This is a genomic window from Micromonospora sp. S-DT3-3-22 (assembly GCF_015354745.1).
GTDB classification, from domain to species: Bacteria; Actinomycetota; Actinomycetes; order Mycobacteriales; family Micromonosporaceae; genus Micromonospora; species Micromonospora wenchangensis.
This window is the reverse complement of record NZ_JACGMO010000009.1, coordinates 1-57,671: the sequence shown is the minus strand read 5'-3', so window position 1 is coordinate 57,671 and position 57,671 is coordinate 1. Positions and strand designations below refer to the sequence as shown.

The window sequence follows — 57,671 nt, the reverse complement described above, 5'->3', positions numbered from 1 at the left end:
CCGACACCGGCGGGTGGCCGCCGGTGTCACAGCTGGGGCATCACCTCGGCGGCGACGAGTTCCAGGTGGTCCAGGTCGGCCAGGTCGAGCACCTGGAGGTAGGTCCGCTCGCTGCCGGCCTCGGCGTAGCGGCCGAGCTTGTCGACCACCTCGGCGGGGGTGCCGGCGAGGCCGTTCTCCCGCAGCTCGGCCGGTTCCCGACCGATGACGGCGGCCCGGCGGGCGACCTCGGCGTCGTCCCGGCCGCAGCAGAGCACCAACGCGTTGGACCAGCGCAGGGTGCCCGGGTCGCGGCCCATCTCGGCGCAGGCCGCGCGGACCCGGCCGAACTGGGCGACCGTCTCGTCGATCGAGACGAAGGGCAGGTTGAACTCGTCGGCGTAGCGGGCGGCCAGGCGCGGGGTGCGCTTGGGGCCCTTGCCGCCGAGCAGGATCGGCGGGCGGGGCTGCTGCACCGGCTTGGGCAGTGCCGGGGAGTTGTCGACCGGGTAGTGCTTCCCGGCGAAGTCGAACCGTTCGCCGGCCGGGGTCTCCCACAGTCCGGTGATGACGGCGAGTTGCTCCTCCAGCCGGTCGAAGCGCTCCCCCACCGACGGGAACGGGATGCCGTAGGCGGTGTGTTCGTCGGCGAACCAGCCGGCGCCGATGCCCAGCTCGACCCGGCCGCCGCTCATCTGGTCGACCTGGGCGACGGTGATCGCCAGCGGGCCGGGCAGCCGGAAGGTGGCCGCCGTGACCAGCGTGCCGAGGCGGATCCGGGAGGTGTCCCGGGCCAGTCCGGCCAGGGTGGTCCAGGCGTCGGTGGGGCCGGGTTCGCCGGTGGACGACCCCATCGCCAGGTAGTGGTCGGAGCGGAAGAACGCGCCGTAGCCGGCGTCCTCGGCGGCGCGGGCCACCGTGAGCAGTTTGTCGTAGGTGGCGCCCTGCTGGGGCTCGGTGAAGATCCGCAGTTCCATGCCCCGAGCATAGGGAGCCGGGCGGGCACCCGCGCGGGCCCCGCCGACCGGGCATATGCCTTGACAGGAATATGCCGGTAGGGGCATATTACCTGCGTGTCCGTTGACGCCTTCGCCGTCCTCGCCGAGCCGAGCCGCCGCCGCATCCTCGACACGCTCCGCCGGGCCGAGTGCAGCGTCGGCGAGCTGGTCGACACGCTGGAGCTGAGCCAGCCGGCCGTCTCCAAGCACCTGCGGGTGCTCCGCGAGGCCGGCTTCGTCTCCTGCCGGACGGTCGCCCAGCACCGCATCTACCGCCTCGACCTGCGCCGGCTACGGGCGGTGGACGACTGGCTGGCCCCGTACCGGCGGATGTGGGAGACCCACCTCGACACCCTGGAGCGTCACCTCGACAAGGAGTGAGCACGGCCCCGCCGGCCGGCGGTCAGCCGAACGGCCTGGTCGCGTACGCGGCGCGCAGGGCGGCCAGGCCCGCCTGCTTCGGCGTCAGGGTGCCCCAGCCGGAGTTGAAGTAGTTCGCCCGCACGATCCGGGGCCCCCGCTCCGCGTTGAGCCGGGCCAGGGCCGGTGGCACGGTGGCGATCCAGGCCGCCTGGTCGGGGAAGGCGGACACCTGCACCCCCCACTCGGCGATGATCACCGGTCGGGAGAGCGCCACCGGCCCGAGGTCGGCCACCGCCCAGTCCCTCGTCCGGCGGAACCGGCCCAGCGCGGTGTGGGCCGGGTCGGTCGCGTAGACGTTCCACTGGAGGAAATCCACCCGGGACATCAACGCCTCCGGATGGGTACGCCGGAAGGCGGCCCGGTCGAAGCCGCCCGCGCCGACCGAGAAGGTGGTGCCGGCGGGCAGGCCCCGGGCCCGCAACCAGTTCACCACGTAGGTCAGCGCCTGCACCGCGCGGGCGTCCGACTCGGCCCAGGTGAACGACACCCCCGACTCGGTGGTGCCGAACTCGTGGTCGGTGTCCAACTCCGAGGCGAGTTGCAGGTTCACCGGGAACCCCAACGTCCGGTACTGCGACAGGGCGCGGGCGAGCAGCCCGTCGCACTGACCGGCGAGCACCTGCCCGTACCCGTACGCCCGGGGCCAGGTGGTGCCCGGACGCTGCTGGATGGTCATCGCCGGCGCGGGCACGGTCCAGGTCACCCCGTCGACGGTGAACGTCTGCGCGCCGGGGCTGCCGGCGCCGTAGTGCTTCAGCTCCAGCACCATGTTCGGCGCGACCCCGGCCCGCCCCAGATCGCGCAGCCAGGACATGCCGTAGCCGGGGAAGACGTACCCGTCGGCGAGGCTGCGGTACTGGGTCAGCGAACGGAAGTTCCCGCCCACCAGGTCCGCCGTCGGGTCGGCGTTGCCGGCCAGGTAGTAGCCACCCCACACCGGGGGCGCCAGGGCGTAGTCGGCCGCCGCGCTGGCGGTGCGTCCACCCTGGTCACGAACGGTCACGGTGACCCGGGGCATCAGGCCACCGCCCGGTACACGGCGGTCGTCCCGGTGTCCGAGACCACCGTCCAGGCCCGGCCGGAGTCGTCGGCGACCTCGACGCTGAGCGGGTCGATGACCGCGGTGACCCGCACCGGGGCGCTGCTGTTGCCGTCCGGGTCGGTCAGCACGATGGTGACGGTCACCGGGCGGGTGTCCGGGTCGGCGTAGCCGACGGTGAGCGTCATCGGCTCACCCGGGGAGTAGGTCGAGGCGTCGAGGCTGGCGGTCACGGTGGGAGCGGCCATCCCGGCCCCTCCTTCCTTGCTGTCCCGGTCGACGGGCACGACGCCCGCCGGCCGGAGATGGTGACGTCGTTGTCCGGACCGGGCGGTGGCGACCGGGCCCGGTCACCGCCGGCCGGCCGGGCGGGTGCGCCGCGCCTCCCCGGCCACACCCCCATCCACCTGCGTCAACAGTGCCCCCTACCGACCCCGGGCGTCCTGTCGGCAATCCGCCAGCCGGGGCCGGCGGTGCGGTCACCGGGTGCGGCGTCGGCGGAGCAGGTGGGTGCCGAGGCTGACCAGGGTGCTGCCGAGGCCGGTGCCGAGGAACACCAGCACCGCCCCCACCACCCACAGCCCGGAGTCGTCGGTCGCCGCCGCGTGCCCCGACCAGGCGGCCGTGAACGCCACCGTCATCACCGGCGCCACCAGCACCGGGCTCAGCAGCCAGCCGGCGACGGCGGCGACCACGACCAGGGTGAGCACCGCGCCGGCCACCTGCCACACCGCGTACGGGCCGGTGGTCGCGCCGGTGCGGGGGTCCGTCGACCAGCCGCTCTCCCACCCCAGCCAGGCCGCCCAGGTGCCGATCGTCGCGGCGGCGAGGAACACACCGCCGAGGAGGGTACGGGTACGCGTCATCTGCACGCCCCGATCATCGTCGGCGGGGACGGCCACCGGATGAGCACCCGTACTCACGATCACCGTCACACCACCCTTCGCAGCCGTAACCGCCCTGGTCGGGGGCCGTGTGGCGCGGGTTGACCCGATCAGCGAGACTCGGTCGGACCACCCCCGGGGGCCGTCCCCCGGACCCCGGACCCCGGCGAACGGTTGGAGCCCATGGCAGACCCCTCCCTGTTCTGGCTGGCCGGCGCGGTGCTGCTGGTGGCCGCGGGCGTGGCGACCACCCTGCTGCCCCAGCGACGGGCCCGCGCGGAACAGCGGCGGACCGCGTGGTCGGCCGCGCGGGCGGCGATCGACAGCGCGGCCGTCAGCCGGGACGCGGCCCCGGCCCGGGTGCCCGAGGCGGAACGGTTGCTGACCCGCGCCGAGTCGCTCGCGGGCCGGCGCGGTGGGGCCGACGCGGCGCGGGCGGCGGCCGAGCACGCCCGGCAGGCCGACCGGCTGTGGCGGGAGCAGCGGTGAACGCCGACAGGTACCGACGGCTGGCCGAGCCGTTGCGCTGGACGCTGCTCGGGATCGCCGTGCTCGTCCTGGTGGTCTTCCTGCTCGCCCAGCGGCAGCAGGGCATCGACGTCAGCTACGGCCGGTCGCCGACGTCGACGGCCGGGGTCGACACGGACAGCGCCGGCACCTCCGACCGGGCCACCGTGCCGTCGGTGGACGAGATGACCGCGCTGGTGGCCGCCGCGCCGGTGGTCCGCCTGCCGGGCTCGGTGGCGTACTGGAACGAGCAGCGGGTCCGGGAGGTGGCCGGCGACACCCGGATCCTGGTCGCCCCGCCCGGCCTGGACTCCGACGAGCGGGAGCGGGTCCGGGACGTGGAGAACGCCACGATCCGGGTGATCGGCACCGAGGTCAGCGGCGGTTTCTACCAGGCCAGCTCCGACCGGCTGCCCGCCTGGCGGGCGCAGTTCGCCACCGGGGACGTGACCGACCTGCTGATCGCCCTGATCACCGCGCTCCGCAAGGAGTCCACCCCGGCCGACCGGGACGAGTTGCGCTGGCGCGAGCCGAGCGGGCCGGAGCTGGGCACCGTCCTGACCGACCTGCGGGCGACCGGGCGGCACATCGCGCCCGGCGCGACCCTCACCGACGTGCCCGAGACCGCCGCCCGCAACGCCTTCCCCGACGGCGCGTGGTACGTCGCGCTGCCCGTGCAGCGCTACGGCGAACCCCTGCCCCGGTACGGCCCCGCCCTGAGCGCCCAGTTCCCCGACCAGCCGATCGTGGTGATGTACGGGCTCTGGATCGAATACCACGGACCCGGCGCGGCGGACTTCGCGGAGTTGGCCGGGGCCAGCTTCTACGGCCAGTTCGCCAACCTGCTCAGCCGCACCGACTACCCGCAGCGCAACGTGCTGGGCGTCTACCTCAACCGGGTCACCGACATCCGCTACGCGGGCCTGTTCGAGCGGCCCCTGCCGTACCGGCCGGCCGATCCGCTGCGGGTGGCGCTGCCGGCGCTGCCGTGGCTCTTCGCGGGCTGCGTGGCGGCGTTCATGGTGCTGTCGGCCCGGTCGCTGCGCCGGCCCGACCGCCGACCGGGCAGCCGGCGGGACACCGCGCCGACCCGGCTGGCCGGGTTGACCGCGCTGGCCGTCGAGGTGTCCCTGCTGACCGACGCCCGCAGCAACCCGGCACTGACCCGGGGCATCGTCAAACTCCAGGCCGCCCGGTCGGCGTGGGAGGAGAAGTTGCCCGCCCGGCACGTCCGCACGCTGCTCGACGAGGCGGCGGCCGAGCTGGACGACACCGCGCGCCAGGTCGGCATCGCCAGTTACCGCCCGGACAACTACCTGCGGGGCAGGCTGTCATGACACGTTCCGTATCCCCGCAGACCGGTGCCGGCCGCCCCTGGCAGCGACGCGTCGCCGGACTGCTCGGCACCCCGTTCGGCCTGGCCGTGCTGGCCTGCCTGGTGCTGGCCGGCTGGGCGGTGTGGAGCGGCGGGGCGCTGGACGGCCCGATCGCCCGGCACGTCCGCACCACGTCGTTCTACGCCGACCCGGGGCTCGACGTGGACCGGGCCGAGGCGGAACGGATCATCGGCAACCGCCGGCTCGTGGTGATCCTGCGCTCCCCCGGGGCCGACCTGCGGGACACCTGCAAACGGGTGCACCGGGCCGCCGACGGGACCGTCGTGCTGGTACTCAGCCGCGACGACGACGACTACGACACCTACGGCTGCGCCCTGGTGCCCGGGTACGAGAAGAAGAACCTCGGCAAGGCCGCCGCCGCAGAAATGATCATCGGGCGGGGCATCGACACGTTCGTCGACCGCCCGCTGGAGGCCGTGAAGGTCATCGCCGTCAACTACGACCGGCTGGTCAAGGCCGGCACCGTACCCGACGGCGCGCGGACGATCAGCCCGTCGCTGCCCCGGTTCCTGCTCGCCGCCGCGGCGGTGACCGGGGTCGTCGCCGGAGCGTCGGTGCTCTACCTCGGCGGCCGGCGGGCCGGGCGGCTGGCGGCGGCCCGGCGGGTCCGCCGCGACGAACGCACCGACAGCCGCAGCGCGCTCAGCGCCGCCACCGCCGGCCTGGCCCAACAGATCATCGACCTCGACCCGAAGTACGCCCTGCTGAGCAGCCGCCCCGACGGCGACGACAGCAGCTTCGTCCGACGCTACCGGCAGTTGACCTCCGACCACGCCGCCCTGCTCGACCGGCTGTCGACCCTGGACGACGCCGACGAGGCGGCGGTACGGGAGCTGACCGCCCGCGTCGAGTCGCTGAGCCGCCGGGCGCAGTCCCTCGCCGACGGGAAACCCGCCAGGTCCCGGTAGCCCGCCGCACCGGCCCGGCCGGCCACCGTGCGCTCAGCTGTCCGAAGCACGACTGACCGGGGACGGCTCTGGCGCTTCCGGCGAACCGCTTCGTAGTGTGTTCGGGTTCGTCCGATAGCCGCACGGGAGGATGAAGACCGCTGAGTTCCGCCCGATCCGACCTCCCCCGGGAAGCGGCGGTCGCGGTCCACGCCGGTGACCCGCCATGAGTCTCGTCCAGCAGCTCGCCGGGTTGCCGGTGGATCGCGTCGTGCAGCTCGGCGGCGTACCCATCGACACGGTCGCGGCGACCACCACCGGGGAGACGGCCGGCCCGGTCGCCGTCGTGCTACGGCCCGGCCCGACCCGTACCCCCGGCGCCTTCGTCCGTGCCGTCCTGGACGACCTCGAACGGGTGGCGGTGGCGCTGCTGCCCGGCTGGCTCACCGAGGCCGCGGACGTCCCCCGCGCCGACCCGTTCGGCCTGGCCGCCGTCCGGGCCGCCGCCGTCCGGCGGGCGCGGGGCTCCGCGCACTTCGCACCGTTCCTGGCGTACCTCGCCGGCGTGGCGCTGTCCGGGCGGCGTCCACCGACCGACCCGTTCCCTTCGGAGATCCGCTGTCCGGGGTTGACCCGGGTGGTGGCGGACGGCTTCGGCCGACCCCGGGTGAGCCTGTTGGTCGAGGTTCCCGCCGGTCTCGACCCGGCCGGGGAACGGGCCGTCGTGGCGGGCGCGGAGTGGTTGTGCCACCACGGCCGGGTCGCCGTGTGGCTGGCCGGGACGCCGTTGCGGCACGAAGACCGGGTGGTCAGCGTCGCGCTCACCCCGGCGGCGGTCGCACCGCCCCCGCCGGCCCCGGCGACGTCACCGACGGTGCTGGGGCGTCCCCATCCCGGCAGCAGCACCGAGGCGGCTCTGGAGGCCGCCCTGGCCGCCGAGAGTTGGGCGGCGGGCCGGGTCTGGAACCACTACCACCAGTCGCATCCCCTCACGCCCCCGGTCTGCCTCGACCTGCTCTGGCCCACGGAACGGTGTGTCGTCGAGGTCGACGGCCCGGAGCACTGCCGGCCGGACCGGTTCGAGGCGGACCGGCAGCGCGACGTGCGGTTGCAAATGGACGGTTACGCCGTCCTCCGCTTCACCAATGCCCGAATCAACCACGACGTCGGCGCGGTGGTGCACCAGATCGGCACCGTCATCCGGGCCCGGCGACGCGACATGGCGGAAGGAACGTTCCATGCCCGGCGATGACCTCACCCCCTCCGAGAGCGCGATCCTGGTCGTGTTGATGGCCGAGGCCCGGGAGGTGCCCAACACCGAGTTGCGTAAGCGCTACGGCGTCGACATCCGCAAGTCGTACCGGGACAAGCTCAACCGGCTCGGCTACCTGGACAGCCGCCGTGAGGGCAACACCTTCCTGCACCAGCTCGCCGACAAGGGCTGGGTACGGGTGCAGGAGGACCTGCCCTTCCAGTCCCCGGTCGGCCGGATCCTCGGTGGGGCGCTGACGGCGTTGCAGGTGAACCTGCGGGACCGGGTCATGGCGCGCAGCGACTACCGCACGTTCGGTGAGATGTTCGCACTCACCGACGTGCGGGGCGGTGAGCCCCGGCCGGACCTGCGGCGCACCCTCGGTCTGCGCGTCCGGCACGCGTACGGGGCGTTGGCCGCCGAGCCGGGGGCCTGGGTCAGCCTGGCCCGGTTGCGGCCGTTCTTCGGCGACGTCGACCCCGCCGACCTCGACGAGGCGCTGCGGGATCTGGAGCGCGAGCCGGACGTGGACATCGTCCCGGAATCCAACCAGAAGGCGCTCACCACGGCCGACGTGGCGGCGGCCCTGCGGCTGGGCGGCCAGGACAAGCACCTGCTGGCGATCGGGGTGGGATGACCGGGGCGGAGCACGCCGCCCTGGCGGCACTCAGGTTCGACTGGGCGCCGGTGCCCGACGACGTCTGGCGGCCCTCGCCGTTCCACGTGGAGGGCCTGCACAGCGCCGTGGTCCGCGACATCCTCGACGGGGTGGCCGACGCCCGCCACAGCGCCGACAGCAGCCCGATCGGGCTGGTGCTCCAGGGGCAGCGCGGCTCGGGCAAGACCCACCTGCTGGGCTGGATCCGGCAGCAGGTGCAGCAGCAGGACGGCTACTTCTTCCTGGTCGGGCTGCTCGACGCGCACGGCTTCTGGGACAGCGTGCTCGCCGCCGTGCTCGACGGACTGTCCCGGCCGGTGCCCGGCGGCGAGAGCCAGCTCCGGCTGCTGCTGCGCCGGCTCTCCTCGCTGGTCGGGGCACCCCGGTCGGCCCGCCGCGCGGTGATGGGGGAAACCGAACTGACCCGGCCGGCCCTGGACGCGTTCGTCGAAGGGCTCGTCGGGTACGCGCCGCACGTGGCCCGCGTCTGCGGGGAGACGGCGCGGGCGCTCGCGCTGAGCGCCTCGGAGGACGTCGCCCACCGGGACGTCGCGGAGAACTACTTCACCTCCGGCGAGGAGGGGGAGCCGGGTGAGCGCAGCGCCTGGGGCATGCGGCGGACGCCGCGCGGCCCACAACGGATCGTCCAGGAGATCTCCTGGCTGCTGGCCCTCACCGGCCCGTCCGTGATCGCCGTCGACCAGATCGACACGCTCATCGCGCAGTCCGTGGCCGCCGGTGACGTCCTGCACGCCCGACCCGGCGCGCAGGACGACCCGGAGCAGGCTGCGGTGCACGCCCGGATCGCCGACGGCCTGATGTCGTTGCGCCAGCTCACCCGCCGCACGCTCACCTTGGTGGCCTGCCTGCCGACGTCGTGGACGATCATCAGGAGTCGGACGGTGGACACGGTGAGCGACCGGTTCCGGGTGCCACCCCGGCTCACCACCATCCATGATCCCGCGCTGGCCCGGAGGATCATCGAACGACGGCTCGCCGTCCGGTTCGCCGAGGTCGGCTTCGTACCCCCGTATCCCTCGTGGCCGGTGCGGCCCGACGCCTTCGCACACGCCGAGGGGATGACCCCTCGGGAACTGCTGATCGACATCGACCGGCACATCCGGGACTGCCTCGCGGCCGGCGAGGTGCGGGAGCTGACCCGGCTCGGTGATCCGACGCAGCCGCAGCCCCACAGCCCGCGCGGCGTTCCCGCCGCCGACCTGGAGCCGTTCGACAAGAGGTTCGCCCAGCTCAAGAACGAGGCCGACGTTTCCGGTCCGCTGACCCGCGACGGCGAGGACGGAACGGTTCCCGCCCTGCTCGCGGCCGGCCTCACCGCCTGGGTGGTGGAACGCGGCGAGGGCGGCGGATCGTTCAGCGTGGACCCGCCCCCGAGCGCCCAACCGCCGCTGCACGCCCGGCTCCGGCTCACCCTCGACGAGGCCACCGAGGACCAGGTCCACTGGTGTTTCCGGGCGATCAGCGAGGAACACCACGCCATCGCCGCGCTGGCCCGGCTCCGCAAGGCGTGCACGGTGGCGGGGCTCGACGCCCGGGTGGCCCGGCGCAGACTGTTCCTGCTCCGCAACGGCGCCTGGTCCGGCGGCGCCAAGACCCGGCAGGCGGTCACGGCCTTCACCCGGGCCGGCGGGACGATCCTGCCGCTGGACCACGGGGATCTCCGCATCCTCGGGGCGCTGCGGGTCATGCTCGCCGAGTCACCGGTCGACATCCGGGGTTGGCTGACCGCCCGTCAACCGACCCGGGACCTCACCGTGTTGCGACAGGCCCTCGCCTCCGTCGCCGACTGGCTCCCCGCCGCTCCCGGTGACGACACGGCGGGACGCGTGGCACCGTCCGGACCGGGCGGGGCCGGGCGGACCGACGCCGGGTGTGGGCGACCCGGTCCGGGGCAGGTCGATCCGCTGCCGGCCGGGGCTGCGGAGTCCGGTCCGCGTCTCACCGTGGGATACGACCACCGCACCGACGAACCCGTGTCGCTCCCGCTCGAAGCCCTCCGCAAGCACACCACCATCTTCGCCGGCTCCGGGTCCGGCAAGACCGTGCTGATCCGCCGCGTCCTGGAGGAGTGTGCCCTCGCCGGGGTCTCCGCCATCGTCCTCGACCCCAACAACGACCTGGCCCGGCTCGGCGACGGGTGGCCGGAACCGCCGCCGCAGTGGCGCGCCGGGGACGCCGGGAAGGCCCGCGACTACCTCGCCGGGACCGACGTGCTGGTGTGGACGCCACGCCGGTCGTCGGGCCGCCCGCTGAGCTTCCAGCCGCTGCCGGACTTCCGCAGCGTGCGCGACGACCCCGACGAGTTCCACGAGGCCGTGGAGGCGGCTGTCGCGTCGCTCGCGCCCCGCGCCCAGCTGACCGGTCGCACCAACAAGGTCCACCTGGGGCTCGCCGTGCTGCGTAAGGCCGTGGAGCACTACGGCCGGCGGGGTGGCAGCCGGGTACAGGGCTTGATCGACACCCTGGCCGACCTGCCGGACGGGCTGCTGGACATCGACGGGGCGGACAAGATCGGCGTGGGGATCGCGCAGTCGCTGGCCGCGGCGATGGTCAACGATCCGCTCTTCGGCGGCGAGGGCAGCCCGATGGACCCGGGGCTGCTGCTCACCCCCGCCCCCGGCGCGCGGGCCCGGATCTCCGTCGTCAGCCTCGTCGGGCTGCAGTCCGACGAGACCCGGCAGGGCTTCGTCAACCAGTTGCAGATGGCGCTGTTCGCCTGGATCAGGAAACACCCGGCGAACGACCGGCCGCTGCTCGGGCTGCTCGTGATGGACGAGGCACAGACGTTCGCCCCGTCCGGCGCGATGACGCCGTGCACCCAGAGCACGCTGGCCCTGGCGGCGCAGGCCCGCAAGTACGGCCTGGGGCTGGTCTTCGCCACCCAGGCGCCCAAGGGGTTGCACAACCGGATTCCGGGCAACGCGGCGACCCAGCTCTACGGCCGGCTGAACAGCCCGATCCAGATCGAGGCCGCCCGGGAGATGGCCAAGGCGAAGGGTGGCGACATCGCCGACGTCGCCCGGCTCGGCACCGGCGAGTTCTATCTCGCCGCCGAGGGTGCCGCACCGGTGAAGATCCGGACCCCGCTGTCGCTCAGCCATCATCCGCGTAGCCCGCTGACCGCCGAGGAGGTGCTGGAACGGGCCCGCCGCAGGTGAGCTCGACGACCCCGCCGGCCTGCGGATCTTGTCACCGGGATCTAGCGTGGAAGGAGCCTGTTCACCGGCAGTAAGGATCATCGATGTTGCGCAAGCATCTGGTCGGGTTGATCGTCGGCGTCGTCCTCATCGCGGTGCTGGGGGCCGCCGCCGTGGTCTGGCTCACGCTCAACGGGCCGCAGAAGACCGGACCGGGTCCGGACGCGGCGGCACCGGCCGGGGCAACCGCCTCCGGGGCCACGCAGCCGCCGTCCGGCAGTCCCGCCCCGTCGACCGCCGCGCCCGGCACGGCCGCTTCGGCCTCGCCGGAGGCCGGCCCACGGCGAATGAGTCGCCTCCTCTACGACGACGGGCAGAACACGGCGACCGTCACGGGTCTGGAGGTGACGACGTCGGGACAGCTGCGGGTGCAGTTGCGCTACGAGACCCGGTCGCCCGGCGGGTGGGTGCTGAGCTGCCCGGAGCGGGCGGTGGATCTCCAGTCGTCGCACCTCACGCTGGCCGACGGGCGGCGGGTCAACCCGGTCGACACGTACTGCGCGGCGGAGCGTTCCGGTGAGGATTTCACCCTGCGGCCCGGTGCGGTCCTGGAGAGCTGGGGCGTGTTCCCGGTCGTCCCGTCCGGCGGTTCCTTCTCGCTCACCTGGTACGACCTGGGCACCGTCGACGGGTTGAAGCTCTGAACCGACCTGACTGACGGGTCAGTGCGCGGGGGACGGCTCCGCCAGGCCGGGCGGGGCGGGGTGCCGGGTTTCGGTGGCGCACACGCCGGCCAGGAGGTCGGCGGTGGTGTGCGCCCGCACGTCGGCCTCCGTACCGTCGGCGAACCGCGCGACGACGGCCCGGACGTGCCGCTCGGCGGTGTCGGCGAGCCCGTCGTAGACGGCGGCGAAGGTCTCCCGGGCGGGGCCGCGCAGCCAGCCGGCGGGCAGCAGCCGCAGCGGTAGCTGCGGGTCGAGGGTGGGGAACCGCCGGAAGGTGTCCATCACCTCGGTCCGGGCCCGGACCGCCTCGGCGCCGTCGACCCGGCCGGCGGCGATGCGCGGCAGGATCGGCTGCCAGCGCCGCAGGAAGCTCTCGTACTGTTCGGCGACCGCCGCGACGTCCCAGGCGTCGAGCGGGTCGCGGCCGGCGACCGCGTCGAGGTCGACCCGCCGGCCACGGAACACCGTGACCGCGCCGAGGTGGAGCTGGGCGAGGTGGGCCCGTGCCTTCGGGGTCAGCTCGTGCGGTGAGATCCACAGTCCGTCGTACAGCGGCGCGTAGCCCAGCCACCGGAGTTGGCCGCGCAGGGCGCGTCGTTGCGCGCTGCGCTCCTGGGGCAGGGAGAACGCGACGAGGGTCCAGCACTCGTCCCACGGTTGGGTGGTGGTGGTCGCGGCCATCACCCAACTGCCGCCGACGGAGAGGCTGACGGCGGCGGACCGGCTGAGCCGGTACGAGCTGCGTCGGCCCTGCCGGCTCCCTTCGAGGACCCCCCGGCGGGCCAGCCGGCTGATCACGGTCCGCGCGCCGGCGAGGCTGACGTCGGACTCGGCGAGCAGCGCGACGATGGCGGCGGACGGCAGCCATGCCCGGGTACGCAGCGTGTAGTCGGCCAGCAGGGTCACCGCGACGCCCTGGGGCGAGTTGCCGGCCTGCCGGCGGGGCAGCCGCACCGGGTGGTCCCCGTCGTCGGGGAAGATCTCCTCGATGTCGAACGGGTGTGGCACTGGGGACGCTCCGGGCTCGGCTGGGCGACGGTGGCACCGACTGTAGACGGCGCACCGGTGCCCGCCTACCGAACGCGGTCCGGGGTGGACCCGGGCGCGGAACCGGTGACCGCCCAGTGTATCGAGGCCATTCGATTGACACTTGTCGGACCTAGGAGAACACTAAGTGCCATGCAATGCCCTAGGGCCGGGGCAGGGCATGCCGGACGTAGTGGGCCAGCGCGGACGACACGGGCATCCGGGCGTACCCGTGTCGCACGGTCGCGCGGCCGATCTCAACCTGTGAGGGAGTCACGCCCATGAGAATCAGACGGAAACTGCTGCTCGCCCTGGCGGCGCCGCTGGTCGCCACCGTGGCGGCAGCCGCCCTGGTGGTACCGACGCTCCAGCCGGCGTACGCCGCGTCGCTGGTCGAGGTGACCAACTTCGGCGACAACCCCGGTCGGATGCGGATGCACATCTACGTGCCGAACACCCGCCCGACCAACCCGGCGATCGTGGTGGCCATGCACGGCTGCGGCGGCACCGGCCCCGGCTTCTACTCCAGCAGCGAATTCGCCTCGCTGGCCGACCGGTACGGCTACATCGTGATCTACCCGTCGGCGACCCAGCAGGCCGGCTTCGGCAACTGCTTCGACACCTGGTCGGACGCCGCGAAGCGCCGGGGCGGCGGCAGCGACCCCGTGTCGATCGTCTCGATGATCAACTACACCGAGCGGCAGTACGGCGGCGACCCCCGCCGGGTGTTCGCCACCGGCAGCTCGTCCGGCGGCATGATGACCAACCACATGCTGGCGGTCTACCCGGACGTGTTCGCCGCCGGCGCCGCCTTCATGGGGGTGCCCTACAACTGCTTCGCCAACGCGGCCGACTACCCGCCCGGCGCCAGCCAGTGCACCGGCGGGAACATGAACCGCACCCCGCAGCAGTGGGGCGACGCGGTCCGCCAGCAGGCGTACCCCGGGTACACCGGCCCCCGGCCGAAGGTGCAGCTGTGGCACGGCACCGCCGACACCCTGGTGCCGTACTCGCTGCTCCAGGAGACCATCGAGCAGTGGACGAACGTGTTCGGGCTCAGCCAGACGCCCACCTCCACCGACACCCCGCAGTCCGGCTGGAACCGCCGCCGCTACGCCGACAGCAGCGGCAACGTCCTGGTCGAGGCGTACAGCATCCAGGGGGCGGGGCACAGCCTGCCCTCCGGCGGGATGGCCGCCGTCGCCCTCCAGTTCTTCGGCCTGACCAACCCCACCCCGACCACGCCGCCGCCCACCACCCCGCCGCCGACCACCCCGCCGCCCACCACCCCGCCGCCCACCACGCCCCCGCCGACCACCCCGCCGCCGACCACCACCCCGCCGCCCAGCTCCGGGGCCTGCCGGGTCACCGCCAGCGTCAACGCGTGGAACAGCGGCCTGACCGAGAACCTGACCATCACCAACACCGGTTCCAGCGCCGTGAACGGCTGGTCCCTGGTGTTCACGCTGCCCGGCGGGCAGAGCATCACCTCCGGCTGGAACGCCACCTACTCCCCCTCGTCGGGGCAGGTGACGGCGCGTAACGCCAGCTACAACGGCACCATCCCGGCCGGCGGCTCGGTCGACATCGGCTTCCAGGCCAACCACACCGGCAACACCGCCAAGCCCTCCTCGTTCACCCTCAACGGCGCGGCCTGCACGGTCGCCTGACCGTCCCGGTCCGCCTCCGGGTGTGACCCGTCATCCGGTACGGGCCGCGTGGCCCGTACCGGATGATCCGCTCCCCCGCCCGGTGACGGGCGGGGGAGCTTTCCGCGCCCGACTCCCTCGCCGACGGCGGCGCAACGCTTGACATTAGGCAGGCAGATGACTGCATAATGCTGGTCATGGCCGGTGACATGGACAAGGTGTTCAAGGCGCTCGCCGACCCGACCCGTCGCCGGTTGCTCGACAGCCTCCGCCGGGAGGACGGTCAGACCCTGGGCCAACTCTGTGCCCAACTGGCCATCACCCGGCAGTCGGTGACGCAACACCTCGGCGTGTTGCAGGAGGCCAATCTGGTCAACGCCGTCCGACGCGGCCGGGAGAGGTGGCACTACCTCAACCCGGTCCCCATCCACGAGTTGCCGCAGCGTTGGATCGCCGCGTTCGAGGAACCCCGGCTACGGGTGCTCGACGCGATCCGCCGACAGGCAGAGGAGCCGCAGATGACCGTCACCAAACCCACCTTCGTGTACGTGACCTACCTCCACGCCACCCCGGAACGGGTCTGGGAGGCGTTGACCGACGCCGACCTGACCGGCACCTACTGGGGTCACCACAACGTCTCCGACTGGCGACCCGGCTCCCGGTGGGAACACCGGCGCACCGACGGCTCGGGCATCGCCGACGGCGGCGGCACGGTCCTCGAAGCGACCCCGCCGACCCGGCTGGTCATGACCTTCGGCGACGTCGACGCCGAGGCCGGGCCGGACGCCTCCACGGTCACCTTCCTCATCGAACCGCACCGGGACATCGTCCGGCTGACCGTCACGCACGTGAACCTGCCGTCCGACGAGGACTTCGACGCGGTCTCCGCCGGCTGGCCCGCGGTCATGGCCAACCTGAAGTCACTGCTCGAAACCGGCCGCGCGCTGCCCCAGGCGCCCTGGGAGATGCACGCCGCGCTACGGGCCGCCCAGCAGAGCGGCGGCGACGGCACGACCCGGCCCGACGCACCCTGACGCCGGCCCTACCGGCTGAACCCGGACAGTTCCTGGGCCGCGGTGGCGACGCCGAACCACCGGGACAGCCGGTCGCGCAGTTCCCGCTGGTCGGCACCGACCCACGCCACGTGCCCGTCGGGTCGCAGCAGCAGCGCGGGCACCGCCAACTCCTCTCCGACGTCGACGACGCGATCGACCCGGTCCGCCCAGCCCGCCACCGAGAGTTCCCCGGTCTGGTCCAGCAGCAGCCCCCGCCCCCGGTGCATCAGCCCGTAGAGGCGTCCCCGCTTCAGCTCCACGTCCCGCAACCGCCGACCGAGCAGGTCGTGGCCGGCACCGAGGTCGTACCGGACCGAGATCGCGGTGATCTTCTCGATCAGGTACCGGTTCACCTCCTCGAAGTCCATCAGCTCGGTCAGCAGCCGACGGACCGCCTGCGGGCCCGCCTCAAGGGACATCAGCTCCGTCTGCGCGCGGGTGTTGTCCAGCACGTCCGCCGCCACCGGCCGGCGCTCCGCCTGGTAGGTGTCCAGCAGGTCCGCCGGCGCCCACCCGGCGACCTGCGCGGCCAGCTTCCAGCCCAGGTTGAACGCGTCCTGGAGACCGAGGTTGAGCCCCTGCCCACCCAGCGGCGGGTGCACGTGCGCCGCGTCGCCGGCCAGCAGCACCCGGCCGACCCGGTACCGCTCGGCCAGCCGGGTGGCGTCGCCGAAGCGGGACAGCCAGCGGGGCGAGTGCACCCCGAAGTCCGTGCCGGCGGTCGCCCGCAACTGCTGCCGGAAGTCCTCGATGGTCGGTGCGACCGCCCGGTCCTCACTCACCCCGGCGGCCGGTACGACGACGCGGTACAGCCCCTCGCCGTCCCCGACCGGGCCGACCCCGAACCGGAGCTGCGTCCGACGTACCCGGGTCATCACCGCGACGACCTCGTCCTGCGGCGCGGTCAGCTCCATCACGCCCAGCAGCGTCTCGTTCCTGGTGGGCTCACCGGGGAAGCCGACACCCAGCAGCTTGCGCACCGTGCTGCGGCCACCGTCGCAGCCGACGAGATAGCGGGTACGCAGGCGGGTGCCGTCGGCCAGCTCGGCGGTCACCGCGTCCCCGTCCTGGCTGAGTCCGACCAGTTCACTGCCCCGCCGGATCTCGACGCCGACGGCGGTGGCGTGCTCGGCCAGCAGCCGCTCGGTGACCGGCTGCGGGATGCCGAGGACGTAGCCGTGCGCGGTGTCCATCCCCGACGGCCACTCCTTGGCGATGCCGGCGAAGTAGCCGCCGATCTGGAACTGTTTTCCGTGCGCGAGGAACCGCTCCAGCAGGCCCCGCTGGTCCAGCAGTTCGATGCTGCGCACGTGCATGCCGAGCGAGCGCACCACGCTGGTCGGCTCGGCGTCGCGCTCCAGCACCGCCACCCGTACGTCGTGCAGCCGCAGCTCGGAGGCCAGCATCAGGCCGGTCGGCCCGCCGCCCACGATGGTCACGTCGATCATGGATTCCCCGTTCGACCGCTCGCGTTGCCCGATGCGTCGATACCGACGCATGCTTCGCGAATCTCGGATTTCGCCAGGTTCTGGCGTCGAGTGGAGATTCTGCACCAGCACCCGGGTCTTGCCACAAGACCCGGGGTGCGATATACGTTAGAAGTGGCAGGGAGGCTCCGATCCCCTGCCTTTGCTGTTTCCCCCGCAGAGCCCCCGTCCTCGACGCCGCACACCCCGACGAGGGGGGCGGCTACCCGCCCAGCCGCTCGGCGTGCTCGTGACAGCTCTGCGTGGCGTGCGTGATGAATTCGAGGATGTGCGCCAGCGTCTCGTCGTCGTACCGCCGCAGGAACGCCTGTCCGTCGGTCACGATCGGCCCGTAGATCGCGCCGATCTTCCGGTTGGCCGCCTCGGTGGGGCGGACGGTCACCCGGCGACGGTCGGCGGTGTCGCGTTCCCGGGTCGCGTAGCCGGCGCGTTCCAGCCGGTCGATCGCGGTGGTGACACCCCCGGTCGTCATCCCGGCCGCGACGGCCAGTTCGCCGGGGCTCGGCGGCTCCGGCGCGAACAGCAGTTCGAGGCAGCGCATGTCCGTGCGGTTCAGGCCGAGCAGGTCGGCGGCGCGCTGGTCGAGCACGTCGACCGCGCGCTGGTACGCCTGCATCGCCTCGCCGAGCTGCTCCGCCAGACCCATGGTGGGAAATTCTAGCCAACCGCCGTACGGTATCTAGATAATCTAGTAATCAGATTCTCTAGAGGAGCGGGGACATGGACGTACTCGTGATCGGCGCCGGAACCGGCGGGATGTGCCTGGCACACGGCCTACGCCGGGCCGGCATCAACGTCGCCGTCTACGAGCGGGACCGCACCCGCAGCGACGGCCTGCACGGCTACCGGGTCGGCATCGACCCGCACGGCAGCCGGGCGCTCAAGGCGTGCCTGCCCGACCAGCTCTACCGCACGTTCGTGGCGACCTGCGCCCGCGCGCCGGAACAATTCGTGTTCTTCGACGAGCAGCTCCGGCCGACGCTCGCGCTGCCCCTGCGCCCGGCCACCGACGACGTCGACAGCGAGAGGTCGGTGAGCCGGATGACCCTGCGCCAGGTGCTCTTCACCGGCATGCAGGACGTCATCCACTTCGACAAGACCTTCGTCCGCTACCGGCACCAGGCCGACGGTCGCGTCACCGCCCACTTCGCCGACGGGACCACCGCCACCGGCGACCTGCTGGTGGCGGCGGACGGCGTCAACTCGGCGGTACGCCGGCAGTACCTCCCCCACGCCCGCACCGAGGACACCGGCATCATCGCGATCGCCGCGAAGGTGCCGATGACACCCCGGACCACGGCGCTGCTACCGACGCGGTTCTTCCCCGGCATCGGCATGGTCCTGGCACCCGGCGGCAAGTCCTGCATCCTGCACTGGATGGAGTTCCCCTGGGACCAGCAGGGCCGGCCGAGGAACGACGACGAACTGCTGGCGCGCTGGCCCGGCCTGCTGTTCGACAACACCCGCGACTACCTCAACTGGGGCATCGCGGCGGCGGCCGACAAGCTCCCGGCCGACATCATGACGTACGGCGGCGACGACCTCATCCGCCTCGTCCTGCGGATGACCCCGACGTGGAGCCCCCGGCTGCGCCAGCTGTTCACCCTCGGCGACCCGAGCACCGCGTTCGCCATCACCATCCGCACCTCGGTGCCGATCCCGGCCTGGCCCAGCACGAACGTCACCCTGCTCGGCGACGCCATCCACACCATGACGCCGGGCCGGGGCGTCGGCGCCAACACCGCGCTGCGGGACGCGCAGCGCCTGACCGACGAGCTGACGCTCGTCCGCGACGGGCGCAAAGGGCTGGTCGAGGCCGTCCACGACTACGAAACCCGGATGATCGAGTACGGCTTCCAGGCCGTCCGGGACTCCCGGGAGCAGATGACCGCCGACGCCCTGGTCCACAAGCCAGTGCTGGGTCGCGTCGCGCTGGCCGGCATGCGCGGCTACCTGCGCCTGGTCGACCGGGTCCCGGCGCTCAAACGCAGGATGATCGACGGCCTGTACGAGTACCGCGGCGGCCAGGACTGACCAGCGCCCGTGCGGGTGCGCCGCCCTGGCCTGCGCTTCGGCGGCCGTGCGCCCCGCTCGGACATCCGTTTCGGGTGGGGCGGACGGGACTCGAACCCGTGGCCGATGGATTATGAGTCCACTGCTCTAACCTGCTGAGCTACCGCCCCCGATACCGCGCCGGATCGTAACCCGCCCGGCTGGCCACCGGCCACCACCGAACCGGCCCGCCCACCGACACCGATCGGCACGATGGGCTACGCGAGAATAACAGTCAGCAGTCGATCCGGATGCACCCGAACCGGCGTTGCGCGAGCACCGGAATCAGCCCGCCGCGCGCAGTTCCGCGAGCACCGATCCGGCCGTACGCCAGCCGCTGGCCAGCGCCCCCTGGATGGACGGACTGTCCCGGTGGTCGCCGGCCACGAAGATCCCTCCGCCGAGCGCCACCGGCTTGCGGAGCCGCCCCTGCGGGGGTGGCGCGGCGGGCAGCGCCTCGGGGACCGACACCGTGGTCAGGTGTTCCCAGTCCGCTGTGGAGCGTCCGTAGAGCCGGTCCAGTTCGGCGCGGATCGTCGGTTCGGGCGGGGCGGTGGGGCCGACCACGGAGGTCGCCACGAGGTGCCGGCCGGGCGGGGCGTACGACGGCGCGGCCCGGCTGACCACCACCGTGTTGGCGACGAGTTCCCGCCGGTCGCCGTCGACGAGCAGGACCGGTTCGTCGAGCGGCGGCTGGGGGGCGCTGTGGTAGTAGGTGGTGTAGCTGTGGGTGCGTACCCGGGGCAGGGTGGGCAGCAGCGTGGTCGCCGCCGTCGGGTCGGCGGCGACCACGACGGCGCGGCAGGTGATCTCACCAGCCGGGGTGCGGACCCGGCCGGGGGCGACCGAGGTGACCGGGGTGTCGCAGGTGATCAGGTCGGCGGGCAGCGGGGCGGCGATGGCCTGCGGCAGCGCGGCCATCCCCCGGGCGGGCAGGCCGATCCGGCCCCGGACGAAGGACCGCAGGATCATCGCCAGCACGTGGCTGGAGGTCTCCAGTTCCCGGTCGATGAGCACGCCGGACAGGAACGGCCGGATCAGCTCCTCGATGATGGTGTCGGACAGCCCGGCCCGGCGCAGGGCGGTCTCGCTGCTGGTCTCCGGCGCGGTCAGCAACCGGTGCGCCGGCAGGGTCGCGCAGCCGGTGGCGAGGGCGGCGAAGCGGAGCCGGTCGGGCAGCGAGCCGACGCCGGCGAGCACGGTGGCGGGTGTGCCGCCGGGTTCGCGTAGCGGGTGTACCAGCCGGTCGAGCCGGTCGCCGCGGCGGACCAGCACCCCGGAGGTGAACCAGCCCAGGTCGAGGGTGCCTAGGTCGAGCAGGGTGCCGAGCCTCGGGTAGGCGGTGTTGAGCACCTGGAAGCCCCGGTCGAGCAGGTAGCCGTCGACGGTGTCGGTGGCGACCCGGCCGCCGATCCGGTCGCCGGCCTCCAGCAGCCGCCAGGGCACCCCGGCCCGGTGCAGCCGGCGGGCGACCGCCAGCCCGGCGAGACCACCGCCGACGATCACCACGTCCGTCTCAGCGACCATGTGCCACCTCCGCGTCGTCGCGCGCCGACCGGGACAGTCGGCTCGGCCACCACACCGTGGGCCCGATGTCGTACGACAGGGCGGGCACCAGCAGCGAGCGGACCACGATGGTGTCCAGCAGTACCCCGACGGCGACCGCCACACCCAACTCGACAAGCACCACCAACGGCAGTACGGCCAGCGCCGAGAAGGTGGCGGCGAGCACGATACCGGCCGAGGTGATCACCCCGCCGGTGACGGTGAGCCCGGCCAGCACCCCGGCCCGGGTGCCCCGGCGGGCGGACTCCTCGCGGACCCGGCTCATCAGGAAGATGTTGTAGTCGATGCCGAGGGCGACCAGGAACACGAAGGCGAACAGCGGGAACGACGCGTCCACGCCGGGGAAGTCCAGCAGGTAGGTGAAGACCAGCGCGCAGAGCCCGAGGGTGGCCAGGAAGGACAGCACCACCGTCGCGATCAGCAGCACCGGCGCGACCAGCGCCCGCAGCAGCAGCGCCAGGATCACCGTGATCACCACGAGGACGACGGGGATGATGACGTTGCGGTCCCGGGTGGACGCGTCGGAGGTGTCCACGTCGATGGCGGTGAACCCGCCGACCACGGCGTCGGCGGCGGGCACCCGGTGCACCGCCTCGCGCAGGTTGCGGATGGTCCGGGCGGCGGCGTCGCTGTCCGGCGGGTCGGTCAGGGTCGCCTCCAGCTGCACGCGTCCGTCGACCACCAGGGGTGGGGCGTTCGGGTCGGGCGGGCCGGTCTGGTCCCGCCCGGTCACCGGGCGCACGGCGGCCACCCCGGGCACGCCCTGCGCGACCTGGGCGACCTGCCCGGCGGTCTGCTGCCGGGTGAAGATGGTCGCCGGGCTGCCGGTGCCGCCCGGGTAGTGCCGGGCGATCACCTCCTGCCCGGCGACCGATTCGGTGCGGTTGGCGAACAGTTCGGACTGACCGAGGGTGGTGGCCCCGAGCTGGGTGAGGCCGAGGGTGAGCAGGGCCAGCACCACGGCGGTGGTCAGCCACACCACCCGGGCCCGGCGGGCGACGAAGCGGGCGATGCGGGCCCACACCCCGTGTTCGGCCTGCGGGTCCGCCCGGTCCACCCCGGGGGTACGCGGCCAGAACGCCCACCGGCCGCCGAGCACCAGCAGCGCGGGCAGGAAGGTCAGCATCACCAGCAGGGTGGCGGCGATGCCGATGGCGGCCACCGGGCCGAGCGCCCGGTTGGAGTTGAGGCTGGACAGCAGCAGGCAGAGCAGGCTCACGATGACGGTGGCCCCGGAGGCGGCGATGGCCGGGGCGGCACCCCGCCAGGCGGTACGCATCGCGTCCCAGGGGCGCTCGTGCCGGTGCAGTTCCTCCCGGTAGCGGGCGATCAGCAGCAGCGCGTAGTCGGTGCCGGCGCCGAAGACGAGCACGGTGAGGATGCCCTGGGCCTGCCCGTTCAGCTTGATCACGTCGTGCTTCGCGAGCTGGTAGACGAAGACCGACGCCAGCGCGTACGACATCCCCGCCGCCAGCAGCGGGAAGATCCACAGCACCGGGCTGCGGTAGACGACCAGCAGGATGATCAGCACCACGACCAGGGTGACCAGCAGCAGGGGCCCGTCGATGGCGGAGAAGACCTTGATCAGGTCGGCGAGCAGGCCGGCCGGGCCGGCGACGTCCACGGTGAGCCCGTCGCGGTCGCCCCCGGCGATGCTCCGTAACTCGTCGACCACCTGGCCGATCTGTTCGCCCTCGGCGTCGTCGATCGGCACCACCACCTGCAGGGCCTGGCCGTCCTGGCTGGCGATCGGTGGGGGCAGCGGCCCGACCACCCCTTTGACCTGGGCGAACCGGGTGCTGTCGGCGACCGCCCGTTCCTTGTCGGCACCGGTGATGCCGGTGCTGCGCGCGTACACCACCAGGGCGGGGGTGGTCGGTCGGGCGACGAAGCCGGCGGCCAGGTCCTGGGCGCGGGTCGCCTCGGCGTCGGCGGGCAGGAAGGCGGCGTTGTCGTTGGTGGCGACGTCGCCCAGCTTGCCGGCGTACGGTCCGGCGATGCCGCCGACGACCAGCCAGGCCAGGACGACCGCCACGGCGATCAGCGTGGCCGTGCCCCGGCCCCGTCCACCGGCCATCCCGGTCCACCCCTCAGTCGACGCACCGGTCGACGCGGCGGGAGTCCAGGTCGACATCCGTCATCCTGCCGCCCGGGTACGCCCTCGGGGGCCGAAACCGCCCATCCGGTCCTCTTCGCGGCGGCGCGGGGCATCGGCAGCGGGGCCGGGATACGGAAAAACCCGTCGGCGGGGCCGACGGGCGGGAGTGGAAGACTGGGCTCCCCCGTTTGGACTCGAACCAAAAACCTGCCGGTTAACAGCCGGCTGCTCTGCCAATTGAGCTACGGGGGACTGCTTCGCCGCGTCGTACCGGATCTCTCCGGCGCTCGGCGACGGCACAAGAGTACAGGACTTCGGGGGGGTTCGGTCCAGGGGGTTACCGCATTCGACCGCCGCGCCACCGCCCGAACGATCGACGCTCACAATGCGGACAATTCGTCATCCCGGCACAACCAGGTATGAGCGCGGAGCAGGATGGGTAGTTAGCTGTCGACCGAGAAAACTGTGGGGCGCGACGATGGTCGGTCCCGACCGGGCACCACCGGCGGGAGCGACGGGAGCGTCAGGTACGGAAGGAGCCGCCATGCGCGGAAAGATCATGTTTCTTGGCGGGCTGGCTGCGGGCTTCGTCCTGGGCGCCCGTGCCGGCCGGGAGAAGTACGAGGAGCTGGTCGTGCGGGGCCGCAAGGTGCTCGACCACCCGACCGTCCAGGAGGCGGCCGGGGTCGCACAGGCCCAGGCCACCCGCCTGTACAGCGAGGGCAAGGACAAGCTCGGCCAGTCCAGGCTCGGCGAGAAGCTGCACACCGGCAACGGCGGCAAGCCCGAGCTGACCCCGGCCGACGACGCCTTCGCCGGCACGCCGGCCACCGTCGGCGCCAAGTCGGGCGTCAGCCCGACCAGCTCGACCACCACCACCCCTAAGCCCAAGGCGCCGGGCACCGGCGCCAACGGCAGCACCCTCTGATCGTCCGTACGTCGTCGGGCCGGTCGCCACGTGGCGACCGGCCCGACGGGTGTCTCAGTCCTTGCCGCTGCTGAACGCCGCGTCGAACGCCGCCGTCGGGGCGTCGAACGCCAGCCGGCGGACGAACTCCAGCGCCTCCGGCGCACCGACGAGCCGGTCCATCCCGGCGTCCTCCCACTCCACCGAGATCGGCCCGGTGTACCCGATGGCGTTCAACGCCCGGAAGCAGTCCTCCCAGGGCACGTCACCGTGGCCGGTGGAGACGAAGTCCCAGCCGCGCCGCAGGTCGGCCCAGGGCAGGTGGGAGGCGAGCCGGCCGCGCCGACCGTCCCCGGTGCGCACCTTCGCGTCCTTGCAGTCGACGTGGTAGATCCGGTCGGCGAAGTCGAAGATGAAGTTCACCGGGTCCAGCTCCTGCCACACGAAGTGCGACGGGTCCCAGTTGAGCCCGAACGCGGGCCGGTGGTCGATCGCCTCCAGCGTCCGCTTGGTGGTGTAGTAGTCGTAGGCGATCTCGCTGGGGTGCACCTCGTGGGCGAACCGCACCCCCACCTCGTCGAAGACGTCGAGGATCGGGTTCCACCGGTCGGCGAAGTCCTGGTAGCCGCGCTCGATCATCGCCGGCGGGACCGGCGGGAACATCGCCAGCGTGTGCCAGATCGACGACCCGGTGAAGCCGACCACCGTGTCCACGCCGAGCTTCGCCGCCGCACGGGCGGTGTCCTTGATCTCCTCGGCGGCCCGCTGGCGTACCCCCTCGGGTTCGCCGTCGCCCCAGATCCGGGCGGGCAGGATGTCCTGGTGCCGCTCGTCGATCGGATGGTCGCAGACGGCCTGACCCACCAGGTGGTTGGAGATCGTGAAGACCTTCAGGTTGTGCTTGGCCAGCGTCTCCCGCTTGCGCTCGACGTACGAGTCGTCGGCGAGCGCCTTGTCGACCTCGAAGTGGTCGCCCCAGCAGGCGATCTCCAGCCCGTCGTAGCCCCATTCGGAGGCGAGTCGACAGACCTCGTCGAACGGCAGGTCGGCCCACTGGCCGGTGAAGAGCGTGATCGGTCGCGCCATCGTCTGTCTCCCCTGTTGTGGTGGGGATTCCTGAGCTGACCGGGGCGAGGGTGACCGGGCCGGGCCGGTACGTCGACGGCCGTGCCGGGTCACCGGTGGGTGCACACGCACCTGGGCCCAACGGGTTGCGCCTCCCGTCGGGTCACCGGCCACCCACGGGTCGCCGCCCACCACTCTAAGCCCACCCCACCCCCCACGAAACCCCTCTCCCCCACCCACCCGTGCGTCCCCGCCTCCTCCCGCCCGCCCACTCGCTCGCTCGCTCGCTCGCCCACGACGATCAAGAGGTTTGCGTCACGCGGGTGGCCCCGTCGTGACGCAAACCTCTTGATCACCGATGCTCAGCCCGGCCCACGGCCGGCGGGTGGCGGGCGGGGTGGGGTGGGGTGGGGTTACTGGGGGAGGGTCCACTTCTGGTTGGGGGCGGAGGAGCTGCACGTCCAGAGGAGGACCACGGTGTTGTCGGCCGAGTTGTTGCCGGAGACGTCCAGGCACTTGCCGGAGGCGGGGTTGCGCAGGGTGCCGTCGGACTGGGACGACCAGACCTGCGGGCTGCCACCGGTGCAGCTCCACAGCTGGATCTTCGTACCGTTGGCGGTGCCGCCACCGGAGACGTCCAGGCACTTGCCCAGCGCCTTGATCGGGCCGTTCGGGGTGACCGTCCAGGTCTGCCGGGCGCTGCCGTTGCAGGTGAAGATCTGGATCTGGGTGCCGTCGGCGGTGGCGCCGTTGCGCACGTCCAGGCACTTGCCGGCCAGACCCTTGATCGGGCCGGTGCCGTTGGTCGGCGTGGTGCCGCCCAGCTCCTTGATCCGGATGTTGCGGAACGAGGCGTCGTCACCGGTGCCGTGGTTCTGGATGCCGATGTGGCCGGCGAGCGAGCGGACCGGGTTGGTGTTGGTGAAGTCGTTGATCTTCGCCCCGTTGAGGAAGACCTGGAGCCGTTCCCCCTCGACCAGCAGCTCGTAGGTGTTCCACTCCCCCGGCGGGTTCAGCGCCGCGTCCCGGGCGGCCTGGTCGGCGGCCTGGAACGAGTAGATCGAGCCGGTGGTCCGGTCGGCGGTGTCGGTGGCGTCGATCTGCACCTCGTAGCCGTTGTCCATCGCCGAGTTCGGGTCGCTCGACGGCGGGAACCCGATCAGGACACCGGAGTTGTCGTCCCCGTCGACCTTCCAGTCCAGCTTGAGCGAGTAGTTGGTGAACTGCTTCGCGCTGTACCAGAGCATGCCCAGCCCGCCGACCGAGCTGAGGGTGGCGTTGGAGTTGGTGAAGCTGCCCGGCCCGGCCTGCGACCAGCCGTTGGTGGACCCGTTGTAGAGCGCGGTGTAGCCGGTCTCGGGCCGGCAGTCGGCCTTCGTCCGACCGGCCGCGTACCGGATGCCGCCGAGCAGGTGGGAGCGGAAGGCCGGCTCGGAGTACGCCGACTGGTTGTGGCCGCCGCCGGTGTAGAACGACCGGCCGCCGTTGTACGTCTTGCACCAGACGTGCGGGTGGTCGGCCCCCATCCCACCCCCCGAGTACGACGACTCGTCGAGGTTGGCCAGCACGTGCGCGGTGGAGCGGGCATTGGTGCGGTAGTTGTACCACTCGTCGGTGCGCTGCCAGGTCGGGCCGAGGTGGGCGGTGGCCGCGTGCGCGCGGTCCTCCACCCGTACGGTGGCCTGCTGGATGGCCGGGTGGGAGGCGAACCACGCCCCGACCAGGTTGCCGTAGAACGGCCAGTCGTACTCGGTGTCGGCGGCGGAGTGCACGCCGACGTACCCGCCGCCGGCGGCGATGTACGACTCGAAGGCGCTCTGCTGGCTGGCGTTGAGCACGTCACCTGTGGTGTTGAGGAAGATCACCGCCTCGAACCGGGCGAGGTTGGCGGTGGTGAACTGGCCGCCGTCCTCGGTGGCGGTGACGGTGAAGTTGTTCGCCGCCCCCAGGTCGCGGATGGCCTGGGTGCCGACCGCGATGGAGTCGTGCCGGAATCCGGCGGTCTTGGAGAAGACCAGCACGTCGTAGGCGGCGTCGGCGGCGGTCGCCGAGGTGGCCGGGGCGGTGCAGGCGAGGACGGCGAGGACGGCGGTGGCCGCGCCGAGGATCGGTCGGAGGAGTCTCATGTCGTGCTCCAGTACGCCGGGGGGCGCGGGACCGGACACCGCCGGTCCCGCGCCCGTCAGGTCAGGGCAGGGTCCACTTCTGGTTGGCGGCGCCGCTACAGGTCCACAGCAGGACCACGGTGCTGTCGGCCGAGCTGTTCCCGGAGACGTCCAGGCACTTGCCCGAGGCGGGGTTGCGCAGCGTCCCGTCGGTCTGCGCCGACCAGACCTGCGGGCTGCCGCCGGTGCAGCTCCACAGCTGGATCTTGGTGCCGTTGGCGGTGCCGCCGCCGTTGACGTCCAGGCACTTGCCCAGCGCCTTGATCGGGCCGTTCGGGGTGACCGTCCAGGTCTGCCCGGCCCCACCGTTGCAGGTGAGGATCTGCACCTGGGTGCCGTCGGCGGTGGCCGCGTTGCGCACGTCCAGGCACTTGCCGGCCAGGCCCTTGATCGGCCCGGTGCCGTTGGTCGGCGGTGGGGTGGTGCCGGTGTTCAGGGTGAACGCGTCCAGGTCGTAGAGCAGTCCGCTGCCACCGGCGAAGGTCAGGTAGAGCGTGGTGGTGCCGGTGGGCGCGCCGGACACCGTGCCGGTGACCGTGGTGAAGACGTCCCAGCCGCCGGTGACCGGCACGGTGGCCTGTCCGAGCACGGTGCCGGTGGGCGAGCCGGCGCGGATCTGGACGGTGCCGCCGGCACCGGCCGAGGAGACCCGGGCGGTGAACGAGGTGACGTTGCCGAGCTGGTACGGGGAGAACCCGATCCAGTCCCCGTTCTCGATGTTGCCGACGGTCTTGCCGCCCTCGGCGGGGGTCTTGTCGAAGGTGGCGATGCCGGACGAGGTCTTGAAGTGCTCGGCCTGCCGCCGCCGGGGCTGGAGGGTGTGCTGGGTGTGCGTGGTGAGCCCACCGGCGTCGGTGTACTCGGCGTCGAAGATGGCGAAGATGTTCGCCGCCTCGTCGTGCTCACCGTCGACCGGGATGGTGATCGTGCCGGAGCAGCCGTTGGCCGAGGTGATCTGGTGGCCGTGCTGGTCGTGGCCGAGCACGTAGGTCATCTTGACCTTGGTGCAGTCGATCGTGCCGTCCTCGGGGTCGGTGACGGTGATGCTGAACGGCACGGTGTCCCCGAAGGAGAACAGCGAGCCGTCGCCGGGGCTGTTGATGGTGACCGTCGGGACGGTGTTGCCGACGCTGACGGTCACGCTGCTGGTGCCGGTCGCCCCCTGCGGGTCCCGCACGGTGAGCGTCGCGGTGTACGCGCCGTTCGCGGTGTACGTCTTGCTGGGGTTGGCCGCGGTGGAGGTGGTGCCGTCGCCGAACGCCCACGAGTAGGTCAGCGTCCCGCCCTCGGGGTCGGTGGACCCGGCCGAGGAGAAGTTCACGGTCAACGGCGCGGGGCCTGAGGTGCGGTCGGCCGTCGCGCGGGCGATCGGCGCCCGGTTGCCGCCACCGACGTAGTCGAAGCGGTACAGGGCGGAGTTGGCGTCGCCGTTGTAGTAGCCGGTGCCGTAGTCGAGCAGGTAGTACGCCCCGTCGGGGCCGAACGCGGAGTCCATCACCTGCTTGCCCGTCCAGGGGAAGCTGTCGATGGTGCCGGGCGACCCGTCGCTGTTGAGGTGGATCGGCTTGACCCAGCCCCGGCCGAACTCGGTGGCGAAGAACTGCCCGTCGAAGGTCTGCGGGAACTTCGTCACCGAGGGGTTGTTCGGGTCGTACCGGTAGACCGGGCCGGCGGCCGGGGACTCGGAGCCGCCGCCGAACGCGGCGGGGCTGCCGGCGTCCCCGCCGTACCTGATCCAGGCGGGCTTGGCCGGCGGGAGGGTGCCCAGGCCGGTGTTGCGGAACGAGTTGTTGGTCGGCCCGCCGGTGCAGTTGAACTTGGGGCCGGTGGAGTTGCTGGCGAAGTTCCACTCGTTGTACGTCTCGGACGTGGTGTTGGTGCCGGTGCAGTACGGCCAGCCGTAGTTGCCGGGGCCGGTGACCCGGTTGAACTCGACCTGGCCGGAGGGGCCCCGGTTGGCGTTGGTGCTGCCGGCGTCCGGGCCGTAGTCGCCGACGTAGACGACGCCGGTGGCCTTGTCGACGCTGATCCGGAACGGGTTGCGGAAGCCCATCGCGTAGATCTCGGGGCGGGTCTTCGCGGTGCCCGGGGGGAACAGGTTCCCGCTCGGGATCGAGTACGTCCCGTCGGGGTTCATCTTGATCCGCAGGAGCTTGCCGCGCAGGTCGTTGGTGTTGCCGGCGCTGCGCTGGGCGTCGTAGGCGGGGTTGCGGTTGGTGCGCTCGTCCAGCGGCGAGTAGCCGGCGGAGTCGAACGGGTTGGAGTCGTCGCCGGTGGACAGGTAGAGGTTCCCGGCGGCGTCGAAGTCGATGTCGCTGCCGACGTGGCAGCAGATGCCCCGGTCGGTCCCGACGTCGAGCACGTCGACCTTGCTGGCCTGGTTGAGGGTGAAGTCGCTGTTCAGGGTGAACCGGGACAACCGGTTGACGCCCTGCCAGGCCGACCAGTTGCTGCCGGTGGCGGGCGCGTCGCCGCCGGGGGTGGACAGCGGCGGCGCGTAGTAGAGGTAGATGAACCGGTTGCTGGCGAAGTCCGGGTCGACCCCGAGGCTCTGCAACCCCTCCTCGTCGTGGGTGTAGACGGGGATCGTGCCGACCACCCGGGTCACGCCGGCGGAGTCGGTGCGCCGCACCGTGCCGTTGCGGGCGGTGTGCAGCACGGACCGGTCCGGCAGCACGGCGAGCGACATGGGCTCGCCCATCTCGTTGACGCCACGGGCCAGCTCGACCTGCTGGAAGTCGCTGGCGTTGATGGTGTGCGCGGCGGCCGGCGCGGTCGGGCCGGTGGTGGCGGCGACCGTGCCGGCGGTGACGGCCAGCAGCATTGCGGTCGCGGAGGGTAGCCACCGTCGGGAACGGTGACCGGTGGGGTCCTTTGTGGACATTGGAGGGCTGTCCCTTCCTGACGGATCACGGCCAGGGCGGGACGCGTGCCGCCGCGCCGGATGCCGGGTGGTGGGGTGGAGTGGTGGGGTGTGGCAGGGCAGGCCGGGCGGCCGGGGGTGCCCCGGTCGGCCGGTCCGAACCCTCGGCCGGGGCGCGAACCGCCCAGCGGAAGGTCGCTCGCCGAGGGGTTACCGCGCCGCCGGTTCACCTTGACGAAACATGCCCGTGATGCCACAAACATTAATGGTGACCTATATCAATGTCCATACCCTCTGCCCACCGTTGTGGGTTTTCATCAGATGAAGCCCGCGCCCCGGCCGCCCTCCCCGGCACCGCGCCCGACGACAGCGGGCCGGTCGGCCCGGGTGACGACCTGCGGGTCACCGGACAGTGACAAGAAGTGCCACCCCCCGGGTGGCCACCACCTGCCCCGGCCCGGTGTCGCCGGCTGGCGACACCGGGCCGACCCACCCGCACGGGAATCCACATTCATCTGATGAAAGACCGGCCGCCGCGCCGGACTCCTGCCGGTCCCACCGCGCCGGGGTGCACCCTCCGGACCACCGCAGGGGCCGGGGCGGGACGGCTCAGTGCTGCCGGTGCACGGCCTGATCGGCCAGGGCGGCCAGCGCGGCACGGGCCGGCTCCGCCAACGGCACCTGGGCGAGCGCGACCCGGGCGGCGTCGGCCCGGACCCGGATCAACCGCTCGATCTTCTCCCGCGCCCCGGTCGCCTCGATGATCGTCCGCAGTTCGGCGGCGCCCGCCGCGTCCAGCTCGGGATTGCCGAACAGGTCCCGCAGCCGGGCGGCCTGGGCCCGGTCGGCGGCGTCGCGGGCCATCGCCATCATCACCGTCGGCTTGCCCTCCCGCAGGTCGTCCAGGATCGACTTGCCGGTCACCGCCGGATCACCGAAGACACCCAGCACGTCGTCGCGGAGCTGGAACGCGTCACCCAACGGATCGCCGAAGTCGACAAGCGCGGCGATCAGCTCCGCCGGGCCCCCGGCCAGCGCCGCGCCGATCTGCAACGGCCGGGTCACCGTGTACCGGGCCGCCTTCATCCGGATCACGGTGAGCGCGCTGGCCACCGAGCCGTCCCCGACCCCGGAGACCAGGTCCAGGTACTCCCCCGCGATCACCTCGGTGCGCATCCGGGCGAAGACCCGGTACCCCTGCCAGATCTGCGCGGAGGTCATCCCGCACTCGTGGAACATCTGGTCCGACCAGGCCGCGCAGAGATCCCCGCAGAGCAGCGCGGTGTTGCGGCCGTACGTCTCCGGGTCGCCGCGCCACGCCGAGCGGGTGTGCAGCTCGGCGAAGACCCGGTGCACCGACGGCGCGCCCCGGCGGTGGTCGCTGCCGTCCAGGATGTCGTCGTGGATCAGCGCGAACGCGTGGAACAGCTCCAACGCCGCCGCAGCCACCACGATCGGGCGGTCGTCCACGCCCCCGGCCCCACGCCAACCCCAGTAGCAGAACAGCGGACGCAACCGCTTCCCGCCGGCCAGCACGAACCGGTGCAGGGCGGAGAAGATGCCGCGCGGGGCACCGTCCGGCCAGTCCGGGCCCTGCCGGTCGAGGAACGCCACCAGCTCGGCGTCGAAGCGGGTGCGCAGCTCACTGGCGTCGGTCGGGGCGGCGGTGAGCGTCACCGCCGCTCCCCCGCGCCCGGCGGGCCGGTCGGGGCCGTGGACGCCCCGTCGGCACCCGCCCCCAGCCCGGCCAGGTCCAGCAGCAACGCCTTGACCTCGGTCGCGGCGAAGGTGTCCCGGGCGAGCGACGGGTCGGAGCAGAGCAGCACCGGGCCGTCCGCCGGATCGGCCGGCAACCGGCCGTGCGAACCGCGCACCGCCCGCGCCCCCGCGTCCAGACCCACCACGCTCATCAGGTAGCGCATGCCGAGCTTCTTGCGGGCCAGCGCCACCCCCGCCCGCCGCCTCGCCGCACCCGGCGCGGCCGGGTCGAAGAACAGCTCCGCCGGGTCGTACCCGGGCTTGCGGTGGATCTCCACGTTCCGGGCGAAGTCCGGGGCGCGGTCGTCGTCGAGCCAGTAGTAGTAGGTGAACCAGGAGTCCGGCTCGGCCACCAGCACCAGTTCACCGGCCCGCTCGTGGTCCAGCCCCGCCGCCGCCTTGCCCTCGGCGTCCAGCACCTCGGCCACCCCGGGCAGCCCGGCGCAGAGCTTCGCCACCGCGGCCACGTCCGCCGGGTCCTTCACGTAGACGTGGGCGACCTGGTGGTCGGCCACGGCGAACGCCCGCGACGTCCACGGGTCCAGGTACTCCATGCCGTCCTGGGTGTAGACCCGCAACAGCCCCTCGGCACGCAGCAGCCGGTTGACGTCCACCGGGCGGGAGACGTCGGTGATGCCGTACTCGGAGAGCGCCACCACCGTCGCGTCGGCGGCCCGCGCGGCGTCCAGCAGCGGGGCGAGCACCGCGTCCAGCTCCGCCGCCGCGGCGGCGGCCCGGGGCGAGGACGGGCCGAAGCGTTGCAGGTCGTAGTCCAGGTGCGGGACGTAGACCAGGGTCAGGTCGGGGGCGTGGTCGGCGAGGATGCGCTCGGCCGCCCGGCAGATCCACCGGGACGACGGCAGCCCCGCGCCCGGCCCCCAGTAGGTGAACAGCGGGAAGGTGCCCAGCGCGTCGGTGAGCGTGTCGCGCAGCTCCGGCGGGTCGGTCCAGCAGTCCGGTTCCTTGCGCCCGTCGGCGTAGTAGATCGGGCGGGGCGTGACCGTCCAGTCGACGTCCGCGCCCATCGCGTACCACCAGCAGACGTTGGCCACCGTGTAGCCGGGCTCGACCCGGCGGGCCGCCTGCCACACCTTCTCCCCGCCGACCAGCGCGTGGTGCTGCCGCCACAGCAGCACCTCGCCGAGGTCGCGGAAGTACCAGCCGTTGCCGACGATGCCGTGCCCGGACGGCTGCTCACCGGTCAGCAGGGTGGCCTGCGCCGAGCAGGTCACCGCCGGCAGCACGGTGCCCAGTCCGGCGGAGAACCCCTGCTCGGCGACGGCACGCAGCCGGGGCATGTGGGCCAGCAGCCGGGGGGTCAGGCCGACCACGTCCAGCACCACCAGCCGGCGGCTCATGCCGACACCTCGCTGCGCCCGGCGCGGCGGTGGCACCTCGTCGTGCCGGGTCGGTGGCGCTCGCTCATCGTCGTACTCCCAGGGTCGTCGGGACGGCTCGCCCGGCCGGGGTGAGGCCGAGGGTGACCAGTTCGTCGCGGGCGAAGGCCAGTTCGGCGGCGATGCCCACGGCCAGCTCCGCGTCGGTGCGCGGACGCCGCGCCGCCGGCAGCACCCCCCACGTGTACGTCTCGACGTCCAGGTGGTCACAGCCGGCCGTCGGGCCGGCGAGCAGCGCGGCCAACGCGGCGCGCAGCACCGGCAGGGTGGAGGTCAGCGGCGGCTCGGGCGGGGCGTGCAGCGGCACGTGGTAGTGCACCCGCCACGCCCCGGGCAGCCGCGCGGCCAGCGCCGCGTCCAGGTCGTCGGCCGCGTACGCCGGGTCGGCCGGGTCGGCGGCGTGGGCGCAGCCGGCGGTACGGGTCTGGTGCAGGAACCTCGGTTCCACCCAGCGGCCCAGCGCCTCGGCGTCGGCGACCGGGTCGGCCGACTCCAGCGCGGCGGAGACCTGCACCTTGACCACCGGCAGGCCGGCGGCGTCCAGCCGGGCCAGCGCCTCGACCGGCTCCTCCCAGGCGCAGGCGAGGTGGGCCAGGTCGAGACAGATCCCGAGCCGCTCCGGGTCCAGGCCGCCCAGCAGCGCGGCGGCCTGCCCGCTGCTCTCCACCACGCAGCCCGGTTCCGGCTCGAAGGCCACCCGCACCGGGCGGCCGGTGTCCCGTTCCACCTCGGCCAGCCCGGCGGTGAGCGCGGCGAGCCGGCGACGGGCGGTGTCGGCGCGGGCCGCGTCCCAGGGCTCCCGCCAGGCCAGCGGCAGGGTGGAGATGGAGCCCCGGGCCGCGTCGTCGGGGAGCAGGTCGGCCAGCACCCGGGCCAGGTCGAGGGTGTAGCGCAGCCGCTGCCCGGTGGTCCAGTCCGGGTGGTACACCGCGCCCTTGACCACCGGGGCCTGGAAGGCCGCGTACGGGAAGCCGTTGAGGGTGACCACCTCCAGCCCCCGGTGGGTCAGCTCGGCGCGCAGCCGGCGCCGGGCGGCCGGGTCGGCGGCCAGCTCGGCGGCGACCGGGGCGGCCAGCCACAGCCCCAGGCCGAGCAGGTCCGTGCCGAGCGCCTCCCGCACCGGCACCGCGTACGTGTCGAGTTGGGCGAGGATGCCGGCGGTGTCCTCGGCCGGGTGCACGTTGGTGCAGTAGCCGAGGTGGACGGTGCTGCCGTCGGCGTGCCGCAGCCGCATCAGTCGCCGCCGCGCAGGATGGAGTTGCCCTCGAAGGTGCCGCTGGTCGGGGTGTCCAGGTCGGTCAGGTCGAGCCGGCCGGACTGCCCGTAGAACTCCACCGGGTTGCGCCAGAGCACCCGGTCGACGTCGTCGTCGGTGAACCCGGCGGCCAGCATCGCCTCGCCGGTGGCCCGGGTCAGCAGCGGGTCGGAGCGGCCCCAGTCGGCGGCCGAGTTGACCAGCATCCGCTCGGTGCCGTACGTGCGCAGCAGCTCCACCATCCGCGGCGGCGACATCTTGGTGTCGGGGTAGATGGAGAAACCCAGCCAGCAGCCGCTGTCCCGGGCCAGCTTCACGGTCACCTCGTTGAGGTGGTCCAGCGCCACCCGGCCCGGCGCGATGCCGCTCTCGGCGACCACCGCCAGGCTGCGTTCGACGCCGCGCGCCTTGTCCCGGTGCGGGGTGTGCACCAGGGCCGGCAGATCGTGGTCGACGGCCAGGGCGAGCTGGGTGGCGAACGCCTCGTCCTCGGCCGGGGTCATGTCGTCGTAGCCGATCTCGCCGACCGCGACCACGGCGTCCTTCTCCAGGTAGCGGGGCAGCAGGTCGAGCACGGGCCGGCAGCGGGGGTCGTTGGCCTCCTTCGGGTTCAGCGCCACGGTGGCGTGGTGCCGGACGCCGAACTGGCCGGCCCGGAACGGCTCCCAGCCGATCAGCGAGTCGAAGTAGTCGGCGAACGAGGCGGCGCTGGTGCGCGGCTGCCCCAGCCAGAAGGCCGGCTCGACCACGGCGCGGACCCCGGCGGCGGCCATCCGCTCGTAGTCGTCGGTGGTCCGCGACGTCATGTGGATGTGGGGGTCGAAGATGCGCATGTCACGCCTCTCTGATGGTGAGCCGGTCGAGCAGTGCGGTGGCGTCGGCGGGGAGCTGCCGACCGGCGGCGTGCCGTTCCGCGGCGAGCGCGGCGAGCATGGTGGCCAGTTCCCCGTCGGCACGGTCGTCCAGGTCGGCGACGACGGCCAGCGGCACCCCGATGAAGACGCACTTGAGCACCGCCTGCCGCCAGGCGTCCGCGGCCAGGTGCCGGGCGTACGGCCCGAGCGCGGCGGCGACCAGCCGGGTGTCGTTGGTGCGGATCGCGTCGTGCAGCAGCGGCACCCCGGCGTCACCGATCGGCAGCAGCGGCAGGGCCTTGAGCACGGCCCGCTTCTCGGCGGCGTCGCCGTACCGGTAGACCTCCTCGGCCTGCGCGGCGGCCTGGTCGGCGGGGAGCGCGGCCAGCAGCAGCGCCCGCGCCGCCTCGTCGGCGGTCCAGCCGGGGGCACCGGGCAGGTCGTGCCGGCCGCACCGCCGGGCGGCGGCGGGAAAGTACCGTCCGACCGCGCCGGGCTCGGCCGCGACGCGGCGCAGTGCGGTCTCCAGCCAGTCGGGATCGGGTGCGCCCTCGAGCGCGGCCCGCAGTCGATCCGGTGTCATCCGTCTTCCCTCCCCAGGTGCGTACGGTCGGCGGTGGTCAGTCCGCCCCGGTGGTGCCGGCGGGCACGGGTGGCGCGCCCGCCGCGAGACCGGCCTGCCGGGCGGCGGTGCGTAGGAAGTCCAGCGACCGGGCGGCCACGGTGGGCGCGGCGTGCGAGTGCCGGGGCAGCTCCACGGCGACGAGTCCCCGGTAGCCGCCGTCGGCCAGGGCCCGCAGCACCGGCGGGAAGTCGATCTCGCCGGTGCCGAACTCCAGGTGTTCGTGCACGCCCCGGCGCATGTCGTCGATCTGCACGTTGACCAGGTGGTCGGCCACCTGGCGGACACAGTCCGGCACGGTCGCCGACTCCAGGCAGCGGCAGTGTCCGATGTCGAGGGTGATGCCGAAGCGGGCCGGCCCGCCGAGGGCCCGGTGCAGCCACCGCCAGCCGGCGATGTCCTCGACCAGCATTCCCGGTTCCGGTTCGAAGCCCAGGGTCACCCCGGCCCGGTCGGCGGCGGCCACCACCGTGGCGCAGCCGGCGACCAGCCGGTCCCGGGCCACCTCCACCGGGACGTGGCCGGGCCGGACCCCGGCCCAGAACGAGACCGCCTCCGCGCCGAGGTCGGCGCCGACCCGCACCGCCCGTTCCAGGAAGTCGATCCGGCCGGCCGGCTCGTCGTGCAGCAGCGTCGGGGCGTGCTTGCGCCACGGGTCGAGCAGGTAGCGGGCACCGGTCTCGACCACCACGCCGAGGCCGAGCGCGGCCAGCCGGTGCGCCACCGCGTCGACCCGACGGGCCAGCCCCGGCGCGTACGGGTCGAGGTGGTCGTGGTCGAGGGTCAGCGCGACCCCCTCGTAGCCGAGGTCGGCCAGCACCGTCAGGGCGTCGTCGAGCCGGTGGTTGGCGAAGCCGTTGGTGCCGTAGCCGAACCGCAGCCGCTCCGGGGCCGGCGAATCGGCGGGGGTGGTGGTGGGCGGTGGGGTGGTCATGTCGGGGAGAGCTTCCGGGCCAGCCGGCCGCCCAGCGGCGCGGCGAGCGCGACCAGCGCGCCGACCAGCCCGGCGCCGGCCCGGGCGGTGAGCGCGCCCTGCAACGAGGGCAGCCCGGTGATGCCGGCCCCGACGGCGGCCCGGACCCGGCCGGCGGTGGGCTCGGCGGCGACCCGGGCCTGCGCGCCGCCGTACCGGGCGACGTACCAGCCGGCCAGGCCGACCGGCAGCGCGGCGGCGACCATGGCGGCCAGGGGACGCGGGGACGACTCGGCGGCCAGGGGACGCGGGGACGGTGTGGCGGCCCCGGGGCGCGGGGACGGCGGCGGGGTGGCGCGGCGGGGCAGGGTGGTGGCGGCCAGCGCGACCAGGGCGGTGCCGGCGAGGGTACGCCGGGGCAGCGCCGCGTCGGCGCCGGTGACCTCACGTCGGGACAGGGCGGTGACCGTCCAGGTGTGCGCGGCGACGGTGAGCGCCGCCGGCAGCGCCCGCACCGGCCGGCCGGGTGACGCGCCGAGCAGCACGTCCAGCCCCCGGCAGGCGGCCATCACGGCGGGACCGGCGGCGGTGTTCTTCGCCGCGAGGTCGTACCCCCAGATGGTGGCGGCGAGCGGGAGCGCGACGGCGGCGGCGCGGCGACCGCCCACGGCGGCGGCCAGGCCCAGGCCGGCGGCGGTGAGCCCGGCGGCGACCCCGACGGCGGCGGCCGGGGTGATCCGGCCGCTCGGGATGGGCCGTTCCGGGCGTTCCTCGGCGTCCAGCCCCCGGTCGGCCCAGTCGTTGGCGGCCATCCCGGCCCAGTAGAGCAGCACCGACGCACCGGCCAGCCCGGCGGTACGCGGGCCGAGCACCCCGGCCGCCGCCGCCCCGGCCACCAGGTCCCCCGGTACGGACAGCGCGGCCGGTGCCCGGACCAGCTCGGCCAGGTCGGCCAGGCTGGTCACCCGGCACCGCCGGCGTGCAGCTCCCGGGCGAAGTCGACGAGCCGCTGCCACTGGGTGCTCAGCGAGTGGGTGGGCGAGTCGATCGGGTCCTTGAAGAAGAAGGCCAGCTCGGGCAGGGGGCCGACCCGGCCGGCGGCGTGCGCGGCGGCGGTGAGCCGGGCCAGGTCGAGCACCAGCGGGGCGGCCAGCGCGGAGTCGCAGCCGTGCCAGGTGAACTCCATCCGCATCCCGGTGCCGAGGAAGCCGGCGAAGGTGATCAGATCCCAGGCGGTCTTGAAGTCGCCGAGGTCCTCGACGTAGTCGATCCGGGTGCCGCCCTGCGGCACGTAGCCGAGCGTCTCGCCGAGGACCCGCTGCTTGCTGTCCACCTTGGCGGCGTTGGCGCCCGGCTCGGCCAGGGTCGCCCCGTCGCCGCCGCCGAGCAGGTTGACCCCGGACCAGGAGCGGACCGCGAGGTTCCGCATCGCGAACATCGGGGCGAGCACCGACTTGACCAGGGTCTCCCCGGTCTTGCCGTCGTGCCCGGCGTACGGCAGGCCGCGCTGGGCGGCCAGCGCCGCGAGCGCCGGTAGGCGCAGCCCGGTGGACGGGGTGAAGTCGACGTACGGGCAGCCCGCCTCGACGGCCGCGTAGGCGTAGAGCGAGCTGGGCGGGAGCACCTCGTCGGTGCCGGCGAGGGCGGCCCGCAGGGCGTCCGGGTCGGCGTGGCCGGGGTGCGTGGCGGGGGCGGGTTCGGTGGCGGAGACGTTGACCACCACGACCCGGTCCAGCCGGTGCCGGTCGCGGAACGCGGTCAGCTCGGCGGTGATGGTGGCCGCCCGGTCGGCCTGGCTGCCGCCGGTGGGCGCGGGCCGCAGGTCGTCCTCGACGGCGGTCAGGTCGGCGGTGAGCGCGGTGGCCAGCCGGCCGGGCAGCACGCCGGCGGCGGCGAGCGCCTCGGCCCGCTTGGTCAGCGGGGTGGTGGCCACGTCGTGACCGCCGAAGACCAGGTCGGCGAAGGTGGGCAGGGCGGGCCCACGCAGGTCGGGAAGTTCGGTGACGCAGCCGGTGGGGCCGGTGAGACCGGCCCGCAGGGCGAGGCCCCCGACGATGGCGGTGGTCGCGACGGAACCGCGCGCTCCCACCAGCCAGACACCCGTTCTCATGGTGCTCCTTCCGTCGGGTGGAAACGTCCTGTCGGTCGAGTCGTACGGTGGGGCGCGGGGTGGCCCCGCCCGCCCGGTCGTACGGGATGGCACCGGGCACGGCGACGACGTCGGCGGCATCGTCACCGCACCCGGTTCCCGTACGGCGTGCGGACGGGGCTGGCAGGCAGGGCCGGTTCGGCGTCTCGGCCCTGCCTCCCCGCATCCGGCCGACGGCGGCGGCGCGCCTCCGGCCGGACGACTGTGGTGGTGATCCGGTTTGTCGAATCACGTTCATCTATGTTCTAACAGGCGGCCCTCCGGTGCGACCGGGGAATCCCGGTCCGGCCGCACCGGACGGCCGACGTGCGCGTGCCCCGGGCCGACGGCCCGGCGCACGCCCTCCGACACCGACCCCGGCCCGGCCGCGGGGCGCAACCGCGGCCGGTCCCTCGCCGGTCGGCGGCGGAGGTGGCTGGTCAGACGGCGAGCGCGGCCAGGGCCGGCTCGACGTCGGTCCACTGGGAACCGAGCTCCGCCGAGCGGGTCACCGCGTCCAGCACGAGCTGGACCTGCAACGCGTCGGCGAACGACGGGGTCGGGTCGACGCCGGTGGCGACCGCCTCGACGAAGTCGCGCATCTCGTGCGTGAAGGAGTGCTCGTAGCCGATGATGTGACCCGGCGGCCACCAGGCCGCCATGTACGGGTGCTCGGCCTCGGTGACCAGGATGCGGGCGAACCCCTGCTCGGCCGTCGGCCGGGTGGCGTCGTAGAACTCCAGCTCGTTGAGGCGTTCCAGATCGAACACCACCGAACCGAGCGAACCGTTGATCTCCACCCGGAGGGCGTTCTTGCGGCCGGTGGCGAACCGGGTCGCCTCGTACGTGGCCAGTGCTCCGTCGTCGAGCCGGGCCACGAAGATCGCGGCGTCGTCGACGGTGACCGTGCCGGTCGCCGTGGCGGTGCCGTCGACCTCGGCGGCCAGGCCGCTGGACGCGCCCGGCAGCGGGCGTTCCTTGACGAACGTCTCGGTCACGGCGCTGACCCCGGTGATCCGTTGCCCGGTCACGTACTGGGTCAGGTCGATGATGTGCGCCCCGATGTCACCGAGGGCACCGGAGCCCGCCTTGTCCTTCTCCAGCCTCCAGACCAGGGGGAACTGCGGATCGACGATCCAGTCCTGGAGGTACGTCGCGCGGACGTGCCGGATCGTCCCCAGCCGTCCTTCGGCGACGAGCTGTCGCATCAGGGCGACGGCGGGCACCCGGCGGTAGTTGAACCCGCACATGGACCGGACCCCGGCGGCTGCCGCGGTGGCCGCGGCGGCGGTCATCGCCCGCGCCTCGGTCACCGTGTTGGCCAGCGGTTTCTCGCAGATCACGTGTTTGCCGGCGGCGAGCGCGGCGAGGGCGATCTCGGCGTGGCTGTCACCTGGTGTGCAGATGTCGACCACGTCGATGTCGTCCGAGTTGACCAGGGCACGCCAGTCGGTGGTGTGCGCGTCCCAGCCCAGCCGGTCGGCTGCCTCGGCGACCTTCGCGGCGTCCCGGCCGCAGATCTTCGCCATCCGAACCCGGGCGGGCAGGTCGTACACCCGGTTCACGGTGCGCCACGCCTGTGAGTGCGCGGCGCCCATGAACGAGTACCCGATCATCCCGATCCGGAGTTCGTTGTCGTGAGTGGACAAGGTGGGTCTCCCCCCGTGTATCAGAACCCGAGCTTGAGGTAGTTGCTCGCGTTCTCCTTGGTGATCGTCTCCGAGGCGAGCACGATCTCCTTGGGCACCTGGAGTTCCACCAGGTCGGACATGCCCTTGCCCTGGGCGATGAGGCGGGCCAGGGAGATGGCCGAGGAGGCCATCGACGGGCTGTAGGTCACGGTCGCCTTGAGCACCGTGTTGTCGGCCTGGATGTCCTCCATGGCCTTCTTCGAGCCGGCGCCGCCGACCATGAAGAACTCCTTGCGGTTGGCCTGGTTGACCGCGGCCAGGACACCGATGCCCTGGTCGTCGTCGTGGTTCCAGACCGCGTCGATCTTCGGCAGGGCCTGGAACAGGCCGGTGGCGGCCTGCTGGCCGGAGTCGGCGGTGAACTCCGCCGGCCGCCGGTTGGCCACCTTGAACCCGGCCGTGGCCAGGGTATCGGCGAAGCCCTTGGACCGCTGCTGGGTCAGCTCCAGCGAGTCGATGCCGGGGATCTCACCGATGACCGGGTTGCTGACGCCCTTGGCCTTGAGCTGGGCCACGATGAAGTTCGCGGCGGCCACGCCCATGCCGTAGTTGTCGCCCATGATCTGCAGCCGGTAGGCCAGCGCGTCGGGGAAGGCCCGGTCCAGGTTGACCACCGGGATGCCGGCCTTCATCGCCTCCAGGCCGAACGCGTTGAGCTCCTTGCCGTCGTGCGGCAGCACCACGATGACGTCCGGCTTCTGCGCGACCAGGGTGGACAGCGCCGCCCGCTGGGCCGCCGCGTCCGCGCCGGCCTCGACGGTCTTGAAGTCCACGTCCGAGTACGCGCCGGCCTGCGCCTTGGCGTTGTTGGTGATGGCGGCGATCCAGCCGTGGTCGGCGGCGGGGGCGGAGAAGCCGATGGTGACCTTCTTGCCGGGGGCGCTGTTGCCGCCCTCGGCGTTGTCGGCCGCCTTGGTCTGCGCCGCGGTCGGTGTGGACTCGTTGCTGGTGCAACCGGCGAGGAGCACACCGGCGCCGACCGCCGCGCCGCCGAAGAGCAACCGGCGACGGGACAGGTCACGGGGCTGGGTCATGACGACCTCCAGAAAATGACGGATGGTGGGGGTGAAAAAGGTTGTGCTGATCCCGGCCACCGTCGGTGGCCGCCGGAATGTGATGGTGCGAAACGAGTCGGGCTGCGCCCGGTCAGGCGGGGGTGGTGACCTTGTTGCGGCTGAGGAACTGGGTGACGCTGCGGAACTGCACCTGCTGGATCAGGACGGCGCCGACGATGATGCCGCCCTTGACCATGTTCTGGGCCTCGGTGGACAGGCCGTTGATGGCGAAGAGGTTGGTGATGGTGGAGAAGATCAGCACACCGAGCAGGGAGCCGATGATCGTGCCCCGGCCACCGCTGAGCAGCGTGCCGCCGATGATGGCCGCGGCGATCGCGTCCAGCTCGTAGAGGTTGGCCATGGCCGCCTGGGCGGAGTTGGCCTGCGCGGTCAGCATGATCGCGGCGATGCCGCAGCACAGCCCGGACAGCGCGTAGAGCAGCAGGGTGTGCCGCCGGACGTTGATCCCGGCGAGCCGGGCCGCCTCGGGGTTGCCGCCGACGGCGACCGTACGCCGGCCGAAGGTGGTGCGGTTGAGCAGCACCCACCCGGCGGCGACCACGGCGGCGAGGATGTAGACCAGCAGCGGAATGCCGAGCAGATCGGTGCTGGCGATGCCGTTGATGAAGGAGTTGTTCGACACCTGGGTCTGCTTGCCGGAGATCTGGGCGGCCAGACCCCGGGCGGCGACCATCATGGCCAGCGTGGCGATGAACGCCACCAGCCGCCCGTACGAGATGAGTATCCCGTTGACCAGGCCGACCGCCACGCCGACCACGATCGCCGTGAAGATCATGCCGCCCGCGCCGTAGCTCTGGGTGGCGACCGTGGTCGCCCACACCCCGGCGAGGGCGACGATCGCGCCGACCGACAGGTCGATGCCGCCGCCGATGATCACGAAGGTCATCCCGACGGTGACCACCCCGACCACCGAGGCGAGCTTGAGGATGGTCAGCGTGTTGCCCCACACCCAGTCCGGGTTGGAGTAGAGATCCCAGCGGGTCGCGGCGCCGATCACGATCAGCACCACCAGCACGCCGATCAGGCCGAGGTTACGCTTCGCGCCCTCACCCCCGTCGCCGCTCCAGAAGGACAACCCGCCCGTCCTCGGCTTCTCCTTGAGCGACGCCGTCACCGCCGGGTCTACCGGCGGGGACTGCGCCGGCAGGTCCGCCGGCCGGTCCGGCGTCGCGGTCCCGGTCGACTCACTCATGCCGTCACCTCGTTATGTCCACTGCGCTCGCTCATGCCGGCGCGCCTTCCATCAGAGACCCCGCCATGACGAGGTCGAGCACGGTGTTCTCGTCCAGTTCGCCGGCGGGCGCCTCGCGCACCATCCGGCCCTCCCGCATCACCAGCACCCGATCGGCCAGGCCGAGCACCTCGGGCACCTCGCTGGAGACCAGCAGCACGCCGACCCCCTGGGCGGCCAGGCCGCGGATCACCCGGTACAGCTCGGCACGGGCCCCCACGTCCACCCCCCGGGTCGGCTCGTCGAGCAGCAGCAACCGGGTGTCGCCGAGCAGCCAGCGCCCGACCACCACCTTCTGCTGGTTGCCGCCGGAGAGGGTGCGTACCGCCCGGCGCACGTCGTTGGGCCGGAGCTGGAGGTCGTCGGCGATCCGCTCCGCCTCGGCCCGCTCCCGCCCGGCGTTGGTGAAGCCGAGGCGGGCGTACCGGGTGAAGGTCGCCAGGGTGACGTTGCGGTGGATCGGCTCGCCGAGCAGCAACGCCTGGCTCTTGCGTTCTTCGGGGGCCATGCCCATGCCGGCCCGGACCGCCGCGCCGACGCTGCCCGGCCGCAGGGTCCGGCCGCCCATCCGGATGGTGCCGGACTCGGCGCGCCGGGCACCGTAGATCGTCTCCAGCAGTTCCGAGCGGCCGGAGCCGACCAGCCCGGCGATGCCGACGATCTCGCCGGGACGGACGCTGAGCGAGACGTCGGCGAACTCGCCGGTCCGGCTCAGCCCGTCGACCCGCAGCAGTTCGTCGCCGGTGGCCGGCGCGGTCGGGCGGTCCGGGAAGACGTACTCGATGGTCCGGCCGGTCATCCGGGCGACCAGGTCGCGGGTCGGGGTGTCCCGGGCCGGCAGGTTCGCCGCGGTGGTCCGGCCGTCCTTGAGTACGGTGACCCGGTCGCCGATCTCGCGGATCTCCTCCATCCGGTGCGAGATGTAGATGACCGCGATGCCCTGGGCGGTGAGTTCCCGGATGATCCGGAAGAGGTTGTCCACCTCGTCGTGCGCCAGCACCGCGCTCGGCTCGTCCATGATGATCAGGCGGGCCTCGTGGGACAGCGCGCGGGCCATGCTGACCACCTGCTTGCCGGCGGCCGGCAGCGCGCGCACCATCCGGCCGGGCGGGATCTCGCCGTGGCCGAGCCGGCTCAGGATCTCCCGGGTACGCCGGGCCATCAGCCCGCGCCGGACGAATCCGGCGACCTTCGGCTCGTGCCCGAGGAAGGCGTTCTCGGCGACCGACAGGTCCTCGACCAGGTCGAGTTCCTGGTAGATGGTGGCGATGCCGGCGCGCATGGCGGCCTGCGGGTTGGCGAAGTGCGCCGGTTCGCCGCGCCATTCCACCTGGCCGGAGTCGGGCCGGTGCACCCCGGCGAGCACCTTGATCAGGGTGGACTTGCCGGCGCCGTTCTGCCCGAGCAGGCAGTGCACCTCACCGGCCCGCACCTCAAGCTGCACGCCGTCGAGGGCGCGTACGCCGGGGAAGGTCTTGACCACGTCGGTCAGCCGGAGCACCACCTCACCGGCGACGGTGTCGGCGGGCGCCTCGACCAGCGGGGCCTTGTCCCCGGCGGCGGAATGCGACTCGGCGCTCATGATGCCTCCCCGAAGGCGACGTCGCTGGCGAGGACGGCCGCGCCGGCCACTCCGGCGCGCGGTCCCAGCTCGGACAGGACGACCGGCAGGTTGCCGGTGGCCAGCGGCAGCGAACGGCGGTAGACCACGCTGCGGATCTCGGCGAGCAGGATGTGCCCGAGGTGGGCCAGCCCGCCACCGATGACGATCATCGACGGGTTGGTGAAGCTGACCAGCCCGGCCAGCACCTGCCCGACCCGGCGGCCCCCGTCGCGGATGAGCTGGATGCAGGTGACGTCGCCCTCGATCGCCGCCTCGGCGACGTCGCGGGCGGAGACCGCGCCCCGGGCGGCGAGCCGTTCGGCCAGCGCCGGCGAGGTACCGGTACGCGCCGCGACGGCGGCCTCCCGGGCCAGTGCCGCCCCGCTGAACACGGCCTCCAGGCAACCGGCGTTTCCGCAGGTGCAGGCCGGTCCGCCGGCCTCGGCCTGGATGTGCCCGATGTCGCCGGCACACCCGTCGGTGCCCCGGTAGACCTCGCCGCTCAGGTAGATCCCACACCCTATTCCGGTGCCGATCTTGACGAAGAGGAAGTCGTCGACCGAGTGGGCCACCCCGCCGTGCCGCTCGCCGATCGCCATGATGTTCACGTCGTTGTCGACCACCGCCGGGCACCCGTGCTCACGGCTGATCAGCTCGCGTACCGGGTAGCGGTCCCAGCCCGGCATGATCGGCGGCGAGACCGGCACCCCGTCGCGGAAGCTGACCGGGCCGGGCAGGCCGATGCCGACACCGTTGAGCCGCTCGTACGCCCCGTCCACCCGGGCCTTGTGCAGCAGGTCGTTGACCCGGTGCAGGATGGCCTTCGGGCCGGAGCGGATGTCGGCCGGCTCGGCGTACGCGGCGATCGGTTCGAGCCGCCCGTTGACCACCTCGACGTCGATCGAACTGGCGCCCATGTCGATGCCGGCGAACCGCAGGTGGGGGTTCAGCTCGACCAGGGTCGACCGGCGGCCGCCCCGCGAGGCGGCCAGTCCGGCCTCGGCCACCAGACCCAGCCCGACCAGCCGTTCCAACTCGGCGAGGAGCCGGGGCCGGGGCATCTGCAACCGGTCGCCCAGCTCGGCCCGGGACGCTGGCCCCTCGTCACGGAGCAGCCGTAACAGCTGCACGTGCAGGGGATCTGCCGTCCGCACGGGACTCACCTCCGCCTCAGGGTTCACATTGACGTCACGCCGTTGTGTTGTGGTCGACACAGTAGGAGACTTCCGTGGCACGTGTCCATAGCTTCGGTCGTTCCTCCGGCAACTTTTGTCCGAACGAACAAAAGCTACTAGTCGATCAAGAAAAGGTTGACAGACCGAGAAATCTCCGCAACGACCTGCTACGGGCACCGGGTGAGCGCCGCCCGCCGGGCCCGGCACGGGCGGGGGAAGCATTACCGGATCGCACCGGGACATGACAAGACCCCGCCCCGCCACGGTCGACGCGGCGGGGCGGGGCGGTGGTTCCGACGGGCCCCTCGGGGGCGGCCCGTGTGACGCGGGTCAGCGGCCGGGGGCGGCGTTGCGCTTCTTGCGCAGCTTGCGGTCGTCGCGCAGCTCGACGTACGGCTCCTCGTCCGGGTCGTGGCCGGCGGAGATCGCCCGGCCCCGCTCCAACTCGGCGTCGAACTCCGCGCCGAGCAGGATCGCGATGTTGCTCAGCCAGAGCCAGACCAGGAAGATGATCACGCCGGCCAGTGCCCCGTAGGTCTTGTTGTAGGACCCGAAGTTGCTGACGTACAGGGCGAACAGGCCCGAGACCAGCAACCAGAGCAGCACCGCCAGCACGCCACCCGGGCTGACCCAGCGGAACCCGCCGTGCCGGGCGTTCGGCGACGCCCAGTAGAGGATCGCGAACATCAGGCTGACCAGCACCAGCAGCACCGGCCACTTGGCGATGTTCCACACCGTCACCGCCGTCGAGCCCAACCCGATGGCGCTGCCGGCCTGCTCGGCGAGGCCGCCGGTGAAGACCACGATCACCGCGGCGGCGAGCAGCAGCACCCCCACCAGGGCGGTCACCCCGAGCCGGATGGGCAGCGTCTTCCACACCGGCCGCCCCTCCGGCACGTCGTAGATGCTGTTCGAGGCCCGCATGAACGCGCCCACGTAGCCGGAGGCCGACCAGAACGCGGCGACCAGACCGATGACCGCGGCGACGCTCGCCAGCCCACCCGACTGGCCGGCCTGGTCGATCGCGGTCTCGATGATGGTGCGGATGTTCTCCTCCGGCACCACCTGCCCGACGGTGTCCCGGACCCCGCTGGTGGCGCGCTCCCCGAGCAGACCGAGAATCGAGATCAGCACCAGCATCCCGGGGAAGATCGACAGCACCCCGTAGTAGGTCAGCGCGGCGGCCCAGTCGGTCAGGCTGTCCTCCTGGAACTCCCGCCCGGTGCGTTTGAGCGCCGCTCTCCAGTCCGCCCGGTGCAGGTCGGCGGGGCTGTCCGGGCCGTCGTCGGGACCGGCCGGCCGGGTACGCGCGTCGACCTCCCGCCGACCGCCCCGCTGCCGGTCACCGGACACTGGCCCGCCGGACACGGGCTCACCCGACGGGCGGTCCCCCGACCGGTCCCGGTCGCGCCGGGCTGCGGTCACGGTGGCCGCGTCGTCGCGGTCGGCGTGGGTCTCGTCGGAGGCCATCGCCCCTCCTCGGGGATCTGCGGATGTCGCCCTCCGACATGCCCCGCCGCAGCCGCCGCCTAACCCCCGACCAGCGGCAGAGGTGACGACGGGCACTCCCCCGCCGCCGGGCGTGCGGGCAACGCCTCGGGATCGGGCCGCCGGTCCCCCCGCAGGCCCGTTAAGCCCTTCTCGCCGTTCCGGCGACGAATGCCCGCCAGGCATACGGGTCAAAGGCCAGCACCGGCCCGCCCGGGTCCTTGGAATCCCGCACCATCACCACGCCGGGGAGGTTCTCCGCCACCTCGACGCACGCACCACCGCCGCCATTGCTACGGGTGCTCTTGCGCCACCGGACGTCGCTCAGATCCATGTTTCCGCCTCCCTCTATCAGTTCGAGGGAGTGCCGTTGCCATGCTGCCTCACGACCTTCGCCACGAACTCCCGCCACGTGTCCGGACGAAAGGCCAGCACCGGACCCTGCGGGTCCTTGGAATCACGCACGGCTACCACGCCGGACAGATTGTCGGCCACCTCGACGCAGTTGCCTCCCTGACCGTTGCTGCGGCTGCTCCTGCGCCACCGGGCGTCGCTCAGATCCATGTCTCCGCCACTTCTGCTATCAGTTCCAAGGACTGCTGCTGCGACAGCGCCTCACCACGGATCGATTCCCAGACCTCGACCATCTGTCGAAGATAATCGGAGCGGTCGACCACCTGGCCGTGGAGCTGACCCTCCTGGTAGACGACATCCTCCCCGTGTGGCGAGGTGGCTATCACGAAGGGGCCGTTGATCCCAGGGTACGCGCCGGCCGAAAACGGCACGACCTGCATTCGGACCCGAGGCAACGTGGATCCCGCTTTCACCAGGTGACGCAACTGCTCGCGCATCACCTCCGGCCCACCGATCTGGCGGCGCAGCACGCACTCATCGATGACGGCGGTGAGCAGTGGTGGCCGGTCTCGGGTGAGTATCGCTCGGCGATCGAGGCGGGTCGTCACCTGCTGCTCGATCTCGTCAGGTGCGAACAATCCGCCGCCGGACAGCAGTGCATGGGCATAAGCCTCGGTCTGCAACAGGCCCGGCACACAGAGCGGTTCGAACGTCCGCAGCGCCGTCGCTTCCTGCTCGATGCCGGCCCAGTCACGAAACCACGGCACCACGGTTTCCCGGCTGATCCGGCGTTGGATTCGTTCGAAGCGGCCGTCGGTGGTGAACACCGTGTCGCAGCGGCGGGCGAAGTCCAGGCTCGGCCGGCGTTCGCAGGTCTCCACCTTGGCGACCAGGGCACCCGAATAGCTCAGCGCCTCGGCCAGCGCCGCCTGGGACATGCCGTGGGCGGCCCGGGTGAGCCGAAGTTCCTCCGCGAAGTGGTCCAGCATCGACGAGCGTTCCACCAGACAGCCTCCGTACATTGTCGTACCGCTCGGGCTCGACCGGTCCACGCCTGCGTCGTCGGCACGGCGGACCTCCCACCGTAGCCGGGTCATCAACAGACTGTCACCCAGCGGGACCGCTCCCGGGATCGGACGGTGGGCGGAACCAGGCCGGGAGCGTCCGTCGGTGTCGTCGGCGGACGCTCCCCTCCACCATCGACGGAGGCTCGACCATGCGTCAGGTTCTCGGATCGCGCTGCGGATTCTCGGGGCACCCCGGCCCCCGTTCCGGTCGACCGGATCGGCCCGAGCCGGGCCACGACGGGCCGGGGCGCGGCCGCCCGGCCTACGGTGATCCCGGCCGGGGCAGGTCGGGCGGCGTGTACTCCGACCGGGTCGGGGCCGGGCCGGGTGGGAGCGTCCGCCCGGTACGGCCGGGGCGGCGCTGATGCCCCGGTACCGTCCCCACGTGGCCGCCCGCCCCTCCTGGCGGTGCCGGGTGTGCGGGGCGGCCTGGCCGTGTTCGCCGGCGCGGCTGGCGCTGCTCGGGGAGTACCGCGAGGATCGCATCGCCCTGCTCGTCTACCTGGGCCTCCTGTTGGGCGAGGCCATGGACGACCTCGCCGGGCTGCATGGCGTCGCGCCACCCGGCCTCACCGAACGCATCGTCACCTGGGCACGGTCCCGGTAACCCGAGCCCACCTGACCGGCCGGTGATCGACTCAGGTGGGCTGATGTTGCGCTGTCCGGTTCGGATGATCACGCCATATCGCCGCAACAGCGACCAGCACCCCGACGATCCTCAGAGGTCGGCGGGGGCCGTCGCGGCGCGGGCGGCGGCGACGAGCTGGTCGGTCTCGGCGCGTACCTCGTCGGCGTCGACCGGGGTGCCGGGGTCGTAGCGGACCGTCCAGGTCAGACCGTCCGCCCCGGCCACCCGCCGGGCCGCGATCCGCCCCGAGCCGCCGGGCACCGGGTGCTGCTGGGTGTACGCCACCGAGCGGGTCACCCGGGCCCGCACCTGGTGCGGCAGGTCACCCGGGTCGAGCAGCAGGTACGTCTCGGCGGGACCGTCGGCGACCACCAGGTAGCCGTCCCGCTCGGCAGCCGTCGCGGCCGGGGTGACCGTCAACTCCCGCCCGGACCAGACGGCCTTGAGGATGTCGTGCCACCCCAACCGCTCCCCCCGGCCCGGCAGCCAGAGCCCGAGGTTCGTCGCCACCAGCACCCCGCCACCGGCAGCATCACCACCGGCACCGGCCGACGTGCCCTCGGCGGGCGACGCGCCACTGCTGCCGCCGTCGCCGGGAGCGGCCCAGGCCAGTACGCGTTCACCGGCGGCCAGGGGCGGGCGGACGGCGGACGGCACCCTGCGTTTGCGGCCGAACAGTCCCATCAGAGTCCTCCCGCGGCCTGCTCGCGCAGGGCCCGCGCGTGCTGTTCCAGCGAGAGCAGTTCCCCGAAGAGAGCGAAGTACTCGTCCTTCTGGGTGACCGGGTTGATCCGCTGGATCTTGGACTTGAGGTCCCTGATCCGGGCGGTCACCGAGCCCCACTGCAACCGGGCCATGGTGATCGAGACGTACCTCGGGTCGGGCTCGCCGTCGAGCCGCAGCGGTTCCACGGCCAGCTCGCCGACCAGCGCCTGGGCCGCCAGGTCGGTGCAGGCGTCCCGGACCGCCTCGATCCACACCGCGCCACCGGCCGCGACGGCCACCCCGCCGGCCGCCGCGATCGCGGTACGCACCGCGACGTGCACCGGGTGCCGGTACTCGGCGGCCTCGACGGCGTCGAACATCGGGCCGGCGAGGACCGGCTCCTGGAGGGCGAGCTTCAACGCCTCCCGCTCGACCATCGACTCCGGACTGTCCACGGCGGGCACGGCCGGCCGGGTCCGACCCCGGGGCGGGGCGGCGGCCTCCCGCTCGCCGGGGGACTGGGCGGCGGCCAGCACCGCCCGCTGCACCGGCTCGATCTCCATGCCGAGGTCACCGGCGAGCTTGCGGACGTACTCGGGACGCTTCTCCCGGTCCTTGATCTTGGCGACCAGCGGGGCGGCCCGGCGCATCGCCTCCACCCGGCCGTCCACCGTGTCCAGGTCGTACCGGTTGATGACGTGCCGCAGGGCGAAGTCGACGAGCGGCTCGCGGCGGGCCACCAGGTCACGGATCGCCAGGTCACCCTTTGCCAACCGCAGGTCGCACGGGTCCATGTTGTCCGGGCTGACCGCGATGAAGGTACGCCCGACGAAGCGCTGGTCGTCCTCGAAGGCGCGCAGCGCGGCCTTCTGCCCGGCGGCGTCCCCGTCGAAGGTGAAGATCACCTCACCGGCCACCGCGTCGGTGTCGAGCAGCAGCCGGCGCAGCACGCCGATGTGGTCGGCGCCGAAGGCCGTGCCGCAGGTCGCCACGGCGGTCGGCACCCCGGCCAGGTGGCAGGCCATCACGTCGGTGTAGCCCTCGACCACGACCACCCGGCCCTGCTTGGCGATCTCCCGTTTGGCCTGGTCGATGCCGTAGAGGACGTGCGACTTCTTGTAGATCGGCGTCTCGGGGGTGTTGAGGTACTTCGGGCCGTCGTCATCGTCGAAGAGCTTGCGGGCCCCGAAGCCGATCACGTCGCCGGCGATGTCCCGGATCGGCCACATCAGCCGGCGGCGGAACCGGTCGATCAGGGTGCCCGAGCGCGACGGCCGGGACAGCCCGCCGGTGACCAACTCGTCGTGGCTGAACCCCTGCTGGCGCAGGTGCTTGGTGAGCAGGTCCCAGGCGTCCGGGGCGAAGCCGCAGCCGTACCGCTGCGCGGCGGCCCGGTCGAAGCCGCGCCGGGCCAGGAACTCCCGGGCCGGACGCGCGCCGGCCGTGGTGAGCTGCGCCTGGTAGAACTCCACGGCGGCGGCGTGCGCGGCCACCAGCCGCTGCTTCTGCCCCTGCTGCGGGCGGGTCCGGGGGGTCGACTGGTCGTTCTCGACGTACCGCAGCTGGATGCCGGCGCGGTCGGCGAGCCGTTCGACGGACTCGACGAAGCTGAGATGCTCGGCGTCCATCAGGAACTTGATCGCGTCGCCGCCAACGCCGCACCCGAAGCAGTAGAAGACGTTACGGGCCGGCGAGACGTTGAACGACGGGCTCTTCTCGTCGTGGAACGGGCACAGGCCCTTGAGGTTGCCGCCACCGGCCGACTTGAGGGTCACCGTGTCCGAGATGACCTCGGCGATGGAGGTGCGCTCGCGGACCAACGCGATGTCCTCGTCCCTGATCCGCCCAGCCACCGACGCCACCTCCTCAGGGCTACATCCTGCCCTGCCGCATCGACGATCCGGCGTCGGGGGGACGCCGTGTGGCCCACACCGCCACCGACCACGGGACGGGCATGCGGGGAGCGGTGGTGCCGGGTCGGGGGCGACGTCGGGGCGTCCGCTGGCGATGGTGTCGGCGGCGGGTCGGCGGAGTCGCCGTACGGCCCGGCGTGGCCGGGTCGCGGCCTCGTCGCCGTACGGCCGGGTCAGCCGACGGCTGCGGCCTCCTCGGCCTCGACCTGCCGGTTCCAGTCCGGCTTGGTGGAGCGCCAGCCCTCGTCGTCCATGCCCTGCCGCCAGTAGCCGGAGATCGACAGCGCCTCCCGGGGTACCGACCGCTCGACCCGCAGCAGCCGGCGCAGCTCCTTGACGAAGGTGGCCTCGCCGTGCACGAACGCGTGCACCCGGCCGGGCGGGAACTCCAGCTCCCGGACGGCCGCGACCAGGGCCTCGCCGACCGGCCGGCCGGCCCGGTGCAGCCAGGTCAACGCCACCGCGCCGGGACTCGGCAACGCCTGCTCGTCGGCCGGGTCGGCGATCTCGACCAGGACGACCGCCGGGGCGCCCTCGGGCAGCCGCTCCAACGCGGCACCGATCGCCGGCAGGGCACTCTCGTCGCCCACCAGCAGGTGCCAGTCCGCCGTCGGATCCGGCGCGTACGCCCCACCCGGGCCGACGAACAGCACCTCGTCGCCCGGACGCAGCCGCGCCGCCCACGGCCCGGCCAACCCCTCGTCCCCGTGGTGCACCACGTCGATGGTCATCTCCCCGGCCGCCGCGTCCCAGGCCCGCACCGTGTACGCGCGCAGCCGGGGCCACTGCTCCCGGGGCAGCTCCCGCTTGACCGCCGTCAGGTCCAGCGGCCTCGGCAGGTCCACCCCCTCGGGCGGGAAGACCAGCTTGACGTAGTGGTCGGTGAACTCCCCCACCGGCAGACCGGCCAACTCCTCCCCACCGAGAACGAGCCGGACCAGGTGCGGGGTGGGCCGTCCGGTCCGCACCACCCGCGCCGCAGTAACCATCTTGGAGCGCTCCGCCATAAAACTAAGGCTACCCTAACTCCCCCACCCCCGCTCCCCCGCCCCACGCCCGCCCCCCAACCCCCGGTGATCAAGAGGTTTGCGTCAACCTCCCCCGTGATCAAGAGGTTCGCGTCAACCCAGTGATCAACTTTGACGCAAACCTCTTGATCGTTTGACGCAAACCTCTTGATCACCGGAGCGAGGGGCGGGGGCGAGGGGCGAGCGACCGGACGGGGCGGGGCGGAAGGCTGGGGCGGGCGGGAAGGGAGGTGGGACCGGGCTAGGGCGGGACCGGTGTTCAGGTGAGGTGGGTGTGCCAGGTCAGGGCGGCGGGGTCGGTGAGGGAGGCGACCTGGTCGATGATGACGCGGAGGCGGGCGGGGTCGTCTCCGGCCTGCCGCCACAGCGGGGCGAAGACCGGATCGAGGGCGTCCGGGGCGCGGTCGGCGAGCACGGTGACCAGTTCGGTGAGCACCTCCCGCTGACGGTCGTAGCGGGCGCGGGCGTCCGGGCGGCACATCACGTACCGCCAGGCGATGCCCTTGAGCAGGGCGCACTGCGCCCTGATCCGGCGCGGCACGACCAGGTCGGCGGCGTACCGGCGGTGCGGGCCGGGGCCGAAGCGGTCCCGGGTCGCCCCGACCACGGTCGCCACGAACCGGCCGGTGAGCACGCTGGTGGTGGCCTTGAGTGCGACCTGCGCCCGGTGGCTGCCGTCGTACCCGGCCAGCGGGGTGAGCGCCGGGTCGGCGAGCAGTTCGACCAGCACCCCGCCGAGGTCGTCCGGGGACTCGCCGGAGTAGACGGCGGCCACGTCGACGCAGAGCGCGGCGCGTTCGTCCGGGTCGTGCAGGAGGGGACGCAGCGAGACGTAGCCGCCGTGGATGCCGTCCTCGACGTCGTGCACCGAGTACGCCACGTCGTCGGCCCAGTCCATCACCTGCGCCTCCAGGCAGCGGCGGGCCCCACCGGACGGGTCGCCGGGTTGACCGGGACCGGGTGGGACCGGGGCGGGGCTGCCGGCGCGCAGCCAGTCGAAGACCGGGCGGTCGTCGCCGTACACACCGAACTTGCGCAACCCGGGGCGGCGGGGCCACGGGTACTTGCTGACCGCGTCGAGGGCGGCCCGGGTGAGGTTGAGCCCGGCCGGGCTGCCGTCCGGGGCGAGCACCTTCGCCTCCAGCCGGGTGAGCACCCGCAGCGTCTGCGCGTTGCCCTCGAAGCCGCCGCAGGACGCGGCGAGCCCGTCGAGGGTGTCCTCGCCGTTGTGCCCGAACGGCGGGTGCCCGAGGTCGTGGGCCAGCCCGGCGGTGTCCACCAGATCGGGGTCGCAGCCGAGCCGGGCCCCCATCTCCCGGGCGATCTGGGCCACCTCCAGCGAGTGGGTCAACCGGGTACGCAGGAAGTCGTCGGTGCCGGCGACGTGCACCTGGGTCTTCGCGGCGAGCCGGCGGAACGCCGCCGAGTGCAGCACCCGGGCCCGGTCCCGCTCGTACGGGGAGCGGCCGTGGCCGGTGTCCTTGGGTGCCTCCTGCACCCACCGTCGCGCGTCGGCCGGGTTCCCGTCGACGCCGGGTGGTCGGGCGGGCGGTTCCACCATCCGGCCTCCCCTTCACGGTCGTCCCCCAGGGTCGGGGGAGCCCAGGTTACGCCGCACCGCGCGGGTGGGCGCGGGCACCGGGAACCCCGCGACCCTTCCGGGCACCGCCGCCGGGAACACCCCGCGACGCCGACCGGTGCTGGCCAAGGCGGACAACCCTGCGACGCCGACCGGTGGCGGCCCGGCGAATACCCGCGACGCCCACCGGTGGCCGGGCCGGTGGGCGTCGCGGGCGGTCAGCGGCTGTCGGAGCCGGTGGTCTCGATGGCGGCCCGGCCGGCCTCCAGCCGGGCGACCGGCACCCGGAACGGCGAGCAGGAGACGTAGTCCAGCCCCACCTCGTGGAAGAAGTGCACCGAGTCGGGGTCGCCGCCGTGTTCGCCGCAGACGCCGAGCTTCAGCCCGGGGCGGGCGGCCCGACCCTCCTCGGCGGCGATCCGGATCAGCCGGCCGACGCCGTCGCGGTCGATCGACTCGAACGGGGAGATGCCGAAGATGCCCAGTTCCAGGTAGCGCCAGAAGAACGCGCCCTCGACGTCGTCGCGGGAGAAGCCCCAGCCCATCTGGGTGAGGTCGTTGGTGCCGAAGGAGAAGAACTGCGCCGCCTCGGCGATCTGGCCGGCGGTCAGCGCCGCCCGGGGCACCTCGATCATGGTGCCGATCAGCACCTCGACCCCGCTGTCCCCGACCACCTCGGCGATGATCTTCTCGGCTTCGGCGCGTACCGTCTCCAGTTCCTGGACCGCGCCGACCAGCGGGACCATGATCTCGGGGCAGGCCGTGCCGCCGTCGCGGGTGACCGCGACGGCGGCCTCGGCGATGGCGCGGACCTGCATCGCGAACAGGCCGGGGATGACCAGGCCGAGGCGGACCCCGCGCAGGCCGAGCATCGGGTTCTCCTCGTGCATCCGGCGGACGGCGGCGAGCAGCGCCTCCTCCTTGGCGACGTCCTCGCCGCGTTCCTGGGCGACGGCGACGTTGACCGCGAGTTGTTCCAGCGGGGGCAGGAACTCGTGCAGCGGCGGGTCGATCAGCCGGACGGTGACGGGCAGCCCGGCCATCTCGCGGAAGATCTCCACGAAGTCCTGGCGCTGTAGGGGCAGCAGAGCGGCGAGCGCGTCGGTGCGGTCGGCGTCGGTGGCGGCGAGGATCAGCCGTTCGACCAGTTCCCGTCGGTCGCCGAGGAACATGTGCTCGGTGCGGCACAGGCCGATGCCCTCGGCGCCGAAGCGCCGGGCGCGGGCCGCGTCGGCCCCGGTGTCGGCGTTCGTCCGCACGGCCAGCCGCCGTCGCGTGTCGGCGTGCGTCATGATCCGGTGTACGGCCCGGACCAGCGCGTCGTCGGTCCGCTCCGGGTCGAGGGTGCCCTCGAAGTACTGCACCACCTCGGACGGCGTGACCGGCACCTCGCCCAGGTAGACCTTGCCGGTGGTGCCGTCGATGGAGACGACGTCGCCCTCGGCGACGGTGTGCCCGCCGACGGTGAACCGCTTCGCCGGCACGTTGACCTCGATCTCGTCGGCCCCGGAGACACAGGTCTTGCCCATTCCCCGGGCCACCACGGCGGCGTGGCTGGTCTTGCCGCCGCGCGAGGTGAGGATGCCCTGGGCGGCGATCATGCCGTTGAGGTCGTCGGGGTTGGTCTCCCGGCGGACCAGGATCACCGCCTTGCCCTCGGCGGCCAGCTCGACCGCGCGGGCGGAGGTGAAGACCACCGCGCCGGAGGCGGCCCCCGGGGAGGCCCCGATACCCGTGGCGACCGCCTCGATCCCGTGGTCGAGCTGGAAGCGGGGGAACATGAGCTGGGCGAGCTGCGCGCCGTTGACCCGGTGCAGCGCCTCGTCGAGGTCGATCAGGCCCTCGTCGACGAGCTGACCGGCGATGACGAACGCGGCGGCGGCGGTGCGCTTGCCGACCCGGGTCTGGAGCATCCAGAGCTTGCCCCGCTCGATGGTGAACTCGATGTCGCAGAGGTCCTGGTAGTGCCCCTCCAGCCGGGCCATGATGTCGAGCAGCTGGTCGTAGGAGGTCTTGTCGAGCCGTTCCAGTTCCTGCAACGGCACGGTGTTGCGGATGCCGGCGACGACGTCCTCGCCCTGGGCGTTGGCCAGGTAGTCGCCGTAGATGCCCTGCGCGCCGCTGCCCGGGTCGCGGGTGAAGGCGACGCCGGTGCCGGAGTCGGGGCCGAGGTTGCCGAAGACCATCGCCACCACGTTGACGGCGGTGCCCAGGTCGGCGGGGATGCGCTCCTGGCGGCGGTAGAGGATCGCCCGCTCGGCGTTCCACGACTCGAAGACCGCCCGGATGGCCAGGTCGAGTTGTTCGCGCGGCTCCTGCGGGAACTCCCGCCCGGTGTGCTTGGCGAAGATCTTCTTGTACGTCTCGACGAGTCCGCGCAGGTCGTCGGCGTCGAGGTCGAGGTCGTCGTGCGTGCCCTTGACGCGTTTGGCCTCGTCGAGGGCGTGCTCGAACTCCTCGCCGGGCACCTCGCAGACGGTCTTGCCGAACATCTGGATCAGCCGGCGGTAGGAGTCCCAGGCGAACCGGTCGTTGCGCCCCGCCTGGTTGCTCAGGCCGACGACGCTGCGGTCGTTGAGGCCGACGTTGAGGACGGTCTCCATCATGCCGGGCATCGAGAACCGGGCGCCGGAGCGTACCGAGACCAGCAGCGGGTCGTGCGGATCGCCGAGGCGTCGGCCCATCGCGCGTTCCAGCGCCTCCAGGTGGGCCTCGATCTGCCCGGCCAGCCCGTCCGGCTCCCGTCCGGTCGCCAGGTACGCCTGGCACGCCCCGGTGGTGATGGTGAAGCCCGGTGGCACCGGCAGGCCGAGATTGGTCATCTCGGCGAGATTGGCACCCTTTCCACCGAGCAGGTCCTTGAGGTCCTTGTTGCCCTCGGCGAAGTCGTAGACGTACTTGTCCGTCTCGTGCGCTGTCACCAGAAGCCTCCCACGCGCGCCGGAATTGACACTTAACGAAGGTTCAGTTCTGACTTACCCCGGGGCTGACCACCGGCAATCCGGCCTGGTCAGCGTTCGGTGGGCGAAGGTTAAGCGAACATCGGGCGGGCCGGGACCGTTCGGTGACAATAGGCACAGCGGTCACGACTATCCGCGTTCACGCCGGTTTCTGGGAACGCTTCCACGAGCACGATCACGCAATTCCGGTTCCTCCTCGTACTCTTGACGTCACCCGTCACGCCAAACCTGACCTTTGCCATATCCCTCGCGAATACACCCCTCGGAGCCGCCCCGTGTCGCGCACCCCACGTACCGGCGTCGCCCCCGTCCCCGAGCAGCCGCCGCGCCCCGACGCCGGCCCGACCCCGGCTACGCCGCCCACGGTCACGCCGCCCACGGTCACCCCGGCCGCGGGCACGCTGGC

47 protein-coding genes and 2 tRNA genes are annotated in these 57,671 nt (G+C 72.8%); 13 read left to right on the top strand and 36 right to left on the bottom strand.

All coding sequences use genetic code 11. The features are described from left to right. Positions 1–26 precede the first annotated feature (26 nt). Positions 27–956: an LLM class F420-dependent oxidoreductase gene (locus H1A17_RS04205; RefSeq protein WP_194821109.1), complete on the bottom strand. Its 930-nt coding sequence runs from the start codon at positions 954–956 to the stop codon at positions 27–29. A 96-nt stretch (positions 957–1,052) separates the two neighbouring features. On the opposite strand from H1A17_RS04205, the gene H1A17_RS04200 reads away from it, so the two are divergent. Then, on the top strand, positions 1,053–1,358 hold the full coding sequence (locus H1A17_RS04200) for a helix-turn-helix transcriptional regulator (RefSeq protein WP_145921210.1): 306 nt from the start codon (positions 1,053–1,055) through the stop codon (positions 1,356–1,358). 22 nt (positions 1,359–1,380) lie between these two features. Here the strand turns inward: H1A17_RS04200 and H1A17_RS04195 are convergent, their stop codons facing one another. From H1A17_RS04195 to H1A17_RS04185, 3 genes are all read right to left on the bottom strand, one after another. Further along, a complete protein-coding gene (locus tag H1A17_RS04195) occupies positions 1,381–2,418 on the bottom strand; it encodes a hypothetical protein (RefSeq protein ID WP_194821108.1) in 1,038 nt (345 codons plus the stop codon). After that, positions 2,418–2,687, bottom strand: coding sequence for a hypothetical protein (locus tag H1A17_RS04190; protein ID WP_194821107.1), 270 nt, complete (start codon positions 2,685–2,687; stop codon positions 2,418–2,420). The genes H1A17_RS04195 and H1A17_RS04190 overlap by 1 nt, the downstream gene beginning before the upstream one ends. Positions 2,688–2,918: 231 nt before the next feature. After that, entirely contained in the window at positions 2,919–3,368 is a 450-nt protein-coding gene (locus tag H1A17_RS04185) for a hypothetical protein (RefSeq protein WP_240762347.1), read from the bottom strand. A gap of 138 nt (positions 3,369–3,506) precedes the next feature. Here H1A17_RS04185 and H1A17_RS04180 point away from each other — a divergent pair, with 138 nt between their 5' ends. The 7 genes from H1A17_RS04180 to H1A17_RS04150 all read left to right on the top strand — a co-directional run bounded on the left by H1A17_RS04180 (position 3,507) and on the right by H1A17_RS04150 (position 11,886). Continuing rightward, positions 3,507–3,812 carry a DUF6403 family protein gene (locus H1A17_RS04180; protein ID WP_145921213.1) on the top strand — a complete coding sequence of 102 codons (306 nt, stop codon included), beginning with the start codon at positions 3,507–3,509 and terminating at the stop codon, positions 3,810–3,812. Then, entirely contained in the window at positions 3,809–5,167 is a 1,359-nt protein-coding gene (locus H1A17_RS04175) for a hypothetical protein (protein ID WP_145921214.1), read from the top strand. Before H1A17_RS04180 ends, H1A17_RS04175 begins: the two co-directional genes overlap by 4 nt. Further along, positions 5,164–6,135, top strand: coding sequence for a hypothetical protein (locus H1A17_RS04170; RefSeq protein WP_228542904.1), 972 nt, complete (start codon positions 5,164–5,166; stop codon positions 6,133–6,135). Before H1A17_RS04175 ends, H1A17_RS04170 begins: the two co-directional genes overlap by 4 nt. 205 nt (positions 6,136–6,340) lie before the next feature. Then, positions 6,341–7,366, top strand: coding sequence for an endonuclease domain-containing protein (locus H1A17_RS04165; RefSeq protein ID WP_145921215.1), 1,026 nt, complete (start codon positions 6,341–6,343; stop codon positions 7,364–7,366). Further along, positions 7,353–8,003: a hypothetical protein gene (locus H1A17_RS04160; protein WP_145921216.1), complete on the top strand. Its 651-nt coding sequence runs from the start codon at positions 7,353–7,355 to the stop codon at positions 8,001–8,003. Before H1A17_RS04165 ends, H1A17_RS04160 begins: the two co-directional genes overlap by 14 nt. Continuing rightward, positions 8,000–11,203 carry an ATP-binding protein gene (locus H1A17_RS04155; protein WP_194821105.1) on the top strand — a complete coding sequence of 1,068 codons (3,204 nt, stop codon included), beginning with the start codon at positions 8,000–8,002 and terminating at the stop codon, positions 11,201–11,203. The genes H1A17_RS04160 and H1A17_RS04155 overlap by 4 nt, the downstream gene beginning before the upstream one ends. A gap of 83 nt (positions 11,204–11,286) precedes the next feature. Then, entirely contained in the window at positions 11,287–11,886 is a 600-nt protein-coding gene (locus H1A17_RS04150; RefSeq protein ID WP_145921218.1) for a hypothetical protein, read from the top strand. Positions 11,887–11,904: 18 nt separating this feature from the next. Here H1A17_RS04150 and H1A17_RS04145 read toward each other — a convergent pair whose 3' ends face one another. Then, positions 11,905–12,915, bottom strand: a complete 1,011-nt coding sequence (locus tag H1A17_RS04145) for a PaaX family transcriptional regulator C-terminal domain-containing protein (protein ID WP_194821104.1) — start codon at positions 12,913–12,915, stop codon at positions 11,905–11,907. 299 nt (positions 12,916–13,214) lie between these two features. Here H1A17_RS04145 and H1A17_RS04140 point away from each other — a divergent pair, with 299 nt between their 5' ends. Then, complete coding sequence (locus tag H1A17_RS04140; protein WP_145921220.1) at positions 13,215–14,603, top strand: PHB depolymerase family esterase; 1,389 nt, start codon at positions 13,215–13,217, stop codon at positions 14,601–14,603. Between the two features lie 176 nt (positions 14,604–14,779). Beyond that, entirely contained in the window at positions 14,780–15,616 is an 837-nt protein-coding gene (locus H1A17_RS04135; RefSeq protein WP_228542903.1) for a metalloregulator ArsR/SmtB family transcription factor, read from the top strand. A gap of 8 nt (positions 15,617–15,624) precedes the next feature. Here H1A17_RS04135 and rox read toward each other — a convergent pair whose 3' ends face one another. Together rox and H1A17_RS04125 are read right to left on the bottom strand one after the other, a co-directional pair. Beyond that, positions 15,625–17,085 (bottom strand): rifampin monooxygenase, encoded by a 1,461-nt coding sequence (gene rox, locus H1A17_RS04130; RefSeq protein ID WP_145921221.1) that lies wholly within the window; start codon positions 17,083–17,085, stop codon positions 15,625–15,627. A gap of 241 nt (positions 17,086–17,326) precedes the next feature. Beyond that, positions 17,327–17,770 carry a MarR family winged helix-turn-helix transcriptional regulator gene (locus tag H1A17_RS04125; RefSeq protein ID WP_194821103.1) on the bottom strand — a complete coding sequence of 148 codons (444 nt, stop codon included), beginning with the start codon at positions 17,768–17,770 and terminating at the stop codon, positions 17,327–17,329. Positions 17,771–17,844: 74 nt separating this feature from the next. On the opposite strand from H1A17_RS04125, the gene H1A17_RS04120 reads away from it, so the two are divergent. Then, positions 17,845–19,158, top strand: a complete 1,314-nt coding sequence (locus tag H1A17_RS04120) for an NAD(P)/FAD-dependent oxidoreductase (RefSeq protein ID WP_194821102.1) — start codon at positions 17,845–17,847, stop codon at positions 19,156–19,158. Between the two features lie 75 nt (positions 19,159–19,233). Here H1A17_RS04120 and H1A17_RS04115 read toward each other — a convergent pair. From H1A17_RS04115 to H1A17_RS04100, 4 genes are all read right to left on the bottom strand, one after another. Continuing rightward, positions 19,234–19,307, bottom strand: a tRNA-Ile gene (locus H1A17_RS04115). Positions 19,308–19,461: 154 nt separating this feature from the next. Continuing rightward, positions 19,462–20,703: an NAD(P)/FAD-dependent oxidoreductase gene (locus H1A17_RS04110; protein WP_145921224.1), complete on the bottom strand. Its 1,242-nt coding sequence runs from the start codon at positions 20,701–20,703 to the stop codon at positions 19,462–19,464. Further along, on the bottom strand, positions 20,693–22,819 hold the full coding sequence (locus H1A17_RS04105; RefSeq protein WP_194821101.1) for an MMPL family transporter: 2,127 nt from the start codon (positions 22,817–22,819) through the stop codon (positions 20,693–20,695). The genes H1A17_RS04110 and H1A17_RS04105 overlap by 11 nt, the downstream gene beginning before the upstream one ends. A 200-nt stretch (positions 22,820–23,019) precedes the next feature. Further along, positions 23,020–23,092: transfer RNA gene (locus tag H1A17_RS04100), tRNA-Asn, on the bottom strand. Positions 23,093–23,384: 292 nt separating this feature from the next. Here H1A17_RS04100 and H1A17_RS04095 point away from each other — a divergent pair. After that, positions 23,385–23,768: a hypothetical protein gene (locus H1A17_RS04095; RefSeq protein WP_145921226.1), complete on the top strand. Its 384-nt coding sequence runs from the start codon at positions 23,385–23,387 to the stop codon at positions 23,766–23,768. Positions 23,769–23,822: 54 nt separating this feature from the next. Here H1A17_RS04095 and H1A17_RS04090 read toward each other — a convergent pair whose 3' ends face one another. The 20 genes from H1A17_RS04090 to H1A17_RS03995 form a co-directional block, all read right to left on the bottom strand. Then, the gene (locus tag H1A17_RS04090; protein WP_145921227.1) at positions 23,823–24,833 is read right to left on the bottom strand and encodes a sugar phosphate isomerase/epimerase; all 1,011 of its coding nucleotides are present in this window, start codon (positions 24,831–24,833) and stop codon (positions 23,823–23,825) included. A gap of 392 nt (positions 24,834–25,225) precedes the next feature. Further along, complete coding sequence (locus tag H1A17_RS04085) at positions 25,226–26,938, bottom strand: ThuA domain-containing protein (RefSeq protein WP_194821100.1); 1,713 nt, start codon at positions 26,936–26,938, stop codon at positions 25,226–25,228. 61 nt (positions 26,939–26,999) lie between these two features. After that, positions 27,000–29,801 carry a carbohydrate-binding protein gene (locus tag H1A17_RS04080; protein ID WP_228542902.1) on the bottom strand — a complete coding sequence of 934 codons (2,802 nt, stop codon included), beginning with the start codon at positions 29,799–29,801 and terminating at the stop codon, positions 27,000–27,002. Positions 29,802–30,449: 648 nt separating this feature from the next. Further along, complete coding sequence (locus H1A17_RS04075) at positions 30,450–31,517, bottom strand: polyprenyl synthetase family protein (protein WP_145921230.1); 1,068 nt, start codon at positions 31,515–31,517, stop codon at positions 30,450–30,452. After that, complete coding sequence (locus H1A17_RS04070) at positions 31,514–32,956, bottom strand: alkaline phosphatase family protein (RefSeq protein ID WP_194821099.1); 1,443 nt, start codon at positions 32,954–32,956, stop codon at positions 31,514–31,516. The genes H1A17_RS04075 and H1A17_RS04070 overlap by 4 nt, the downstream gene beginning before the upstream one ends. Before the next feature lie 64 nt (positions 32,957–33,020). Next, the gene (gene eboE, locus H1A17_RS04065) at positions 33,021–34,229 is read right to left on the bottom strand and encodes a metabolite traffic protein EboE (RefSeq protein WP_194821098.1); all 1,209 of its coding nucleotides are present in this window, start codon (positions 34,227–34,229) and stop codon (positions 33,021–33,023) included. Continuing rightward, on the bottom strand, positions 34,229–35,083 hold the full coding sequence (locus H1A17_RS04060) for a TatD family hydrolase (protein WP_145921233.1): 855 nt from the start codon (positions 35,081–35,083) through the stop codon (positions 34,229–34,231). Before H1A17_RS04060 ends, eboE begins: the two co-directional genes overlap by 1 nt. A gap of 1 nt (position 35,084) precedes the next feature. Beyond that, entirely contained in the window at positions 35,085–35,687 is a 603-nt protein-coding gene (locus H1A17_RS04055) for an EboA domain-containing protein (protein WP_194821097.1), read from the bottom strand. A gap of 37 nt (positions 35,688–35,724) precedes the next feature. Then, positions 35,725–36,660 carry a sugar phosphate isomerase/epimerase gene (locus H1A17_RS04050; protein WP_145921235.1) on the bottom strand — a complete coding sequence of 312 codons (936 nt, stop codon included), beginning with the start codon at positions 36,658–36,660 and terminating at the stop codon, positions 35,725–35,727. After that, a complete protein-coding gene (locus H1A17_RS04045) occupies positions 36,657–37,604 on the bottom strand; it encodes an SCO3242 family prenyltransferase (protein ID WP_145921236.1) in 948 nt (315 codons plus the stop codon). Before H1A17_RS04045 ends, H1A17_RS04050 begins: the two co-directional genes overlap by 4 nt. Continuing rightward, the gene (locus H1A17_RS04040; RefSeq protein ID WP_145921237.1) at positions 37,601–38,749 is read right to left on the bottom strand and encodes an inositol-3-phosphate synthase; all 1,149 of its coding nucleotides are present in this window, start codon (positions 38,747–38,749) and stop codon (positions 37,601–37,603) included. Before H1A17_RS04040 ends, H1A17_RS04045 begins: the two co-directional genes overlap by 4 nt. A gap of 458 nt (positions 38,750–39,207) precedes the next feature. Beyond that, complete coding sequence (locus H1A17_RS04035; protein ID WP_145921238.1) at positions 39,208–40,416, bottom strand: Gfo/Idh/MocA family protein; 1,209 nt, start codon at positions 40,414–40,416, stop codon at positions 39,208–39,210. A gap of 20 nt (positions 40,417–40,436) precedes the next feature. After that, entirely contained in the window at positions 40,437–41,492 is a 1,056-nt protein-coding gene (locus H1A17_RS04030; RefSeq protein ID WP_145921239.1) for a substrate-binding domain-containing protein, read from the bottom strand. Between the two features lie 112 nt (positions 41,493–41,604). After that, the gene (locus H1A17_RS04025) at positions 41,605–42,726 is read right to left on the bottom strand and encodes an ABC transporter permease (protein WP_145921240.1); all 1,122 of its coding nucleotides are present in this window, start codon (positions 42,724–42,726) and stop codon (positions 41,605–41,607) included. A gap of 31 nt (positions 42,727–42,757) precedes the next feature. Further along, the gene (locus tag H1A17_RS04020) at positions 42,758–44,347 is read right to left on the bottom strand and encodes a sugar ABC transporter ATP-binding protein (protein WP_145921241.1); all 1,590 of its coding nucleotides are present in this window, start codon (positions 44,345–44,347) and stop codon (positions 42,758–42,760) included. Further along, entirely contained in the window at positions 44,344–45,522 is a 1,179-nt protein-coding gene (locus H1A17_RS04015; RefSeq protein ID WP_145921242.1) for an ROK family transcriptional regulator, read from the bottom strand. The genes H1A17_RS04020 and H1A17_RS04015 overlap by 4 nt, the downstream gene beginning before the upstream one ends. A 351-nt stretch (positions 45,523–45,873) precedes the next feature. Then, the gene (locus tag H1A17_RS04010) at positions 45,874–47,013 is read right to left on the bottom strand and encodes a YihY/virulence factor BrkB family protein (RefSeq protein WP_145921243.1); all 1,140 of its coding nucleotides are present in this window, start codon (positions 47,011–47,013) and stop codon (positions 45,874–45,876) included. A 160-nt stretch (positions 47,014–47,173) separates the two neighbouring features. Then, complete coding sequence (locus tag H1A17_RS04005) at positions 47,174–47,365, bottom strand: DUF397 domain-containing protein (RefSeq protein ID WP_194821096.1); 192 nt, start codon at positions 47,363–47,365, stop codon at positions 47,174–47,176. A 17-nt stretch (positions 47,366–47,382) separates the two neighbouring features. After that, positions 47,383–47,595: a DUF397 domain-containing protein gene (locus tag H1A17_RS04000; RefSeq protein WP_194821095.1), complete on the bottom strand. Its 213-nt coding sequence runs from the start codon at positions 47,593–47,595 to the stop codon at positions 47,383–47,385. Then, positions 47,586–48,389 carry a helix-turn-helix transcriptional regulator gene (locus H1A17_RS03995; protein ID WP_309236694.1) on the bottom strand — a complete coding sequence of 268 codons (804 nt, stop codon included), beginning with the start codon at positions 48,387–48,389 and terminating at the stop codon, positions 47,586–47,588. The genes H1A17_RS04000 and H1A17_RS03995 overlap by 10 nt, the downstream gene beginning before the upstream one ends. Positions 48,390–48,837: 448 nt before the next feature. On the opposite strand from H1A17_RS03995, the gene H1A17_RS03990 reads away from it, so the two are divergent. Further along, positions 48,838–49,059 (top strand): flavin reductase, encoded by a 222-nt coding sequence (locus H1A17_RS03990; RefSeq protein ID WP_240762350.1) that lies wholly within the window; start codon positions 48,838–48,840, stop codon positions 49,057–49,059. 111 nt (positions 49,060–49,170) lie between these two features. Here the strand turns inward: H1A17_RS03990 and H1A17_RS03985 are convergent, their stop codons facing one another. The 5 genes from H1A17_RS03985 to ppdK all read right to left on the bottom strand — a co-directional run bounded on the left by H1A17_RS03985 (position 49,171) and on the right by ppdK (position 57,226). Then, complete coding sequence (locus H1A17_RS03985; RefSeq protein WP_194821094.1) at positions 49,171–49,764, bottom strand: hypothetical protein; 594 nt, start codon at positions 49,762–49,764, stop codon at positions 49,171–49,173. Continuing rightward, positions 49,764–51,638: a DNA primase gene (gene dnaG, locus H1A17_RS03980; RefSeq protein ID WP_194821093.1), complete on the bottom strand. Its 1,875-nt coding sequence runs from the start codon at positions 51,636–51,638 to the stop codon at positions 49,764–49,766. Before dnaG ends, H1A17_RS03985 begins: the two co-directional genes overlap by 1 nt. 233 nt (positions 51,639–51,871) lie before the next feature. Beyond that, positions 51,872–52,705, bottom strand: coding sequence for a siderophore-interacting protein (locus H1A17_RS03975; protein WP_145921248.1), 834 nt, complete (start codon positions 52,703–52,705; stop codon positions 51,872–51,874). A gap of 280 nt (positions 52,706–52,985) precedes the next feature. After that, positions 52,986–54,287: a deoxyguanosinetriphosphate triphosphohydrolase gene (locus H1A17_RS03970; protein WP_194821092.1), complete on the bottom strand. Its 1,302-nt coding sequence runs from the start codon at positions 54,285–54,287 to the stop codon at positions 52,986–52,988. 236 nt (positions 54,288–54,523) lie between these two features. Then, on the bottom strand, positions 54,524–57,226 hold the full coding sequence (ppdK, locus tag H1A17_RS03965; RefSeq protein ID WP_194821091.1) for a pyruvate, phosphate dikinase: 2,703 nt from the start codon (positions 57,224–57,226) through the stop codon (positions 54,524–54,526). Between the last annotated feature and the right edge of the window lie 445 nt (positions 57,227–57,671).

Excerpts from the sequence above, each read along its gene's own strand:
- eboE (WP_194821098.1), bottom strand. The coding sequence starts at position 34,229 with ATGCGGCTGCGGCACGCCGACGGCAGCACCGTCCACCTCGGCTACTGC.
- H1A17_RS04205 (WP_194821109.1), bottom strand. The coding sequence starts at position 956 with ATGGAACTGCGGATCTTCACCGAGCCCCAGCAGGGCGCCACCTACGAC.
- H1A17_RS04110 (WP_145921224.1), bottom strand. The coding sequence starts at position 20,703 with ATGGTCGCTGAGACGGACGTGGTGATCGTCGGCGGTGGTCTCGCCGGG.
- H1A17_RS04190 (WP_194821107.1), bottom strand. The coding sequence starts at position 2,687 with ATGGCCGCTCCCACCGTGACCGCCAGCCTCGACGCCTCGACCTACTCC.
- H1A17_RS04055 (WP_194821097.1), bottom strand. The coding sequence starts at position 35,687 with ATGACACCGGATCGACTGCGGGCCGCGCTCGAGGGCGCACCCGATCCC.
- H1A17_RS04085 (WP_194821100.1), bottom strand. The coding sequence starts at position 26,938 with ATGAGACTCCTCCGACCGATCCTCGGCGCGGCCACCGCCGTCCTCGCC.
- H1A17_RS04140 (WP_145921220.1), top strand. The coding sequence starts at position 13,215 with ATGAGAATCAGACGGAAACTGCTGCTCGCCCTGGCGGCGCCGCTGGTC.
- rox (WP_145921221.1), bottom strand. The coding sequence starts at position 17,085 with ATGATCGACGTGACCATCGTGGGCGGCGGGCCGACCGGCCTGATGCTG.
- H1A17_RS04080 (WP_228542902.1), bottom strand. The coding sequence starts at position 29,801 with ATGCTGCTGGCCGTCACCGCCGGCACGGTCGCCGCCACCACCGGCCCG.
- H1A17_RS04000 (WP_194821095.1), bottom strand. The coding sequence starts at position 47,595 with ATGGATCTGAGCGACGCCCGGTGGCGCAGGAGCAGCCGCAGCAACGGT.
- H1A17_RS04090 (WP_145921227.1), bottom strand. The coding sequence starts at position 24,833 with ATGGCGCGACCGATCACGCTCTTCACCGGCCAGTGGGCCGACCTGCCG.
- H1A17_RS03975 (WP_145921248.1), bottom strand. The coding sequence starts at position 52,705 with ATGGCGGAGCGCTCCAAGATGGTTACTGCGGCGCGGGTGGTGCGGACC.
- H1A17_RS04010 (WP_145921243.1), bottom strand. The coding sequence starts at position 47,013 with ATGGCCTCCGACGAGACCCACGCCGACCGCGACGACGCGGCCACCGTG.
- H1A17_RS04070 (WP_194821099.1), bottom strand. The coding sequence starts at position 32,956 with ATGAGCCGCCGGCTGGTGGTGCTGGACGTGGTCGGCCTGACCCCCCGG.
- H1A17_RS04170 (WP_228542904.1), top strand. The coding sequence starts at position 5,164 with ATGACACGTTCCGTATCCCCGCAGACCGGTGCCGGCCGCCCCTGGCAG.
- H1A17_RS04025 (WP_145921240.1), bottom strand. The coding sequence starts at position 42,726 with ATGAGTGAGTCGACCGGGACCGCGACGCCGGACCGGCCGGCGGACCTG.
- H1A17_RS04105 (WP_194821101.1), bottom strand. The coding sequence starts at position 22,819 with ATGGCCGGTGGACGGGGCCGGGGCACGGCCACGCTGATCGCCGTGGCG.
- H1A17_RS03970 (WP_194821092.1), bottom strand. The coding sequence starts at position 54,287 with ATGGTGGAACCGCCCGCCCGACCACCCGGCGTCGACGGGAACCCGGCC.
- H1A17_RS04150 (WP_145921218.1), top strand. The coding sequence starts at position 11,287 with ATGTTGCGCAAGCATCTGGTCGGGTTGATCGTCGGCGTCGTCCTCATC.
- H1A17_RS04060 (WP_145921233.1), bottom strand. The coding sequence starts at position 35,083 with ATGCGCATCTTCGACCCCCACATCCACATGACGTCGCGGACCACCGAC.
- H1A17_RS04050 (WP_145921235.1), bottom strand. The coding sequence starts at position 36,660 with ATGACCACCCCACCGCCCACCACCACCCCCGCCGATTCGCCGGCCCCG.
- H1A17_RS04165 (WP_145921215.1), top strand. The coding sequence starts at position 6,341 with ATGAGTCTCGTCCAGCAGCTCGCCGGGTTGCCGGTGGATCGCGTCGTG.
- H1A17_RS04020 (WP_145921241.1), bottom strand. The coding sequence starts at position 44,347 with ATGAGCGCCGAGTCGCATTCCGCCGCCGGGGACAAGGCCCCGCTGGTC.
- H1A17_RS04160 (WP_145921216.1), top strand. The coding sequence starts at position 7,353 with ATGCCCGGCGATGACCTCACCCCCTCCGAGAGCGCGATCCTGGTCGTG.
- H1A17_RS04005 (WP_194821096.1), bottom strand. The coding sequence starts at position 47,365 with ATGGATCTGAGCGACGTCCGGTGGCGCAAGAGCACCCGTAGCAATGGC.
- H1A17_RS04155 (WP_194821105.1), top strand. The coding sequence starts at position 8,000 with ATGACCGGGGCGGAGCACGCCGCCCTGGCGGCACTCAGGTTCGACTGG.
- H1A17_RS04120 (WP_194821102.1), top strand. The coding sequence starts at position 17,845 with ATGGACGTACTCGTGATCGGCGCCGGAACCGGCGGGATGTGCCTGGCA.
- H1A17_RS04030 (WP_145921239.1), bottom strand. The coding sequence starts at position 41,492 with ATGACCCAGCCCCGTGACCTGTCCCGTCGCCGGTTGCTCTTCGGCGGC.
- H1A17_RS04125 (WP_194821103.1), bottom strand. The coding sequence starts at position 17,770 with ATGGGTCTGGCGGAGCAGCTCGGCGAGGCGATGCAGGCGTACCAGCGC.
- H1A17_RS04135 (WP_228542903.1), top strand. The coding sequence starts at position 14,780 with ATGGCCGGTGACATGGACAAGGTGTTCAAGGCGCTCGCCGACCCGACC.
- H1A17_RS04195 (WP_194821108.1), bottom strand. The coding sequence starts at position 2,418 with ATGCCCCGGGTCACCGTGACCGTTCGTGACCAGGGTGGACGCACCGCC.
- H1A17_RS04180 (WP_145921213.1), top strand. The coding sequence starts at position 3,507 with ATGGCAGACCCCTCCCTGTTCTGGCTGGCCGGCGCGGTGCTGCTGGTG.
- H1A17_RS03985 (WP_194821094.1), bottom strand. The coding sequence starts at position 49,764 with ATGGGACTGTTCGGCCGCAAACGCAGGGTGCCGTCCGCCGTCCGCCCG.
- H1A17_RS04040 (WP_145921237.1), bottom strand. The coding sequence starts at position 38,749 with ATGAGAACGGGTGTCTGGCTGGTGGGAGCGCGCGGTTCCGTCGCGACC.
- H1A17_RS04095 (WP_145921226.1), top strand. The coding sequence starts at position 23,385 with ATGCGCGGAAAGATCATGTTTCTTGGCGGGCTGGCTGCGGGCTTCGTC.